Source organism: Streptomyces sp. NPDC041108 (genome assembly GCF_055592645.1).
In genome coordinates this window covers 114,851-172,521 of record NZ_JBVIYK010000004.1, presented here as the reverse complement: position 1 = coordinate 172,521, position 57,671 = coordinate 114,851, and the positions used below count along the sequence as shown (strand labels likewise).

51 protein-coding genes and 1 tRNA gene (1 of these 52 cut by a window edge) are annotated in these 57,671 nt (G+C 70.6%); 44 read left to right on the top strand and 8 right to left on the bottom strand.

Translation table 11 applies throughout. The annotated features are described in order from the left end of the window. From ACZ6BB_RS13890 to ACZ6BB_RS13875, 4 genes are all read left to right on the top strand, one after another. Window positions 1-648 carry the 3' portion of a carbohydrate ABC transporter permease gene (locus ACZ6BB_RS13890; RefSeq protein WP_471615452.1) on the top strand. 354 nt of this gene lie to the left of the window's left edge, so only the last 648 of its 1,002 coding nucleotides appear in the window; the start codon falls outside the window, past its left edge; it ends in the stop codon at window positions 646-648. Beyond that, entirely contained in the window at window positions 645-1,544 is a 900-nt protein-coding gene (locus ACZ6BB_RS13885; protein ID WP_471615451.1) for a carbohydrate ABC transporter permease, read from the top strand. The genes ACZ6BB_RS13890 and ACZ6BB_RS13885 overlap by 4 nt, the downstream gene beginning before the upstream one ends. 12 nt (window positions 1,545-1,556) lie before the next feature. Further along, window positions 1,557-2,162, top strand: coding sequence for a hypothetical protein (locus ACZ6BB_RS13880; protein ID WP_471615450.1), 606 nt, complete (start codon window positions 1,557-1,559; stop codon window positions 2,160-2,162). 111 nt (window positions 2,163-2,273) lie between these two features. Then, the gene (locus ACZ6BB_RS13875) at window positions 2,274-5,021 is read left to right on the top strand and encodes an exo-rhamnogalacturonan lyase family protein (protein WP_471615449.1); all 2,748 of its coding nucleotides are present in this window, start codon (window positions 2,274-2,276) and stop codon (window positions 5,019-5,021) included. A gap of 109 nt (window positions 5,022-5,130) precedes the next feature. Here the strand turns inward: ACZ6BB_RS13875 and ACZ6BB_RS13870 are convergent, their stop codons facing one another. After that, entirely contained in the window at window positions 5,131-7,569 is a 2,439-nt protein-coding gene (locus ACZ6BB_RS13870; RefSeq protein WP_471615448.1) for an SCO7613 C-terminal domain-containing membrane protein, read from the bottom strand. 103 nt (window positions 7,570-7,672) lie between these two features. Here ACZ6BB_RS13870 and ACZ6BB_RS13865 point away from each other — a divergent pair, with 103 nt between their 5' ends. Then, on the top strand, window positions 7,673-8,131 hold the full coding sequence (locus tag ACZ6BB_RS13865; protein ID WP_471615447.1) for an SRPBCC family protein: 459 nt from the start codon (window positions 7,673-7,675) through the stop codon (window positions 8,129-8,131). 39 nt (window positions 8,132-8,170) lie between these two features. Continuing rightward, window positions 8,171-8,242: transfer RNA gene (locus ACZ6BB_RS13860), tRNA-Val, on the top strand. A gap of 38 nt (window positions 8,243-8,280) precedes the next feature. Here the strand turns inward: ACZ6BB_RS13860 and ACZ6BB_RS13855 are convergent. After that, window positions 8,281-9,006: an exonuclease domain-containing protein gene (locus tag ACZ6BB_RS13855; protein WP_471615446.1), complete on the bottom strand. Its 726-nt coding sequence runs from the start codon at window positions 9,004-9,006 to the stop codon at window positions 8,281-8,283. 168 nt (window positions 9,007-9,174) lie between these two features. On the opposite strand from ACZ6BB_RS13855, the gene ACZ6BB_RS13850 reads away from it, so the two are divergent. The 3 genes from ACZ6BB_RS13850 to thrS all read left to right on the top strand — a co-directional run bounded on the left by ACZ6BB_RS13850 (window position 9,175) and on the right by thrS (window position 13,247). Then, on the top strand, window positions 9,175-9,741 hold the full coding sequence (locus ACZ6BB_RS13850) for a DUF4365 domain-containing protein (protein WP_037725663.1): 567 nt from the start codon (window positions 9,175-9,177) through the stop codon (window positions 9,739-9,741). Beyond that, complete coding sequence (locus ACZ6BB_RS13845) at window positions 9,738-11,168, top strand: hypothetical protein (RefSeq protein ID WP_471615445.1); 1,431 nt, start codon at window positions 9,738-9,740, stop codon at window positions 11,166-11,168. The genes ACZ6BB_RS13850 and ACZ6BB_RS13845 overlap by 4 nt, the downstream gene beginning before the upstream one ends. A gap of 102 nt (window positions 11,169-11,270) precedes the next feature. Next, window positions 11,271-13,247: a threonine--tRNA ligase gene (gene thrS / locus ACZ6BB_RS13840; RefSeq protein WP_471615444.1), complete on the top strand. Its 1,977-nt coding sequence runs from the start codon at window positions 11,271-11,273 to the stop codon at window positions 13,245-13,247. A gap of 42 nt (window positions 13,248-13,289) precedes the next feature. On the opposite strand, the gene ACZ6BB_RS13835 is transcribed toward thrS, so the two are convergent. Further along, a complete protein-coding gene (locus ACZ6BB_RS13835; RefSeq protein ID WP_471615443.1) occupies window positions 13,290-13,946 on the bottom strand; it encodes a potassium channel family protein in 657 nt (218 codons plus the stop codon). 67 nt (window positions 13,947-14,013) lie between these two features. On the opposite strand from ACZ6BB_RS13835, the gene ACZ6BB_RS13830 reads away from it, so the two are divergent. Continuing rightward, the gene (locus ACZ6BB_RS13830; RefSeq protein ID WP_471615442.1) at window positions 14,014-14,574 is read left to right on the top strand and encodes an HIT family protein; all 561 of its coding nucleotides are present in this window, start codon (window positions 14,014-14,016) and stop codon (window positions 14,572-14,574) included. Window positions 14,575-14,765: 191 nt separating this feature from the next. Here the strand turns inward: ACZ6BB_RS13830 and ACZ6BB_RS13825 are convergent, their stop codons facing one another. Then, window positions 14,766-16,436 (bottom strand): hypothetical protein, encoded by a 1,671-nt coding sequence (locus ACZ6BB_RS13825; RefSeq protein ID WP_471615441.1) that lies wholly within the window; start codon window positions 16,434-16,436, stop codon window positions 14,766-14,768. 309 nt (window positions 16,437-16,745) lie between these two features. Next, window positions 16,746-18,953, bottom strand: coding sequence for an elongation factor G-like protein EF-G2 (locus ACZ6BB_RS13820; RefSeq protein ID WP_471615440.1), 2,208 nt, complete (start codon window positions 18,951-18,953; stop codon window positions 16,746-16,748). 218 nt (window positions 18,954-19,171) lie between these two features. Between ACZ6BB_RS13820 and pgsA the strand changes: the two genes are divergently transcribed. The 16 genes from pgsA to ACZ6BB_RS13740 all read left to right on the top strand — a co-directional run bounded on the left by pgsA (window position 19,172) and on the right by ACZ6BB_RS13740 (window position 35,437). After that, the gene (gene pgsA, locus ACZ6BB_RS13815; protein WP_471615439.1) at window positions 19,172-19,912 is read left to right on the top strand and encodes a phosphatidylinositol phosphate synthase; all 741 of its coding nucleotides are present in this window, start codon (window positions 19,172-19,174) and stop codon (window positions 19,910-19,912) included. Beyond that, window positions 19,909-20,844 carry a phosphatidylinositol mannoside acyltransferase gene (locus ACZ6BB_RS13810; RefSeq protein ID WP_471615438.1) on the top strand — a complete coding sequence of 312 codons (936 nt, stop codon included), beginning with the start codon at window positions 19,909-19,911 and terminating at the stop codon, window positions 20,842-20,844. Before pgsA ends, ACZ6BB_RS13810 begins: the two co-directional genes overlap by 4 nt. Continuing rightward, window positions 20,841-22,001 carry a glycosyltransferase family 4 protein gene (locus ACZ6BB_RS13805; protein WP_471615437.1) on the top strand — a complete coding sequence of 387 codons (1,161 nt, stop codon included), beginning with the start codon at window positions 20,841-20,843 and terminating at the stop codon, window positions 21,999-22,001. The genes ACZ6BB_RS13810 and ACZ6BB_RS13805 overlap by 4 nt, the downstream gene beginning before the upstream one ends. Before the next feature lie 82 nt (window positions 22,002-22,083). After that, window positions 22,084-22,629, top strand: a complete 546-nt coding sequence (locus ACZ6BB_RS13800) for a LemA family protein (RefSeq protein ID WP_471615436.1) — start codon at window positions 22,084-22,086, stop codon at window positions 22,627-22,629. 273 nt (window positions 22,630-22,902) lie between these two features. Then, the gene (pdxS, locus tag ACZ6BB_RS13795; RefSeq protein ID WP_471615435.1) at window positions 22,903-23,817 is read left to right on the top strand and encodes a pyridoxal 5'-phosphate synthase lyase subunit PdxS; all 915 of its coding nucleotides are present in this window, start codon (window positions 22,903-22,905) and stop codon (window positions 23,815-23,817) included. A 6-nt stretch (window positions 23,818-23,823) separates the two neighbouring features. After that, on the top strand, window positions 23,824-24,432 hold the full coding sequence (gene pdxT / locus ACZ6BB_RS13790) for a pyridoxal 5'-phosphate synthase glutaminase subunit PdxT (protein WP_471615434.1): 609 nt from the start codon (window positions 23,824-23,826) through the stop codon (window positions 24,430-24,432). Between the two features lie 49 nt (window positions 24,433-24,481). Continuing rightward, the gene (locus ACZ6BB_RS13785) at window positions 24,482-25,234 is read left to right on the top strand and encodes a YebC/PmpR family DNA-binding transcriptional regulator (RefSeq protein WP_059081914.1); all 753 of its coding nucleotides are present in this window, start codon (window positions 24,482-24,484) and stop codon (window positions 25,232-25,234) included. 143 nt (window positions 25,235-25,377) lie between these two features. After that, on the top strand, window positions 25,378-25,908 hold the full coding sequence (ruvC, locus tag ACZ6BB_RS13780) for a crossover junction endodeoxyribonuclease RuvC (RefSeq protein WP_471615433.1): 531 nt from the start codon (window positions 25,378-25,380) through the stop codon (window positions 25,906-25,908). After that, a complete protein-coding gene (gene ruvA, locus ACZ6BB_RS13775) occupies window positions 25,905-26,510 on the top strand; it encodes a Holliday junction branch migration protein RuvA (protein WP_471615432.1) in 606 nt (201 codons plus the stop codon). Before ruvC ends, ruvA begins: the two co-directional genes overlap by 4 nt. A gap of 73 nt (window positions 26,511-26,583) precedes the next feature. Continuing rightward, entirely contained in the window at window positions 26,584-27,654 is a 1,071-nt protein-coding gene (gene ruvB, locus ACZ6BB_RS13770; protein WP_059081911.1) for a Holliday junction branch migration DNA helicase RuvB, read from the top strand. Between the two features lie 174 nt (window positions 27,655-27,828). Continuing rightward, on the top strand, window positions 27,829-28,338 hold the full coding sequence (gene yajC, locus ACZ6BB_RS13765) for a preprotein translocase subunit YajC (RefSeq protein WP_471615431.1): 510 nt from the start codon (window positions 27,829-27,831) through the stop codon (window positions 28,336-28,338). A 131-nt stretch (window positions 28,339-28,469) separates the two neighbouring features. Next, the gene (gene secD, locus ACZ6BB_RS13760; RefSeq protein WP_471615430.1) at window positions 28,470-30,242 is read left to right on the top strand and encodes a protein translocase subunit SecD; all 1,773 of its coding nucleotides are present in this window, start codon (window positions 28,470-28,472) and stop codon (window positions 30,240-30,242) included. 1 nt (window position 30,243) lies between these two features. After that, complete coding sequence (gene secF / locus ACZ6BB_RS13755; RefSeq protein ID WP_471615429.1) at window positions 30,244-31,341, top strand: protein translocase subunit SecF; 1,098 nt, start codon at window positions 30,244-30,246, stop codon at window positions 31,339-31,341. Next, window positions 31,338-31,877 (top strand): adenine phosphoribosyltransferase, encoded by a 540-nt coding sequence (locus tag ACZ6BB_RS13750; protein ID WP_471615428.1) that lies wholly within the window; start codon window positions 31,338-31,340, stop codon window positions 31,875-31,877. Before secF ends, ACZ6BB_RS13750 begins: the two co-directional genes overlap by 4 nt. Window positions 31,878-32,226: 349 nt before the next feature. Then, window positions 32,227-32,649: a hypothetical protein gene (locus ACZ6BB_RS13745; RefSeq protein ID WP_471615427.1), complete on the top strand. Its 423-nt coding sequence runs from the start codon at window positions 32,227-32,229 to the stop codon at window positions 32,647-32,649. A 238-nt stretch (window positions 32,650-32,887) separates the two neighbouring features. Further along, complete coding sequence (locus ACZ6BB_RS13740) at window positions 32,888-35,437, top strand: RelA/SpoT family protein (RefSeq protein ID WP_471615426.1); 2,550 nt, start codon at window positions 32,888-32,890, stop codon at window positions 35,435-35,437. 78 nt (window positions 35,438-35,515) lie between these two features. Here the strand turns inward: ACZ6BB_RS13740 and ACZ6BB_RS13735 are convergent, their stop codons facing one another. Together ACZ6BB_RS13735 and ACZ6BB_RS13730 are read right to left on the bottom strand one after the other, a co-directional pair. After that, complete coding sequence (locus tag ACZ6BB_RS13735) at window positions 35,516-36,745, bottom strand: DUF349 domain-containing protein (protein WP_471615425.1); 1,230 nt, start codon at window positions 36,743-36,745, stop codon at window positions 35,516-35,518. A 135-nt stretch (window positions 36,746-36,880) separates the two neighbouring features. Continuing rightward, window positions 36,881-37,723: a peptidylprolyl isomerase gene (locus ACZ6BB_RS13730; RefSeq protein WP_471615424.1), complete on the bottom strand. Its 843-nt coding sequence runs from the start codon at window positions 37,721-37,723 to the stop codon at window positions 36,881-36,883. 170 nt (window positions 37,724-37,893) lie between these two features. Between ACZ6BB_RS13730 and ACZ6BB_RS13725 the strand changes: the two genes are divergently transcribed. From ACZ6BB_RS13725 to nusB, 18 genes are all read left to right on the top strand, one after another. Beyond that, window positions 37,894-38,619, top strand: coding sequence for an MBL fold metallo-hydrolase (locus ACZ6BB_RS13725; protein ID WP_471615423.1), 726 nt, complete (start codon window positions 37,894-37,896; stop codon window positions 38,617-38,619). Between the two features lie 11 nt (window positions 38,620-38,630). Next, on the top strand, window positions 38,631-39,893 hold the full coding sequence (gene hisS, locus ACZ6BB_RS13720; RefSeq protein WP_471615422.1) for a histidine--tRNA ligase: 1,263 nt from the start codon (window positions 38,631-38,633) through the stop codon (window positions 39,891-39,893). 146 nt (window positions 39,894-40,039) lie between these two features. Beyond that, entirely contained in the window at window positions 40,040-40,678 is a 639-nt protein-coding gene (locus ACZ6BB_RS13715) for a vitamin K epoxide reductase family protein (RefSeq protein ID WP_471615421.1), read from the top strand. 62 nt (window positions 40,679-40,740) lie between these two features. Beyond that, complete coding sequence (locus ACZ6BB_RS13710) at window positions 40,741-42,096, top strand: replication-associated recombination protein A (protein WP_471615420.1); 1,356 nt, start codon at window positions 40,741-40,743, stop codon at window positions 42,094-42,096. 303 nt (window positions 42,097-42,399) lie between these two features. Continuing rightward, on the top strand, window positions 42,400-43,014 hold the full coding sequence (rpsD, locus tag ACZ6BB_RS13705) for a 30S ribosomal protein S4 (RefSeq protein WP_005485453.1): 615 nt from the start codon (window positions 42,400-42,402) through the stop codon (window positions 43,012-43,014). Window positions 43,015-43,244: 230 nt separating this feature from the next. Beyond that, on the top strand, window positions 43,245-43,694 hold the full coding sequence (locus ACZ6BB_RS13700) for a DUF948 domain-containing protein (protein WP_467348619.1): 450 nt from the start codon (window positions 43,245-43,247) through the stop codon (window positions 43,692-43,694). Window positions 43,695-43,701: 7 nt separating this feature from the next. Further along, entirely contained in the window at window positions 43,702-44,076 is a 375-nt protein-coding gene (locus tag ACZ6BB_RS13695) for a hypothetical protein (protein WP_471615419.1), read from the top strand. Continuing rightward, window positions 44,076-46,748 (top strand): alanine--tRNA ligase, encoded by a 2,673-nt coding sequence (gene alaS / locus ACZ6BB_RS13690; protein ID WP_471615418.1) that lies wholly within the window; start codon window positions 44,076-44,078, stop codon window positions 46,746-46,748. The genes ACZ6BB_RS13695 and alaS overlap by 1 nt, the downstream gene beginning before the upstream one ends. A gap of 38 nt (window positions 46,749-46,786) precedes the next feature. Then, window positions 46,787-47,251 (top strand): Holliday junction resolvase RuvX, encoded by a 465-nt coding sequence (gene ruvX, locus ACZ6BB_RS13685; protein ID WP_013005023.1) that lies wholly within the window; start codon window positions 46,787-46,789, stop codon window positions 47,249-47,251. A gap of 124 nt (window positions 47,252-47,375) precedes the next feature. Continuing rightward, on the top strand, window positions 47,376-49,187 hold the full coding sequence (gene mltG / locus ACZ6BB_RS13680; protein WP_471615417.1) for an endolytic transglycosylase MltG: 1,812 nt from the start codon (window positions 47,376-47,378) through the stop codon (window positions 49,185-49,187). Next, window positions 49,184-50,023 carry a shikimate dehydrogenase gene (locus ACZ6BB_RS13675; RefSeq protein WP_471615416.1) on the top strand — a complete coding sequence of 280 codons (840 nt, stop codon included), beginning with the start codon at window positions 49,184-49,186 and terminating at the stop codon, window positions 50,021-50,023. Before mltG ends, ACZ6BB_RS13675 begins: the two co-directional genes overlap by 4 nt. 225 nt (window positions 50,024-50,248) lie before the next feature. Continuing rightward, complete coding sequence (gene aroC, locus ACZ6BB_RS13670) at window positions 50,249-51,433, top strand: chorismate synthase (protein WP_318809572.1); 1,185 nt, start codon at window positions 50,249-50,251, stop codon at window positions 51,431-51,433. 32 nt (window positions 51,434-51,465) lie between these two features. Next, window positions 51,466-51,948, top strand: a complete 483-nt coding sequence (locus ACZ6BB_RS13665) for a shikimate kinase (RefSeq protein WP_471615729.1) — start codon at window positions 51,466-51,468, stop codon at window positions 51,946-51,948. Continuing rightward, window positions 51,945-53,036 (top strand): 3-dehydroquinate synthase, encoded by a 1,092-nt coding sequence (gene aroB, locus ACZ6BB_RS13660; protein WP_318809575.1) that lies wholly within the window; start codon window positions 51,945-51,947, stop codon window positions 53,034-53,036. The genes ACZ6BB_RS13665 and aroB overlap by 4 nt, the downstream gene beginning before the upstream one ends. 177 nt (window positions 53,037-53,213) lie before the next feature. Beyond that, the gene (locus ACZ6BB_RS13655; protein ID WP_471615415.1) at window positions 53,214-54,131 is read left to right on the top strand and encodes an AAA family ATPase; all 918 of its coding nucleotides are present in this window, start codon (window positions 53,214-53,216) and stop codon (window positions 54,129-54,131) included. 604 nt (window positions 54,132-54,735) lie between these two features. Next, complete coding sequence (locus ACZ6BB_RS13650) at window positions 54,736-55,842, top strand: M24 family metallopeptidase (protein ID WP_471615414.1); 1,107 nt, start codon at window positions 54,736-54,738, stop codon at window positions 55,840-55,842. A 59-nt stretch (window positions 55,843-55,901) separates the two neighbouring features. Further along, window positions 55,902-56,468: an elongation factor P gene (gene efp, locus ACZ6BB_RS13645; RefSeq protein ID WP_033532566.1), complete on the top strand. Its 567-nt coding sequence runs from the start codon at window positions 55,902-55,904 to the stop codon at window positions 56,466-56,468. Between the two features lie 2 nt (window positions 56,469-56,470). Further along, a complete protein-coding gene (gene nusB, locus ACZ6BB_RS13640; RefSeq protein WP_451275595.1) occupies window positions 56,471-56,905 on the top strand; it encodes a transcription antitermination factor NusB in 435 nt (144 codons plus the stop codon). Window positions 56,906-57,016: 111 nt separating this feature from the next. On the opposite strand, the gene bldD is transcribed toward nusB, so the two are convergent. Continuing rightward, window positions 57,017-57,517 (bottom strand): transcriptional regulator BldD, encoded by a 501-nt coding sequence (bldD, locus tag ACZ6BB_RS13635; RefSeq protein WP_005485476.1) that lies wholly within the window; start codon window positions 57,515-57,517, stop codon window positions 57,017-57,019. Between the last annotated feature and the right edge of the window lie 154 nt (window positions 57,518-57,671).

Genomic DNA, 57,671 nt, shown 5'->3' with positions numbered 1-57,671 from the left:
GCCCTCGGCGTGGCGCTGCTCCTGGCCCAGAAGCGGCGCGGGCAGGCCTTCTACCGCGCCGCCTTCTACGCGCCGTCGCTGATCGGCGCCAGCGTCTCCATCGCGATCGTCTGGAAGGCCATCTTCTCCGACGACGCGATCGTCGACCGTACGCAGAAGATCTTCGGCATCGACGTCGGCGGCTGGACCGGCGACCCGGAGATGATCATCTACAGCCTGGTGGCGCTCACCGTCTGGCAGTTCGGCGCCCCCATGGTCATCTTCCTCGCCGGTCTCAAGCAGGTCCCGCGGGAGCTGTACGAGGCCGCCGAGGTCGACGGGGCGGGCACCTGGCGGCGCTTCTGGAACATCACCCTGCCGATGATCTCCCCGGTCCTCTTCTTCAACGTCCTGCTGGAGACGATCCACTCGTTCCAGATCTTCAGCTCGGCGTACATCGTCGGCGGCGGTGCCGGTGGCAATGCCTGTGGTCCGGCCGACGGCTCGATGGTCTACACCTGTTATCTGTACGTCCAGGGCTTCGAGAACAGCCGGATGGGTCTGGCCTCCGCCATGGCCTGGCTGCTGCTGGTCGCGGTCGCCCTGGTGACGGCCGTGCTGTTCTGGTCCCAGAAGCGCTGGGTGCACTACGAGGAGGGTGCCCGATGAGCGCACAGGCCACCGAGATCACCCCGGCCCCGGCGTCCTCCTCGCGGACGGGCGCCCTGCGCCGCAGGCTGCCCGGCTCCCTCGCCTGGCACCTCGGGTCGCTCGCGATCCTCGCGGTGATCCTCTACCCGGTGATCTGGGTCGTCGGCGGCTCGCTCAAGAAGAGCGAGGACATCGTCGGCAGTCTGGACCTGCTGCCGAGCGACCCGGTCGTCGCCAACTACACACGACTCGCCGACGGTATCGCCGACATCCCGATCTCCACGTTCTTCCTCAACTCGCTCACGCTCGCCGTGGGTTCGGTGATCGGGATCCTGGTCTCCTGCTCGCTGACGGCGTACGCCTTCGCGAAGATCAAGTTCGCCGGACGCAACCTGCTCTTCACGCTGATGATCGGCACGCTCCTGCTGCCGTACCACGTGCTGCTGATCCCGCAGTACGTGCTGTTCCGCAACATGGACCTGATCAACACCTCCACCCCCCTGCTGCTGCCGAAGTACCTGGCCACGGAGGCGTTCTTCGTCTTCCTGATGGTGCAGTTCATGCGGAACCTGCCCAAGGAGCTCGACGAGGCGGCGCGGCTCGACGGCTGCGGGCACTTCCGGATCTACTGGTCGATCGTGCTGCCGCTGTGCCGGCCCGCGCTCATCACCAGCGCGATCTTCACGTTCATCAACTCCTGGAACGACTTCATGGGCCCGCTGATCTATCTGAACGAGCCCGACAAGTACACGGTCTCGCTCGGGCTGAAGATGTTCGTGGACCAGGACGGGGTGGCCAACTACGGCGGCATGATCGCGATGTCGCTGGTGGCCCTGCTGCCGGTGCTCGCCTTCTTCCTCGCCTTCCAGCGCTACCTCATCGACGGCATGGCCACCTCGGGCCTGAAGGGCTGAGGTGAGCTGACCATGGCCCAGGCCCGTGCCCGAGCGAAGACCGCCGCTCCCCGCGAGGAGTCCGTGCTCGCCGAACGGTTCGCGCTGTTCGCCGAGTGTCTGCTCACCGGGGTGTGGATCGCGCTGGCCTCGTTGCCGCTGCTGACCTACCCGGCCGCGTTCGCCGCCGGCTCCCGGCACCTCGGGCGCCGCACGGCCCACGAGGGCGGCGGGTGGCGGGAGTTCTGGGCCGACTTCCGGACGGCGGTGCGCGGCGGCTGGCTGGTCGGGCTCGCCGGTTGGGCGGCGCTCGCGGCGGTGTGGGTGGACGTCCGGGCCGTTCGCGCCGGGATTCCGGGCGGACCGCTGGTCGGCGCGGTCGGTGTCCTCGCGCTGATCGGCGCCGTGGTCGCCGGACTGCGCGCGGCGGCGGTCTGGCGGCCCGGCGCCACCTGGCGCGCGCTGCTCGGCGCGGCCGGGCGGCGGACCGTGCTCGACCCCGCCGGGTCGTTTCTGCTCGTCGGCGGAGTGGTCGTGGTGGCCTGTTCCGCCTGGCTCGTCGCGCCGCTGGCGATCCCGGTCCTCGGGGCCGTCGCGGCGGCGGCCGTAGCCGTGGAGGAGCGGTACCGCCGCCGCTGACCGCGGCGGGCGGTGCCGCCCGTTCAGGTCGGCGCCCGGAGGCGCCGTACCTCTCTCTGTCATGCCCCTGACTGCCAGCACGCAAGACGTCCCGTACGGAAAGGAAAGGCCATGTCCCCGATCGACCGCAGGTCCCTTCTCAAGGCGGCCGCCGTCGCAGGAGCCGCCGCGCAGTTCAGCTGGGCGCTGGGGAGCGCGGACGCGCAGGCCGCCCCCCTGGCCGAGGCGGCGAAGGCGGATCCGGTGACCCTGGACTGGCTGGAGGACGGTGGGCTCGGCGCCGCTCCCGGTTCGACCGTGGGTGTGCCGTGGCCCAAGGGGGCGTACGAAAAAGAACAGTCGTTTTCTTTGACCGACGCGGACGGCAAGGACGTCGCCGTACAGTCCTGGCCGATCGGCTACTGGCCCGACGGCTCCGTGAAGTGGACCGCGCACGCGGTGGGCGCGGGCGCCGGCTCCGGCAAGCTCACCCTCGCCGCGGGCACGCCCGCGGCGCCGGCGAAGAAGGTCACCGTCGACGAGCGCGCGACCACCATCGACGTGTCGACCGGTGTCATCACCGCCAAGATCGGCAAGTCCGGCTCCACACTCGTGAAGTCCGTGCTGCGCGGTTCCACCGAGATCGCCCACAGCGGCCGTCTGGTGCTGCTGCGCCAGCCCGAGATCGAGGACGGCGACCAGGGCACGGAGAAGTACCAGCGCTACGAGAGCCTCATCGACGAGGTCGAGGTCGAGCAGGAGGGCCCGGTGCGTGCCGTGGTCCGCATCGACGGAAAGCACCGCAGAGGAAGCCACAGCTGGCTGCCCTTCTCGATCCGCCTCTACTTCTACGCGGGTGCCGAGTCGTTCCGCCTGGTGCACACCATCACCTTCGACGGCGACCAGCAGGCCGGAAAGGCCGGCGGCGACTTCGTCCGGGGCATCGGCGTCCGCTTCGAGGTGCCGATGCGCGACGCCGCGTACGACCGGCACATCCGTATCGGCGGCGAGGGCACGGGCCTGCTGCGCGAGGCGGTCAAGGGTGTCACGGGGCTGCGGCGCGACCCGGGGGCGGCGGTGCGCACGGCCCAGTTCGAGGGGAAGAAGCTGCCCGACCCCTCCACCTGGGACCAGCGTGTCACGACCCGTCTGCAGTACATCCCCGAATGGGGCGACTACACGCTCTCGCAGCTGTCCGCCGACGGCTTCGGCGTCCGCAAGCGCACCAGGAAGGGCCACGGCTGGATCCCGGCCGGCGGCGGTCGGCGGGCCAGCGGCTTCGGGTACGTCGGTGGCGCGTCCGGCGGGTTCGCCTTCGGACTGCGGGACTTCTGGGAGAAGTTCCCCGCCCAGCTCGACATCCGCGACGCGCAGACCGACACCGCCGAGGTCACCCTCTGGCTCTGGTCGCCCGAGGCACGGCCGATGGACCTGCGCTTCTACCACGACGGCATGGGCCAGGACACCTACGCCGAGCAGCTCGAAGGACTCAACATCACCTACGAGGACTACGAGCCCGGTTTCGGCACCCCGTACGGCATCGCCCGTACCAGCGAACTCCTCTTCTGGGCCCATGAGTCCACGCCGGGCGCCGAGGCCATGGCCCAGCAGGTCGAGGCCGTCCGCACACCCCCGCAGCTCGCCGCCCCGCCCCGGCAGCTCGTCGAGGCGGGCGTCTTCGGCAGGCTGTTCGCCGAGCCCGACCGGTCCACCGCCGCCAAGGCGAAGATCGAGGACCACCTCGACTTCCTCTTCACCTACTACAAGGACCAGGTGGAGATGCGCCGGTGGTACGGCTTCTGGGACTACGGCGACATCATGCACAGCTACGACCCCAGCCGTCACCAGTGGTGCTACGACATCGGCGGCTACGCCTGGGACAACTCCGAACTCTCACCGGACCTGTGGCTCTGGTTCGCGTACATGCGCTCCGGCCGCGCGGACATCTTCCGCTTCGCCGAGGCCATGACCCGGCACACCGGCGAGGTCGACGTCTACCACCTGGGCAAGTGGGCCGGACTCGGCACCCGCCACGGCGTCCAGCACTACGCCGACAGCGCCAAGCAGCAGCGGATCGCCAACACCACCTACCGCCGCTACTACTACTTCCTCACCGCCGACGAACGCGTCGGCGACCTCATGCACGCCAACGTCGACTCCGACGAGACGTTCCTCGTCCTCGACCCCATCCGCAAGATCCGCACCGAGCCCTACACCCCCGACCGCAACGCCCTGTCGATCGGCTTCGGCACCGACTGGTCCGGGCTCGTGTCCGCGTGGCTGACCGAGTGGGAGCGGCGCGGCCCCAAGTGGGAGAAGGCCAGGGCGCGCGTGCTGTCGACCATGGAGACGATCGCGGCCCAGCCCAACGGCTTCGTCCAGGGCACCGGCCTGTACGACCTGGACACGGGCAAGTTCGCCGTCGCGGACAAGCCGGTGGTCGGGGTGTCGCATCTGTCGGCCATGTTCGGGCTGGTCGAGATGTGCGCGGAACTCCTCGACCAGATCGACATGCCCAAGTTCAAGGAGGCGTGGCTCGACTACTGCCGCTACTTCAACGCGACGAAGGCGGAGCAGGCCGCGCGGTACGGCTCCAACTTCGGCACCCTGCTGCTCTTCCAGGGCCACTCGCGGCAGGACGCGTACGCCGCCGTGCAGTTGAAGGACGACAAGCTCGCGGCCCGTGCGTGGCGGCAGTTCTACAACAGCGCCGACACCTGGGACTACAAGGAGTCGACCGACTGGACCACCAAGAAGATCGAGGGGCCGACGGCGCTCGTGCCGGGCAGCGAGGCGGCGTGGGTGTCGACCAACGCGACCGCGCTGTACGGGCTGGCGGCGATCCAGAACCTGGCGTTGGTGGGCGACAAGATGCCGTAGCGCTCCGCTGGGTCGAGCGGGGGGCCTGGGGCGGCTGGGGTGGGTGGGGAACTGCGGGATCGTCGTGGCTGGTCGCGCAGTTTCCCGCGCCCCTGACGGGGCGCGCGCCTCAGGTCAGTCTGCCCAGTGCGTCCCGTACGCGGCGGGCGTCGCGCAGGCGTTGTTCGTAGGTGGCGCCCGCTGCCAGCAGGACCAGGCCCGCCAGTGCGGGAGGCGCCCAGCGGGGGAGGGCGTCCACGACCTGGGCGATGTACGGCGCGAGTTCGTGGAGGGTGACCAGGGTGAGCGTGCCGCCGCCGAGGAGCAGGGGCGCCTGGAGACGGTGGCGGGCACCCAGCAGGGTGACGGCCAGGGCCGCGGCGCCCAGCAGCAGGGGGCGGAGCCAGTGCGCGTCGCCCCAGGCCGCCACGAGGCTCGGAACGAGCGTGACGGCGAGTCCCGGGCCGTACGCAGTCCAGGACGAGGCGGTCGGGTCCCGGCGCCGGCGCAGATGGCCGACGAGCAGGGCCGGGACGGTCACCGGCAGGGTGTACGCCTCCGGGGAGCCGACATCCCAGGCTGCCAGCCGTACCCAGGAGGCCAGGACGAAGAGGGCGGTCGCCGCGTAACCGAGCCCGCGGCGGTCCGGTCGTACGGCTGTGCCCATGGTGATGACTCCGCAGAGCGCGAGGGTCAGGGCCAGCAGCGGCGGGTGCGTGGCGGAGAGGCCGATGGTCAGGAGGCCGGCGACGGCTCCGGTCGCCTCGACGGGGATGGTCAGGGGCGAGTCGCCGAGGCGGGCCGCGAGTAGGGCCGCGACGGCCGGGACGGTGAGGACGAGCAGCGCCGTGTGGTGCGGCTCCCAGTCGGCGGAGGCGCCGATCGCGCAGGTCAGGGCGGTGGCGTGGACGAGTGCGGCGGGCGCCGTGAGGAGCCCGGGGCCGGTGCGCCCGTACCGTGCGGCCGCCGCGAACAGGATGGCCGAGGCGCCGAGGACGGTGAGGGTCGCCGCCTCGGTGGCCAGGGAGTGCAGGGCCAGGTTCACGGAGGTGACGAGGGCCAGTACGGCACCCGTGAGGGGCAGCGGGACCCGGAGGCGCCCGGGCTCCGCCGACCGGACGGACACGGCGAGGCCCAGTGCGGCCACGACCAGCAGGCCCTGCGCCACCAGCCCCGCCGTGAAGGGCAGTCGGAGGACCGGAGGGAGCACCAGGGCCGTCGCCCAGGTGAGGATCAGCGCGCCGACCAGGGCCGGGGTGCGCCAGGAGACGGTGCGCGCGGCCACGGCCAGCACCCCGGCGACGACGACGAGCACGAGGGGCACGGTGGCCGTGTTCGGCGGCCAGGGCACGTCGAGCGTCACCGCGGCGCGGGCGTCGGCGGGGGCGCCCGACCAGACCCGCTCGATCCGGCCGACCGGGCCGAGCAGCGCGACGGACACGGTGGGCAGCGCGGTGGCCACGGCGAGGCCCTGCACGACGGAGGAAGCATGCACGAGGCCCCGGCGGACGGGCTCGGGGGCCCGCGTCCGAACGACGGCCAACAGGGCGATTCCGCACAGGAGATGGGCCGGGACCGTCCACACCTCGGGCAGGACCGAGCGGGCGATTCCGCCGGCGCCGAGGACCACGAGGAGCCCACCCGTCAGTGCGGTCCCGAGGGCCGGGGCGCGGTTCGGGGTGAACCGGGCGGTCGTCAGGGCGATCGCCGCGGCGAGGGCGAGCAGCGCCGCCGCACGGACGGCGGCGCCCGGGCCGGCGGCGGCCCACGAGAGCCACCCGGCCGTCACCACACCCCCGGCGCCCCAGCCGAACGCGCCGACCACGGCGACGATCCGTACCGGCTTCGGGGACACCCGGAGCGCGATCGCGGTGTCGGCCGCCGCTGTCACCAGCAGTACGGCCGCGACCGTCTCGACATCCGCGCCGCTTGCGAACGCCCCGAGGAGAAGCGGGAGTTGCGCGGCGACCAGGGCGAGGGGGAGGGGCAGGGCGAGAGCGGGGCGGGGCAGTGCCGGCCTGGTGTCCGCCGCCTCGGGCGCCGGGGCGCGCAGGATGAGCCCGTACGCCGCCCACGTCACCGCCAGCACCGCGGCCGCGACGGCCGCGTATCCCGTACCGTCCGCGCCGGCGAACGCGACCTCGTGCAACGCGTACGCGTCCAGGACGGTGAGGGCGAGGCCGAGGCCCGAGACCGCCTCGGCGGTCGAGCGCAGGCCACGGCGCAGGAGCGCCCACGGCGCGCCCAGCGCGGCCACCGTCACCCCGCCGAGCACCAGGGCCCGGCCGCCGATCCCCAGGTGTCCCCAGCTGACCAGCGTGAACGCGATCGCCGCGACGGTCAGCAGGACGCCGCCGAGGACCAGCAGCACGTTCTGCACGTTCGGCGCCGTCGCCTCTGGGCGCCGCGCGGGCGGGGCGGTGGGCGCGCCGGGTGCCGACGCCGACGCGTAGAGGGCGTTGACCAGCCAGGCGCGGCGCGTCAGCAGGAACACGCGGCGGGCGTCGAGCTGCCGCAGTTCGGCGTCGAGGACCCGCAGCTCCTCGGCCGGGGACGGAAAAGGCGTCATGCCACGGAGTGTGGTCGGCGTCACGCCGCACGACATGAGTCCACGTACTCAAGGCGGTACTCAGATCCCGCACGCAGGGCCTCCGCGCAGGCACAATCCGACCATGGACTGGTGCCACTACCGCTTCCGCAGCCGCTGGAGCCTGCCCGCCCCGCCCGCCGCCGTCTACGACGCGCTCCGGCGCCCGGAGGACTATCCGCGCTGGTGGCCCCAGGTCCGCGAGGTGACCCGGATCGACGACACCACCGGCACCCTCCGGATCCGCTCGGTCGTGCCGTACGAACTCGTCCTCACCGCGCGGGCGGTACGGCGCGACGCGGCGACCGGCGTCCTGGAGATCGCGATGACCGGCGACCTGAACGGCTGGGCCCGCTGGACGGTCACCGCCGAGGGACCCGGCACCCTCGCCCTCTACGACCAGGAGGTCGACGTCACCAAGCCCCTGCTGCGACGCCTCGCCGTACCGGGACGGCCCGTGTTCCGCGCCAACCACACCCTGATGATGCGGGCGGGACGACACGGACTCCTCGCCCACCTCAGATCGCACGGCCAAGCGGTTTGAACCAGACCCGCCGGGACCTGTATTGTTCAGTCCGTTCCCGGGCGATTAGCTCAGTGGGAGAGCGCTTCGTTCACACCGAAGAGGTCACTGGTTCGAACCCAGTATCGCCCACCGGGTAGAGCCGGTCCGCGGACGCGGACCGGCTTTTTTCATGCCGCCGCCGGCATGTCCGGACGCAGCGGCCACGCCGGGTCCACCGCCTCCTCCGTGCCGCTGCGCGCGAACCAGGCCTGCAGGCCGCGGGCCTGCGCCGCGTGCCACACGGCCTGCAGCGTGTGCAGTTCGGCGGGGGAGAGACGGGCCAGCCGGGTCGCGAAACGGCGCCCCACCGCGCGGACGACGTCCATCGCCGCCTGGGCGTCGGCTCCCGCGTCGTGCGCGCCGTCCAGCACGACCTCGTAGTGCGCGCACAGGTCGGTGAGCGTGCGCCGGCCCTTGCGGTAGCGGTCCAGATGCTTGTCCAGGACCCGAGGATCGAGGACCCGCAACGGCGTCGCCTCGAACCAGTGGTCCAGCGACGAGGCGCGGTGCCGCCGCAACTCACGGTCCAGCAGCGTCAGATCGAACGGCGCGTTCATGACGACCAGCGGGCGGCCGCGCACCGCCTGCTCCGCCAGCGCCCTGGCTATCTCCTCCATCACCGGCGCCGGCCAGCGGCCGTCGCGCTGCAACCGTTCGTCCGTCAGCCCGTGCACCGCCGTCGCCGCGGCGGGCACCGGCACACCCGGGTTCACCAGCCACCGGGTCACCCGGGGGCGGGTGCCGGGCGCGTCCTGGACGACCACGGCGGCCGACACGATCCGGTCGGTCTCGACGTCCACACCCGTGGTCTCCGTGTCGAACGCCGCCAAGGGCCCCTCGTACCAACACGTCATGTGTCCACAACTCCTCGTTCACCCACGGCAGCTGACGTCCCGTCTTCTGCCAGTTTGGTGATACCCGGGCTGTTTGCGCCGTACGCCGGAAGGAGACAACAGAAGTACGGGTCGGCGCAGTTCAGCGGCCCGGTACGGGGAAACACCAGCACTGGAAGGCTGTTGGTCATGGCCATTGCGCAGCCCGAGCGGGGCGGGCTGCTGCCCGAGCACGCGGCACCGCTCCGCGGCTCCCTCGCCACCACCGCCTGCATGGAGACCCTGCAGGTGGGCTATCTGCACGCGGTGGCCGCGGCGGCGGGCTGCTCGCTCTCCCAGCCCTTTCCGGACAACGGCATCGACTGGCACGTCAGCCACGGCTCGCCCGGTCACACGGTCGACGACGAGGTCACCATCAAGGTGCAACTCAAGGCCACCTACCAGCTCGCGCCGAACCCGGCGGGCCGGTTCTTCTCCTTCACCCTCGACAACCAGCACCTGGCGAAGCTGGCCCGCACCCCCGTCTCGGTGCACAAGATCCTGGTCGTGATGATCGTCCCCCGCTCGCAGGAGCAGTGGCTGCGGGCCGGCCACGACCGGCTCGACCTGCGGCACTGCTGCTACTGGATCAACCTCGCCGGACACCCGATCACCGGCCGGCGGCGCACCACCGTGCGCATACCGACCTCGCGCATCTTCGACGACCGAGCGCTCTGCGAGATCATGACGCGGGTCGGAACGGGAGGCAGACCGTGACCCACGGCCCCATCGACGACGACGGCCCCGGCGCGCGCCGCTACGACGAGGGACCCGGCCGACGGCCCTACGACGACGCGTCCGCCCGGCACCCACACCGTGCGGACACCTCCGGCCGACGTCCCTACGCCGACGACGGGACACCGGGCCGTCCGCAGGGCGAGGACGGCCGGACGCCCCGTCCCCACGAGGAGGGCGCGTCCGTACGCCGTCCCATCGGGGAGCCCGTTCGCGCGGTGCGCCCGCATCCCGACGAGCCCACCTGGACCCGGCCGCCCGACCCCGACCAGGTCGACCCCGCCGTCCTCGGCGCCCTGCTGCGCCGGCACGGCTGGCAGCGGCGCGGCGGAGCCGCGGGCCGGTACGGCCGCTGGACCCCGCCGGGGCCGGCCGGGCGGGGCATGAGCCTGCTCGTGCCCGAGAACCGGGCCTTTCCCGACAGCGACGACCTGCTCGGCGAGGCCCTCACGGCCCTGTCCCGCAGCGGCTCGCCCGCCGCGCGGGACGTTCTGGTCGCCCTCACCGTGCCCAGCGACGAGATCCACTGGTGGCGGGACGTGCCGACCGGCGCCCTGGGCACCGCCTCCTGGGGGGTCGAGGACCAACTGCGGTCGGCCGCCCGCCAGATGCTCCTCGCTGCTGCGCTGGCCACCCGCGCGCGTGCCGGGTACTACGGAGCCCGGCACCGGCTGCCCGCCGCCGCCTGTCTGGACAGCGTCCTCGTCGGTGCCGCACCCGGCGGCCGCCGCCTCACCGCCTTCGTCCCCGTGGCCACCGGCCGCCCCCTCGCCCTGCGCCTGCACCAGGCCCTCTACGCCGCCCGCGAGGCCATCGACTACCGGCGCGCCACCGGTGGCATGGAGGCCTTCGACGGCGCCGTCGAGGCCGGGGTCAGCCATGAGCTGACCGAGGCGCTCGTCGCCCTCGTCCGGGGCACCGAGGGCGCCCGGGTCGCCGTCGACTGGGCGCCGGCCGCCGGGGTCCCCGAGGGCGGCGCGTCACCGGCCGAGCCCGTCGAGTTCTCACCGGGCGACCTGCCCGTGCTGCGTGAGGCCGGGGCCCGCTATCTGCGGGAGGAGCCCTCGATGCCGGTGCGGATCACCGGGGCCGTGGTGCGGATGCGCCGGTCCGCCGGGCGCGGCGAGGGCACCGTACGACTGCGGGTCCTCGCGGGCGCCGAGGTGCCGCACGTCCGCATGACCCTGGACGAGGAGTCGTACCGGATCGCGGGGCAGGCCCATCTCGTGGGACTGCCGGTCCGGGTGCGGGGGAGGCTGGAGAGCCGCGGAGGGTTCCGGCGGCTCACGGACGCCGACGGGATCGCCCCCGTGCAGGTCGACGAGGCGGAGCGGGACCGGCTGATGAAGTCGCTGCAGGAGACCGCGGAGATCACGGCCTTCTTCGAGGAGGCCTGCGGAGGGGACTGAGGTATCTGTTTCGCGAGGAGCACCCCGGGCTCGGTACGATCCTTCCCAATGGCCCAGGCCGCAGCAGACCGCCCGGGCCGCCCCTTCAGGTAGGAGAAACCGGTGTCCGACGTCCGTGTGATCATCCAACGCGATTCCGAGCGGGACGAGCGCGTGGTGACGACGGGCACTACGGCCGCCGACCTCTTCGCCGGCGAGCGCACCGTCGTCGCCGCCCGCGTGGCCGGAGAGCTGAAGGACCTCGCCTACGAGGTGCGCGACGGCGAGACCGTCGAGCCCGTGGAGATCTCCTCCGAGGACGGCCTCAACATCCTGCGCCACTCCACCGCGCACGTCATGGCCCAGGCGGTGCAGGAGCTGTTCCCGGAGGCGAAGCTGGGCATCGGCCCGCCGGTGCGGGACGGCTTCTACTACGACTTCGACGTCGAGAAGCCGTTCACCCCCGAGGATCTCAAGGCCGTCGAGAAGAAGATGCAGGAGATCCAGAAGCGCGGCCAGCGCTTCTCGCGCCGCGTCGTCACCGACGAGGCCGCCCGCGAGGAGCTGGCGGACGAGCCGTACAAGCTGGAGCTGATCGGCCTCAAGGGCTCCGCCTCCTCCGACGACGGCGCGGACGTCGAGGTCGGCGCCGGTGAGCTGACGATCTACGACAACCTGGACGCCAAGACCGGTGACCTGTGCTGGAAGGACCTCTGCCGAGGCCCCCACCTGCCCACCACCCGGAACATCCCGGCGTTCAAGCTGATGCGCAACGCCGCCGCGTACTGGCGCGGCAGCGAGAAGAACCCGATGCTCCAGCGCATCTACGGCACCGCCTGGCCCTCCAAGGAGGAGCTGAAGGCACACCTCGACTTCCTCGCCGAGGCCGAGAAGCGCGACCACCGCAAGCTGGGCAACGAACTCGACCTGTTCTCCATCCCGGACGAGATCGGCTCCGGCCTCGCCGTCTTCCACCCCCGGGGCGGCATCATCCGCCGCGTCATGGAGGACTACTCGCGCCGCCGGCACGAGGAGGAGGGGTACGAGTTCGTCTACACCCCGCACGCCACGAAGGGGAAGCTCTTCGAGGTCTCGGGCCACCTGGACTGGTACGCCGACGGCATGTACCCGCCCATGCAGCTCGACGAGGGCGTGGACTACTACCTCAAGCCCATGAACTGCCCGATGCACAACCTGATCTTCGACGCGCGTGGCCGCTCGTACCGTGAACTGCCGCTGCGCCTCTTCGAGTTCGGGACCGTGTACCGGTACGAGAAGTCCGGCGTCGTGCACGGCCTGACCCGGGCCCGCGGCTTCACCCAGGACGACGCGCACATCTACTGCACCCGCGAGCAGATGGCGGACGAGCTGGACAAGACGCTCACCTTCGTCCTGAACCTGCTGCGCGACTACGGTCTCACCGACTTCTACCTGGAGCTGTCCACCAAGGACCCGGAGAAGTTCGTCGGCTCGGACGAGGCGTGGGAAGAGGCCACCGAGACGCTCCGCCAGGTGGCCGAGAAGCAGGGCCTTCCGCTCGTCCCGGACCCGGGCGGCGCCGCGTTCTACGGGCCGAAGATCTCCGTCCAGGCGAAGGACGCCATCGGCCGTACCTGGCAGATGTCCACGGTCCAGCTCGACTTCAACCTGCCCGAGCGCTTCGACCTGGAGTACACCGGCCCGGACGGCTCCAAGCAGCGCCCGGTCATGATCCACCGCGCGCTGTTCGGCTCGATCGAGCGCTTCTTCGCCGTCCTCCTGGAGCACTACGCGGGCGCGTTCCCGGCCTGGCTGGCGCCCGTCCAGGCGGTCGGTATCCCGATCGGCGACGCACACGTGGAGTACCTGCAGAAGTTCGCTGCCGAAGCGAAGAGGAAGGGCCTGCGCGTCGACGTCGACGCCTCCTCCGACCGCATGCAGAAGAAGATCCGCAACGCCCAGAAGGCCAAGGTGCCGTTCATGGTCATCGCCGGTGATGAGGACATGGCGGCCGGTGCCGTCTCCTTCCGCTACCGCGACGGCTCGCAGGAGAACGGCATTCCCGTCGAGGAGGCCATCGCGAAGATCGCGCAGGTCGTGGCGGACCGCGTCCAGATCTGAGGCGTAACCCGCGCCGAGGCCGAGGCGAGGCCCCCGGAGAGTTCAGCTCTCCGGGGGCCTCGCCTCGTCCTCCCGCGCGAACACCTGGATCAGCCACGACCCGAACGACCCCGTCACCGTGCCGAGCAGGGCGAGGCCGCACGCCATCAGGAACACGGCGATCGTCCGGCCCATCGAGGTCACGGGGGTGACGTCCCCGTACCCGACCGTGGCGAGCGTCGAGCAGGTCCACCACACGGAGTCCCCGAAGGTCAGGATCGTCGCGCCCGGTGCGTCGTGCTCCTGCTGGTAGACGGCGAGGGCGCCGGTGAAGCCGAGCAGGGTCACCGACAGGCCCGCGTAGACGGCCACGCGCGCGTGCAGGGAGAGCCGGGGCCGCTGGTGGCGACGCTGTACGGCGTCGTGGATCTGCACGACGCGCAGCGGCCGCAGCAGCGGCAGCACGAGCACGACGGTGTCCAGCCAGTGGACGCGTACGAACCTCGGGCCCAGCCCGCTCAGCCGCCAGCGCACCCCGTAGTCGAGGGCGAAGATCGCCCAGCACGCCATGGTCACCGCGAGACAGAGGTCGAGCCAGACCTGGGGAAGGCCGTGGGCGAGCACCCGTACCGCGTACGAGGAGAGGAAGAGGGCCGACGCGCCGGCGAGGACGCGTCCGGTGCGCCGTTCCCAGCGGAGCGTGCGGCTGTCGAGGTCCATCGCCTCAGCTTGGCCCCGCGGGTCACGCCCGGGTACCCGCCGACACGCCGCGAACGGGCGAAGCAATATGCTGCACTGCATGACGAGTGAGCCGGAGCAGCAGATCGGAGTGGGAACGCAGGACGCGTTCCAGCGCCTGTGGACGCCCCACCGGATGGCGTACATCCAGGGTGAGAACAAGCCGACCGGTCCTGGGGCCGACGACGGCTGTCCGTTCTGCTCGATCCCGGCGAAATCGGACGAGGACGGCCTGATCATCAGGCGCGGCGAGCATGTGTACGCGGTGCTCAACCTCTATCCGTACAACGGCGGCCACCTCATGGTCGTGCCCTACCGTCACGTCGCCGACTACACGGACCTCACCGGGCCGGAGACCGCAGAGCTGGCCGAGCTGACCAAGCAGTCCGTGACCGCCCTGCGTGCCGCGTCCGGCGCGCACGGCTTCAACATCGGCATGAACCAGGGCACGGTCGCGGGTGCCGGTATCGCGGCCCACCTCCACCAGCACATCGTTCCCCGCTGGGGCGGCGACACCAACTTCATGCCGGTCGTCGGCCACACGCGGATCCTGCCCCAACTCCTGGCCGACACCCGGAAGATGCTGGCGGAAGCCTGGCCGTCCGCCTGAGCCGGACACCGGACGGTCGCGGGCGGGTGGACCGAGAGGGTGAGGGGCTCAAGACGCCTTCTCGGTCCGGAGAAGCAGCGGGCGCAGCCCCTGCTTCCCGGGGGCGCGGGGAACTGCGCGAGAAGTCCCACCGGACCCGCACCCGCAGTCAGCCCCCGCCCGCACCCCCCGGCCCAGGCCGAGCGCAGCGCTCACGCGTCGTAGAGGTCAGCCTTCCGCGGGGACGCGTCCTGTACCGCCCCGCTGAGGAATCCGGCCCTTGAGCCGAACTTCTCGGTGTCCACACCGTTGTCCTTCAGGACCTTGATCGCGGCGTTGTGCACCACGCGGAGCACCGGCGTGGCGGCGCGCAGCGCGTCGTCGGCCATGAAGCGGTGCCGCCAGGGCTGGTCGGCCCAGGCGTGCCGCAGGCCGAACGGCTCGGGCAGGCCGATGGAACCGCCGAGCCAGTTGAGCAGCGGCGGGTACCAGGTCAGCGGGGCGCGCGCGGCGAGCCGTACGACCTCGTCCGCGTCGACGAGGGGGAGCTTCACCTTGCGGGTCTCCCAGAACCTCAGCGACTTCTGGACCTCTTTCTCCTTGGCCGCCGGCCCGGTCGTGAACAGCCCGTGCACCGGGCCCAGGGCGTGTCCGGTCACCTCGATGCGGAGCGTGTGGTGCAGCACGGTGACCGTGACCATCATGGTGATGATCAACTGGCCGTCCCAGAGCGTCCACTGGACCCCCAGGTAGTGCCGGTTGCCGCTGCCGAAGTGCTGCTTGTTGCAGATCTCCTGTATGGCGTGGGACTTGTACTGGTAGGCGTCCACGTCCGTGCCCTCGGGCCGGGCCACGGCGGCGGCGCCCTCGCCGATGGGGCTGACGACCCAGTGCTTGATGGAGGGCGCCGTGAAACCACCGGTGTTGAGGGGGGTGCGCTCCAGCATGCGCAGCTGGTCGTGGATGGCGCGTATGACGTCCCAGCTGCGGAACGGGTGGATCTCCTTGCCGGACTCGGCCGGTACGAGATCCTCGGCGAGCTGCCAGGCGCCCCAGCGGGTGCCCATGCCGAGGATGCCCTTGGGGCCGGCGTAGAAGACGAGGTTGGACCGCTGTTCGGCGCTGAGCCGGGCCAGCTCCTTGCGCAGCTGCTCGGCCTTGGTCTCGTTGGGGCTGCCGGGCACGGCCTCGGGGATCTTGGCGCCGACCCCGCCGCCGGCCAGCAGGCCGGACCAGCGGTCCCGCAGGTCCGCGGCGGCGCGCTCGCAGATCTGCTTGGCCCAGAACCAGCCCACCACGGGCAGCACCACGCAGGCCCGTGCGTACCAGGCCCAGATGCCGTCGAACGGCATCCTGAACAGGAAGATCACGGCGAGGGCGCCCACGGCGACCAGCAGGGTGGTGCCGAGGGCACCGGCGCGCTTGTCACGCTTGGCGACCGTCGTACGGATCTGGAAGACGAGCAGCCAGAGCAGCAGGCCGGGCAGGAAGAGCAGGCCGCACAGGACCATCACCGCCGAGAGCCAGTTGTCGCGCTCCCGGCGGATGTTGTTCGCCGCGAGGCAGTGCTCGACGACGACCTGCGGTTCCATGCCGAAGGACTGGATGAGGGGTTTGCGGCCCGCGCCGACCATCCGGTCCCGCACCGCGAGGGAGAACGCCTCCCCGAGGTTCGGCCGGAAGATGGTCGCCCACTTGCGCCCCGGTTTGACCGCGGACTTGTGCCAGTCGTTGTTGGCCTTGAGGATCTCCGCGATCTCGTTGTCCCGGTAGGCCGCGGACGCCAGGGCGTACGTGGCCGCCGTCTGGCCCGCGGTGCCCATCAGCGGCACCTGTGCCCCGGGAGTGAAATCGAAACTGTCCGCCACCGCCGCCGCCCCCATCGCCGCACACTCGCTCCTGCGGCTCTTCCCGACTTCCGTGCTCCGCACACCTGTTGATCAGGTCATAACCCGATCCGGGCCCGATCGAGCCATACTTGTCGATCAGGTGATCAGCGTATCCGCAGCGACGGACACCGCGTGGTGCGAAGAACGGACATTCACGGAACCCGCCGTCCGTGGACCGGCGTTGAGCCGTCCTCGGCCTGTGCTCGCCCCGCCACCCTTCGCCGGCGGTGTGCCCGCGAAACGGCCGGAACCGTTCGCCGGCACACCGCCGGGGGACCGGAACCTTCCGCCCGCCCCGGACCGTCAGTGCTCCTTGACCTGTTCGCGGACCTTCTCGGCCACGTGGGAGGGCATCGGCTCGTGCCGTGTGTACCGGCGGCCGAAGCGCGCGGTGCCGTGGGAGAGGGAACGCAGATCGACGGCGTACCGGTCGATCTCGATCTCCGGTACCTCCGCCCGGACCAGGGTGCGCCCGCCGCCCGCCTGCTCGGTCCCGACGACGCGGCCGCGCCGCCCCGACAGATCGCTCATCACGGGGCCCACGTACGAGTCGCCGACCAGGACCGACACCTCGGCCACCGGCTCCAGGAGATGGATCTTCGCGTCCGTCGCGGCCTCGCGCAGCGCCAGCGCGCCCGCCGTCTGGAACGCGGCGTCCGAGGAGTCCACCGAGTGGGCCTTGCCGTCCCGCAGCGTGATCCGGACGTCGATGAGCGGATAGCCGGCCACGACGCCCTTGGCGGCCTGCGCCCGCACCCCCTTCTCGACGGACGGGATGAACTGCCTCGGCACGGCTCCGCCGACGACCTTGTCGACGAACTCGATGCCGGAGCCACCGGGCAGCGGCTCCACCTCGATCTCGCAGATCGCGTACTGCCCGTGCCCGCCGGACTGCTTCACATGCCGGCCGCGCCCCGCCGACCTGTCGGCGAACGTCTCCCGCAGGGAGACCCGGTGCGGTACGACGTCGACCTGGACGCCGTACCGGCTGCGCAGCCGTTCCAGCGCGACGTCGGCGTGCGCCTCGCCCAGGCACCACAGCACGACCTGGTGGGTGTCCTGGTTCTGTTCGAGCCGCATGGTCGGGTCCTCGGCGACGAGCCGGGCCAGCCCCTGGGAGAGCTTGTCCTCGTCGGCCTTGCTGTGCGCCTGGATGGCGAGCGGGAGCAGCGGGTCGGGCATCTCCCACGGCTCCATGAGCAGCGGGTCGTCCTTGGCCGACAGCGTGTCCCCGGTCTCGGCGCGGCTCAGCTTCGCGACACAGGCCAGGTCGCCCGCGATGCAGTGCGTGAGCGTCCGCTGCTGCTTGCCGAAGGGCGTGGACAGGGCGCCGATCCGCTCGTCTGCTTCGTGGAGGGCACGGCCCTCGTGTCCCCGGTCGGCGAGGCCGTGCCCGGACACGTGCACCGTCGCGTCGGGTCGCAGGGTGCCGGAGAAGACCCGTACCAGCGAGATACGGCCCACGTAGGGGTCACTGGCGGTCTTGACGACCTCGGCGACCAGCGGTCCGTCGGGGTCGCAGGCCGCCTTGATCTCCCGGGGCGTGCCCTCGGGGGTGGTGAGGGCGGGCGTCTCGCGCTCCAGGGGGGTGGGGAAGCCGCCGGTGACCAGTTCGAGGAGCTCGACCGTGCCGAGACCCTGTCTCGCGCCGTCGGCGGCGGGGGCCGCGGCCAGCACGGGGTGGAAGACCCCACGGGCGACGGCCCGTTCCAGGTCGTCGACGAGGGTCGTGACGTCGATCTCCTCGCCGCCGAGATAGCGGTCCATGAGGGTCTCGTCCTCGCTCTCCGCGATGATCCCCTCGATGAGCCGGTTGCGGGCCTCCTCGATCGCCGGCAGCTGCTCGGGGCCCGGCTCGGACTCCTTGCGCTCACCGGAGGAGTAGTCGAACAGTTTCCGCGACAGCAGCCCGGTCAGCCCGGTCACGGGCGCGTGCCCGTCCGGCCCCTGCGGGCCGTGCAGCGGCAGATAGAGCGGCAGCACGGCGTCGGGGTCGTCCCCGCCGAACGTCTCCGCGCAGATACGGGTCATCTCCTCGAAGTCCGCCCGCGCGGCCTCCAGGTGGGTCACCACGATCGCCCGGGGCATGCCGACCGCCGCGCACTCCTCCCACACCATGCGGGTGGAGCCGTCCACGCCGTCGGAGGCCGAGACGACGAAAAGGGCCGCGTCCGCCGCTCGCAGACCGGCCCTGAGTTCCCCGACGAAGTCGGCGTATCCGGGGGTGTCCAGCAGATTGATCTTGTACTCGCCCCATTCGACGGGGACGAGGGAGAGCTGCACCGAGCGCTGCTGCCGGTGTTCGATCTCGTCGTAGTCGGAGACGGTGCCGCCGTTCTCCACGCGGCCCGCCCGGTTCACCGCTCCCGCCGTCAGCGCGAGAGCCTCCACCAGAGTCGTCTTGCCCGAACCGGAGTGGCCGACCAGCACCACATTCCGTACGGACGCGGGGTGGTCGGCCGCCGTAGCCCTGCCGGCGGCTCCGGGATGTGCGTTCGCCTTGTCGCCCATGGTCCTGCCTCCCGTGCACGGTGAGGTCACTGTGGGCGCGGACACGCGGATCCGCGTGCGGTGGCGGCTCCGGCGACGCCCGCGGTGCCTTCGAGCTTTCCACTCGCGTCACCGCGCGTCCATACGAGGGACGGGATCGCTCCCCACGGCCCCGGGACACGGCGGGCTGGTGCCCGACGGTCGTACACGCGCGCGCGTGGCTACGATGGGCCAGCCGGATGGCCAGCAGGGGCCACGCGGCGACACCGACCCTCGGGAAGGCCATGCTGAACAAGTACGCGCGTGCATTCTTCACGCGTGTCCTCACACCGTTCGCCGCGTTTCTGATCCGCAGGGGGGTCAGCCCCGACACGGTCACCCTCATCGGCACCGCCGGAGTGATCGCGGGCGCGTTGGTCTTCTATCCCCGGGGCGAGTTCTTCTGGGGCACGATCGTCATCACGCTCTTCGTCTTCTCGGACCTCGTCGACGGCAACATGGCCCGTCAGATGGGCCGCTCCAGCCGCTGGGGCGCCTTCCTCGACTCCACGCTCGACCGGGTCGCCGACGGCGCGATCTTCGGGGGGTTCGCCCTCTGGTACGCGGGCAAGGGCGACGACCTCGCCCTGTGCGCCGTCTCGATCTTCTGCCTGGCGAGCGGCCAGGTCGTGTCGTACACCAAGGCGCGCGGTGAGTCGATCGGTCTGCCGGTGGCGGTCAACGGACTCGTGGAGCGTGCCGAGCGTCTGGTGATCTCGCTGGTCGCGGCCGGTCTCTCCGGACTGCACGCGTTCGGTGTGCCGGGTATCGAGGTCCTGCTGCCGATCGCCCTGTGGATCGTCGCCGTCGGCAGTCTCGTCACCCTGATCCAGCGCGTCGTCACCGTCCGTCGCGAGTCCGCCGAAGCCGAGGCGGAGGCGGCCGCCGCGACCACGCCGGAGTCGCCGGACGCCGCCCGCAACAGCGAGGCGACCCCGTGAGCGCTCTGCGGGATCGGGCGACCGACGGGCTGTACGGCCTCGGCTGGGCCACCGTCAAGATGCTCCCGGAGCCCGTCGCCGTACGCCTCGGCCGGACGATCGCCGACGCCACCTGGAAGCGGCGCGGCCCTCTCGTGCGCCGCCTGGAGGCCAACTACGCGCGCGTGGTGCCGGGCGCGAGCCCCGAACGCCTCGCCGAGCTGTCCCGTGCGGGCATGCGCTCCTACCTGCGCTACTGGATGGAGTCCTTCCGCCTGCCGGCCTGGAGCGAGGAGCGCGTCCGGACCGGTTTCACGCCCAAGGACCTGCACCACCTCACCGACGGTCTCGCCTCCGGCCGGGGCGTCGTCCTCGCCCTGCCGCACCTCGCCAACTGGGACCTGGCCGGCGCCTGGGTCACCACCGAGCTGAAGACCCCGTTCACCACGGTCGCCGAACGCCTCAAGCCCGAGACGCTCTACGACCGCTTCGTCGCCTACCGCGAGGGCCTCGGCATGGAGGTCCTGCCGCACAGCGGCGGCTCCGCCTTCGGCACCCTCGCGCGGCGGCTGCGCGACGGCGGCCTGGTCTGCCTGGTCGCCGACCGCGACCTGTCCGCGTCCGGCGTCCAGGTCGACTTCTTCGGCGAGCCCACGCGGATGCCCGCCGGACCGGCCCTCCTCGCCCAGCAGACCGGCGCGCTGCTGCTGCCGGCGACACTCTGGTACGACGACTCGCCGGTGATGCGGGGACAGGTGCACGCACCGGTCGAGGTACCCGGGTCAGGTACCCGCGCCGAGAAGACGTCTGTCATGACACAGGCGCTGGCTGACGCCTTCGCCACCGGCATCGCCGAACACCCGGAGGACTGGCACATGCTGCAGCGCTTGTGGCTCGCGGACCTGGACCCCGCGAAGAGCCCCGAGGCCGGTTTCGAGAAGGGGCGCCCGTGAGGATCGGGATCGTCTGCCCGTACTCCTGGGACGTACCCGGGGGAGTCCAGTTCCACATCCGTGACCTGGCCGACCACCTCATCAGACTCGGCCACGAGGTGTCGGTCCTCGCCCCCGCCGACGACGACACACCGCTGCCGCCGTACGTCGTCTCGGCGGGCCGGGCGGTCCCGGTGCCCTACAACGGCTCGGTGGCCCGCCTGAACTTCGGCTTCCTGTCGGCGGCGCGCGTACGGCGCTGGCTGCACGACGGCACCTTCGACGTGATCCACATCCACGAGCCGGCCTCCCCGTCGCTCGGCCTGCTGGCCTGCTGGGCCGCGCAGGGCCCGATCGTCGCCACCTTCCACACCTCCAACCCGCGCTCCCGGGCGATGATCGCGGCGTACCCGATCCTGCAGCCCGCGCTGGAGAAGATCAGCGCGCGGATCGCGGTGAGCGAGTACGCCCGCCGCACCCTGGTCGAACACCTGGGCGGCGACGCGGTGGTCATCCCGAACGGCGTCGACGTCGACTTCTTCGCCCGCGCCAAGCCCCGCCCCGAGTGGCAGGGCGACACCCTGGGCTTCGTCGGCCGCATCGACGAACCCCGCAAGGGGCTGCCGGTACTGATGAAGGCCCTCCCGCGGATCGTCGCCGAGCGCCCGAAGACCCGGCTGCTGGTCGCCGGGCGGGGGGACGAGGAGGAGGCGGTGGAGACGCTGCCGAAGGAGCTGCGCTCCCGCGTCGAGTTCCTCGGCATGGTCAGCGACGAGGACAAGGCCCGCTTCCTGCGCAGCGTCGACCTCTACGTCGCCCCCAACACCGGGGGCGAGAGCTTCGGCATCATCCTCGTCGAGGCCATGTCCGCGGGCGCCCCGGTCCTCGCCTCCGACCTCGACGCCTTCGCCCAGGTCCTCGACCAGGGCGGCGCGGGCGAACTCTTCGCCAACGAGGACGCGGACGACCTCGCGGCGGCCGCCGTACGCCTGCTCGGCGACCCGGACCGCCGCGCCGAACTCCGCGCCCGCGGCAGCGCGCACGTCCGGCGCTTCGACTGGTCCACCGTCGGGGCCGACATCCTCGGCGTCTACGAGACGGTCACGGAGGGAGCGGCCTCGGTGGCGGCGGACGAACGAGGGGGGCTGCGGGCGCGGTTGGGGCTGGCCCGGGACTGAGCGCGTGGCGGTCGCGGCGCCCCCGCGGGGGCGCCGACGTCGTACGTGGCGGTGACGGGCGCCGGTAGTAGCCTTGCCGCCCGTGACTTCGACACTCATCTGGATCGCCGTCGTCCTCTTCGCGATCGGTCTCTATCTGAGCTGGACCGCGGGACGACTCGACCGACTGCACGCGCGCATCGACGCCGCCCGCGCCGCGCTCGACGCGCAGCTGCTGCGCCGTGCGTCGGTGGCCCAGGAGCTGGCCACCGCCGGGGTGCTTGACCCGGCCGCCTCGATCGTCCTCTACGAGGCGGCGCACGCGGCCCGGCAGGCCGAGGAGGAGCAGCGCGAGGTCGCCGAGAGCGAGCTGAGCCAGGCGCTGCGGGCCGTGTTCGCGGACGCGCAGCAGGTGGAGGTGGTGCGGGAGGCGCCGGGCGGGGAGGACGCCGCGAACGAACTGGCCCAGGCCGTGCGCCGGGTGCCGATGGCCCGGCGCTTCCACAACGACGCGGTGCGCGCGGCGCGTGCGCTGCGCCGGCATCGCACGGTGCGGTGGTTCCGGCTCGCCGGTCACGCCCCGTTCCCGCTCGCCTTCGAGATGGACGACGAGCCGCCGGGCGCGTTGGCCGACCGCGCCACGACCTGACGTCCGGGCGCCTGACAGCTCGGGGGTGCCGGGTTCGTCGGCGGGCGCGGGTCCGGTGGGCTTCTCGCGCACTTTCAGGCCCGCAGGACCTGATGCTTTCAGGGGCGCGGGGAACCGCGCGAGAAGCCCCGCGCACCCGCACCCGGCGACGCACCCCCACAAAACGATCCACCGCCTCCTCATTGGCCCTTGCAGTGGCCTGTTCCCCTCGCGTTTCCTCGGGGATTGCAGAAACCCTTCTTCCCCGAGCTTCCCCCGAGCGAGGTCAAACCCGTGTCCAGCACGCTCTCCAACTCCGCCCAGACCCCCGAGACCGGCACCGCCCGCGTGAAGCGCGGCATGGCCGAGCAGCTCAAGGGTGGTGTGATCATGGACGTCGTCACCCCGGAGCAGGCCAAGATCGCCGAGGACGCGGGCGCCGTCGCCGTCATGGCCCTGGAGCGGGTCCCCGCCGACATCCGCAAGGACGGCGGCGTGGCCCGGATGTCCGACCCCGACATGATCGAGGGCATCATCGAGGCCGTCTCCATCCCGGTCATGGCCAAGTCCCGCATCGGCCACTTCGTCGAGGCCCAGGTCCTGCAGTCCCTCGGCGTGGACTACATCGACGAGTCCGAGGTCCTCACCCCGGCCGACGAGGTCAACCACAGTGACAAGTTCGCGTTCACGACCCCGTTCGTGTGCGGCGCCACCAACCTGGGCGAGGCCCTGCGCCGTATCGCCGAGGGCGCCGCGATGATCCGTTCCAAGGGCGAGGCCGGCACCGGCAACGTCGTCGAGGCCGTTCGCCACCTGCGCCAGATCAAGAACGAGATCGCCCGCCTGCGCGGCTACGACAACAACGAGCTGTACGCCGCCGCCAAGGAGCTGCGCGCCCCGTACGAGCTGGTCAAGGAGGTCTCCGAGCTGGGCAAGCTGCCGGTGGTCCTCTTCTCCGCCGGTGGTGTGGCGACCCCCGCCGACGCCGCGCTGATGCGCCAGCTCGGCGCCGAGGGCGTCTTCGTCGGCTCCGGCATCTTCAAGTCCGGCGACCCGGCCAAGCGCGCCGCCGCCATCGTGAAGGCCACCACCTTCTACGACGACCCGAAGATCATCGCCGACGCCTCCCGCAACCTGGGCGAGGCCATGGTCGGCATCAACTGCGACACCCTCCCCGAGGCCGAGCGCTACGCGAACCGGGGCTGGTAAGCACCTATGAGCGACACCCCCGTCATAGGCGTCCTGGCCCTCCAGGGCGACGTACGGGAGCACCTCGTCGCCCTGGCCGCGGCAGACGCCGTGGCCAGGGCGGTGCGGCGCCCCGAGGAACTCGCCGAGGTGGACGGCCTCGTCGTCCCCGGCGGCGAGTCCACCACCATCTCCAAGCTGGCCGTGCTGTTCGGCGTGATGGAGCCGCTCCGCGCGCGCGTGCGCGACGGCATGCCCGTCTACGGGACCTGCGCCGGACTGATCATGCTCGCCGACAAGATCCTCGACCCGCGCTCGGGCCAGGAGACGATCGGTGGCATCGACATGATCGTGCGCCGCAACGCCTTCGGCCGTCAGAACGAGTCCTTCGAGGCGGCGGTCGACGTCAAGGGTGTGGAGGGCGCCCCCGTGGAGGGCGTCTTCATCCGGGCCCCCTGGGTCGAGTCCGTGGGCGCCCGGACGGAGGTGCTGGCCGAGCACGAGGGCCACATCGTCGCCGTGCGCCAGGGCAACGCCCTCGCCACGTCGTTCCACCCGGAGCTGACCGGCGACCACCGGCTGCACGCGCTGTTCGTGGACATGGTGCGCGCGAACAGGGCGGCGGACTCCTTGTAGGATCTCTGGGGTTCGTTGCAGAGATGGGTTACGCGAAGGAGACAGGCAGATGTCCGGCCACTCTAAATGGGCTACGACGAAGCACAAGAAGGCCGTGATCGACGCCAAGCGCGGCAAGCTCTTCGCGAAGCTGATCAAGAACATCGAGGTCGCGGCCCGGATGGGCGGCGTCGACATCGAGGGCAACCCGACTCTCTACGACGCCATCCAGAAGGCGAAGAAGCAGTCGGTCCCGAACAAGAACATCGACTCCGCGGTCAAGCGCGGTGGCGGCCTCGAAGCCGGCGGCGCCGACTACGAGACGATCATGTACGAGGGCTACGGTCCCAACGGTGTCGCGGTGCTCATCGAGTGCCTCACCGACAACCGCAACCGCGCCGCCTCCGACGTCCGCGTCGCCATGACCCGCAACGGCGGTTCGATGGCCGACCCGGGCTCCGTGTCGTACCTCTTCAACCGCAAGGGCGTCGTCATCGTCCCCAAGGGCGAGCTGTCCGAGGACGACGTCCTGGAGGTCGTGCTCGACGCGGGCGCCGAGGAGGTCAACGACCTGGGCGAGTCCTTCGAGGTGCTCAGCGAGGCCACCGACATGGTCGCGGTCCGCACCTCCCTCCAGGAGGCCGGCATCGACTACGACTCCGCCGAGGCCAACTTCGTCCCGACCATGCAGGTCGAGCTGGACGAGGAGGGCGCCCGGAAGATCTTCAAGCTGATCGACGCCCTGGAGGACAGCGACGACGTCCAGAACGTCTTCGCCAACTTCGACGTGAGCGACGACGTCATGGCCAAGGTCGACGCGTAGCACTGCCGCGAACCGAGCGAATCCGGCGGGCCGGTGGGGACACACCCACCGGCCCGCCGCCGTTGTCGGTGGCAGCAGATAGCCTGCACAAACTGGGGGCACCTCCCAGCGGCAGCTGGGGGAGATCGAGTGGAGGGGGCGCGGTGCGCGTACTCGGGGTGGACCCCGGACTCACGCGGTGTGGCGTGGGCGTCGTCGAGGGAGTCGCGGGCCGGCCTCTCACCATGCTCGGTGTCGGAGTCGTACGGACGCCCGCCGACGCCGAGTTGGGGCGGCGCCTCGTCGCGATCGAGCAGGGCATCGAGCAGTGGCTCGACGAGCACCGCCCCGAATTCGTCGCCGTGGAACGGGTGTTCAGCCAGCACAACGTCCGGACGGTCATGGGCACCGCCCAGGCCAGTGCCGTCGCCATGCTGTGCGCCGCCCGCCGCGGCATCCCCGTCGCCCTGCACACCCCCAGCGAGGTCAAGGCCGCCGTCACCGGCAGCGGCCGGGCCGACAAGGCCCAGGTCGGCGCCATGGTCACCCGCCTCCTCCGGCTCGACGCGCCACCGAAACCGGCGGACGCCGCCGACGCCCTCGCCCTCGCCATCTGTCACATCTGGCGGGCCCCCGCGCAGAACCGCCTCCAGCAGGCCGTCGCCCTGCACGCTTCGAAAGGCCGTACGGCATGATCGCTTTCGTCTCCGGCCCGGTCGCCGCCCTCGCCCCCGACTCCGCGGTGGTCGAGGTGGGCGGGATCGGCATCGCGGTCCAGTGCACGCCCAACACCCTCTCCGGGCTGCGCATGGGAAAGCCGGCCAAGCTGGCCACGTCCCTGGTGGTCCGTGAGGACTCGCTCACCCTCTACGGCTTCGTGGACGACGACGAGCGCCAGGTCTTCGAACTGCTGCAGACCGCCAGCGGCGTCGGACCGCGCCTGGCCCAGGCGATGCTGGCCGTGCACGCCCCCGACGCGCTGCGCCGGGCGGTCGCCACCGGTGACGAGAAGGCACTGATCGCCGTCCCCGGCATCGGCAAGAAGGGCGCCCAGAAACTGCTGCTGGAACTGAAGGACCGTCTCGGCGAGCCCGTCGGCGCCCCCGCGATCGGCGCCCCGGTCACCCAGGGCTGGCGCGACCAGCTGCACGCCGCCCTGATCGGCCTCGGCTACGCCACCCGCGAGGCCGACGAGGCCGTGGCGGCCGTGGCCCCCCAGGCGGAGGCCGCCCAGGCAACGCCCCAGGTCGGCCAGTTGCTGAAGGCCGCCCTCCAGACCCTCAACAGAACGCGCTGAACATCCCCTACCGGGCCCGCCGACCCGCGCACCGCAGCTCCGCCCATCCGACCGCGACCACGAGGCACACGCAATGAACTGGGACGACACGACCGACGACACCGCCGCCGAGAGGCTGGTGGGCTCTGTCGCCGACCGTGAGGACCAGGCCGTCGAGGCCGCCCTGCGCCCGAAGGACCTGGGCGAGTTCATCGGTCAGGAGAAGGTCCGTGAACAGCTCGACCTGGTCCTGCGGGCCGCACGCGCGCGGGGTGCCACCGCCGACCACGTGCTGCTCTCCGGAGCCCCCGGCCTCGGCAAGACCACCCTCTCGATGATCATCGCGGCCGAGATGGGCGCCCCCATCCGGATCACCTCCGGTCCCGCCATCCAGCACGCCGGCGACCTCGCCGCGATCCTCTCCTCCCTCCAGGAGGGCGAGGTCCTCTTCCTCGACGAGATCCACCGCATGTCCCGGCCCGCCGAGGAGATGCTCTACATGGCGATGGAGGACTTCCGCGTCGACGTGATCGTCGGCAAGGGCCCCGGCGCCACCGCCATCCCTCTCGAACTGCCGCCCTTCACCCTGGTCGGCGCCACCACACGCGCGGGACTGCTGCCGCCGCCGCTGCGCGACCGTTTCGGCTTCACCGCGCACATGGAGTTCTACGAGCCCGCCGAGCTGGAGCGGGTCGTCCACCGCTCGGCGAACCTCCTCGACGTCGAGATCGACACGGACGGTGCCGCCGAGATCGCGGGCCGCTCCCGCGGCACCCCCCGTATCGCCAACCGTCTGCTGCGACGCGTACGGGACTACGCGCAGGTCAAGGCCGACGGCTTCATCACCCGCGACATCGCCGGGGCCGCTCTCGCCGTCTACGAGGTGGACGCCCGGGGTCTCGACCGCCTCGACCGGGGCGTCCTCGAAGCCCTGCTCAAGCTCTTCGGTGGCGGACCGGTCGGCCTCTCCACGCTCGCGGTCGCGGTGGGGGAGGAGCGCGAGACCGTGGAGGAGGTGGCCGAGCCCTTCCTCGTCCGGGAGGGACTGCTCGCCCGGACCCCCCGCGGCCGGGTCGCGACCCCCGCCGCCTGGGCCCACCTAGGACTCACCCCGCCACGCGGTACGACCGGGGGTAACGGACAACAGGACCTGTTCGGGGCGTGACCCTCTCGTGACGGCGCGGTACTCGCCCGGCATGGAACCCCGGTGACATGCTGTGCGTTGTTCCATCGCGGTGGACTCGCTTAGACTCCGCCGATGCCGCCCTTGCCGGCAGCGCACATACCCCCAACCATCAGGCCGCTCGCCATCGCGGTCGTGTGAAGGAAGTTCCGACCCGTGAGTCTCGTGACCCTCCTCCCGTTCATCGTGCTCATCGGGGCCATGATCCTGATGACCCGATCGGCCAAGAAGAAGCAGCAGCAGGCCGCCGACATGCGGAACCAGATGCAGCCCGGTTCCGGCGTCCGCACGATCGGGGGCATGTACGCGACGGTCAAGGAGGTCAGCGAGGACACGGTCCTCCTCGACGCCGGGCCGGGCGTCGACCTGCTGTTCGCGAAGAACGCCATCGGTGCCGTCCTCAGCGACGAGGAGTACAACCGCATCGTCCACGGCATCGAGCACGACCTGAAGTCCGACGTCGTCCCGGACGACGCCTCCTCCCTCACCGAGACCGACGAGCCCTCCGACGACGCTTCCGCCGCTTCCGACGACAAGCCCATCGACCTCGGCAAGAAGGACGCGTCCGACGACGCGGCCGACGAGACCGCCGAGGCGAAGGACGACGACGCCAAGTCCGTCGAAGCAGAGCCGAAGAAGACCGACGGCGAGTCCGACGCGAAGTAGTCACGTCCCGGGAGTGCGAGCGAGAACCGCCCGCGCCCCGGGAACGTGCCGTTTTCGCCCGGATTCCCGACACCAGTCATGGCCGCCGCCGCGCTGACCCCGCACGGCGGCCCGAGAGGGAGTACGAGAAGGTGGCAGCACCGAAGAAGGGCCGGAGCGCGAGCGCCCAGGGCAAGCCTGGGCGCGCGCTGGCCCTCATCCTGATCGCCCTAGTGGCGCTCACCGGGGGAATGTTCGCCTCCGGACACACCACTCCGCGTCTCGGCATCGACCTCGCCGGTGGTACGAGCATCACGCTCGAGGCGAGGAGCGGCCAGGAATCGGCGATCAACAAGACCAACATGGACACCGCGGTCGAGATCATGAACCGCCGTGTCAATGGTCTGGGTGTCTCCGAGGCCGAGGTCCAGACCCAGGGCGATCGCAACATCATCGTCAACATCCCCAAGGGCACGAACTCCGAGGAGGCCCGGGACCAGGTCGGCACCACCGCGAAGCTGTACTTCCGGCCGGTCCTGCAGAGCCAGGTCGGCACCGGCGCGACCCAGGAGCCGAGCACCTCGGCGAGCCCCAGCGGCAAGAGCAGCGGATCGCCCAGCCCGTCGGGCTCCGACGGCAAGGACGAGGCCACCGAGCCCGGATCCGGTGACTCCGCCAGTCCGTCGTCCTCCGCCACGTCCCAGGGACGTGCGGTCACCGACGCGCTGAAGGCCGACCCCACACCCTCCGGCAGCGGCTCCGCGTCCGCCAAGGCCACCGGCAGCGCCTCGCCGTCGGCGAGTCCGAGCGTCGACCCCGCGATCCAGGCGGTCCAGGCCAAGTTCACCGCCCTGGACTGCAACGATCCCAAGCAGCGCGCCAAGGCCGGCAAGGGCAAGACCACCGACGTCGTCGTGGCCTGTGGTCAGGACAACGGCTCCTGGAGCAAGTTCGTGCTCGGCCCGGTCGGGGTCGACGGCACCGAGGTCGACAAGGCCCAGGCGCTGCTCGACACGCAGAACGGCACCGGCTGGCAGGTCGTCATGGACTTCAACTCCAAGGGAGAGAAGAAGTTCGCCGACATCACCGGCCAGCTGGCGACCCAGACCTCCCCGCAGAACGAGTTCGCGATCGTCCTGGACGACGAGGTCGTCTCCCACCCCTACGTGCGCTCTGCGGTCACCGGCGGCAAGGCCGAGATCTCCGGCAGCTTCACGCAGGAGGAGGCCCAGAACCTCGCGAACATGCTGTCGTACGGTGCCCTCCCGCTCACCTTCAAGACGGCGAGTGTCACCACCGTCAGCCCCGCGCTCGGCGGTGATCAGCTGCACGCGGGCCTGATCGCCGGCGCGATCGGTCTGGCCCTGGTCATGATCTACCTGATCGTCTACTACCGCGGCCTGTCGCTGATCGCCATCGCCTCCCTGCTCGTCTCGGCGGCCCTGACCTATGTGCTCATGGCGTTGCTCGGCCCGGCGATCGGCTTCGCGCTGAACCTGCCCGCGGTCTGTGGCGCGATCGTCGCCATCGGTATCACCGCGGACTCGTTCATCGTGTACTTCGAACGCGTGCGGGACGAGATCCGCGAGGGCCGCACGCTGCGTCCCGCAGTCGAGCGGGCCTGGCCGCGTGCCCGGCGCACCATCCTGGTCTCCGACTTCGTGTCGTTCCTCTCCGCCGCGGTGCTCTTCGTGGTCACGGTCGGCAAGGTGCAGGGCTTCGCGTTCACGCTCGGCCTGACCACGTTGCTCGACGTCGTCGTGGTCTTCTTCTTCACCAAGCCGCTGCTGACACTGCTGGCCCGTACGAAGTTCTTCGGCGGCGGCCACAAGTGGTCCGGCCTCGACCCGAAGCGACTGGGCGCCCAGCCCCCGCTGCGCCGTACCCGCCGCCCCGCCGTCCCCGCCGACCCGAAGGAGGCCTGAGATGTCGAAACTCGGCGACCTCGGAGCCCGTCTCCACCGCGGCGAGGTCGGTTACGACTTCGTCGGCAACCGCAAGATCTGGTACGGCGTATCCATTCTGATCACCATCGCGGCCATCGCCGGCCTGGCGATCCGCGGTCTGACGATGGGTATCGAGTTCCAGGGCGGTGCCGTCTTCACCACGCCGAGTACGAGCGTGTCGGTCGCCCAGGCCGAGGAGTACGCGGAGTCGGCGTCCGACCACGACGCGATCGTGCAGAAGCTCGGCAACGGCAGCCTCCGTATCCAGATCTCGGGCATCGAGACGGCCCAGGCCGACAAGGTCTCCGCGCAGCTGGCCGACGACCTGGACATGAAGCCGGAGGATGTCGCCGGTGAACTGGTCGGCCCCAGCTGGGGTGACCAGATCGCCGCCAAGGCATGGCAGGGTCTGGCCATCTTCCTGGTCCTCGTGGTGATCTATCTGGCGATCGCCTTCGAGTGGCGTATGGCCATCGCCGCGTTCGTCGCCCTGATCCACGACATCACCATCACGATCGGCATCTACGCCCTCGTCGGCTTCGAGGTGACCCCGGGCACGGTGATCGGTCTGCTCACGATCCTCGGTTACTCGCTCTACGACACGGTCGTCGTCTTCGACAGCCTCAAGGAGCAGACCAAGGACATCACCAAGCAGACCCGCTGGACGTACGCCGAGATCGCCAACCGTTCGATCAACAGCACCCTGGTGCGGTCGATCAACACCACGGTGGTCGCGCTGCTGCCGGTCGCCGGTCTGCTGTTCATCGGTGGCGGTGTCCTCGGCGCGGGCATGCTCAACGACATCTCGCTGTCCCTGTTCGTCGGCCTCGCGGCCGGCGCGTACTCGTCGATCTTCATCGCCACGCCGCTCGTCGCCGACCTCAAGGAGCGCGAGCCGCAGCTGAAGGCCCTCAAGAAGCGCGTCCTCGCCAAGCGGGCCCAGGCCGGCCAGAACGGCCCGGAGCCGACGGCCGACGGCCCGTACGGCGACGAGCCGGCGGAGGCCACCCCCGCGGTGGTCGGGCCGCGTGCCCAGTCCGGGGGCCGCAGCCGCGGCCGGGGCGGTAAGCGGCGATGACCGACATCAAGGAGCTGCTGCTCAGCCGTATCCGTGACGTCGCCGACCACCCCGAGCCGGGCGTGATGTTCAAGGACATCACTCCGCTGCTCGCCGACCCTGCGGCGTTCACCGCGCTGACGGACGCGCTGGCGGAGCTGACCGTCCGGCACGGCGCCACGAAGATCGTCGGCCTGGAGGCCCGGGGCTTCATCCTGGGCGCCCCGGCCGCCGTCCGCGCCGGTGTCGGCTTCATCCCCGTACGCAAGGCCGGCAAGCTCCCCGGGGCCACGCTCAGCCAGGCGTACGACCTGGAGTACGGTTCCGCCGAGATCGAGGTGCACGCCGAGGACCTGATCGAGGGCGACCGCGTGATGGTCATCGACGACGTCCTCGCGACCGGCGGTACGGCCGAGGCGTCTTTGCAGCTCATCCGACGGGCGGGCGCCGAGGTCGCGGGCGTGGCGGTGCTGATGGAGCTGTCCTTCCTGGCGGGCCGGCAGCGGCTGGAGGCCGTACTGGACGGTGCCCCGCTGGAGTCGCTGATCCAGATCTGAACCGGCCCGGACGAACGGGTTCGGTCCTCACGGGTCGGATCCCCTCGGGTTCGAAAGCGTGTCCACGGTGCCTCCCGCCGTGCGCCGATCGCGGCGCACGGCGGGAGGCACCGTTCGCCGTCTCCCCTCCCGGTCCCCCGCGGCCGGCGCCCCGCCGCCGACCGAGATCACTTCAGATCCAGGTTGACATGCGCTGGTCATTAGGGTCAGATGATCACGCGCCACATCGACCACTTGACCACTGGTCCGGGCGCAGGGGGAACGGCCGACCATGCGCAGTGCGCCTCGCCGAGGCGTGCCTTCGTGCTCCCCCGACGGACTGGTGGCCACGGAACACAGGGGGATTTTCATGCGTCTGCGCACTCTGCCGATCATCACCGCCATCGCCGCCGCCACCTTCGTCGGTGCCGCGGCGAGCCCCGCACAGGCGGGCACGGGGCTGCTCCTCGCCGTGCAGATCAACAACTTCCAGGACTGGGGCAACTTCAACCAGGACCCGGTGGACCACCCCGGCAGCAGCCAGGACGTCCCCGGCGACGCCATCCGCGCCTGTGACTTCACCGCGGACCGGTGGGGCGTGACGGTCTGGCTGGACGTCAACCGCAACGGCACCTGGGACCGTACCTCCACGACCGCCGGCAACCCGTCGGACTACTGCAGCGAGTGGGCGACCGGCAACCTCGCGGAGGGGACCCGGGTGACCCTCAAGGCCTGCAACACGAAGGCCGGGTTCGCGCCGAAGAACTGCAAGGAGGACGACACCGTCGCCTGACCGGCGGCGGTGCAGGGTGACACGGTCGTCGCCACCGGGCCCGTCGGGCCCGATCGGCACCCGTGACGACCCTGACGTCGTACCGAGGCGGGCCCCCGAGGAATCGGGGGCCCGCCTCTGGTGTTTCACCAGTACACAGCCCTCCCGGTGGCCTGAAGGCGATCCCGGGACGCGGGATCGCTACCATGGGTGCTCCGGAGCCTGACCGGGGGACCCGGATCGCGCACGAGGAGCCCTCTTGGCAGACGAGGCCCAGCACCTGACCGCCGCCAAGCCCGAGTCCGCCTCGGGCTCCGCGGCCAAGCCCGCGCAGGACGAGACGAAGCCCGCGAACCCCGCGACGGCGAAGTCCGCGCAGAGCCCGGTCGAGCACGCCCAGTCCGCGCCCGCAGACAAGGCCGCCGGCCCCTCGCGCCCCAAGCCGGACCCGGCCGACAGCCCCGCTCCGGCGCCCGCACCCCGCCCCGCGGCCACGGGCCAGCCCGCGCGCTCCGGCTCCTCCAACCGCGTGCGCGCCCGCCTCGCCCGTCTCGGCGTGCAGCGCTCCAACCCGTACAACCCGGTCCTGGAGCCGCTGCTGCGGATCGTGCGCGGCAACGACCCGAAGATCGAGACGGCGACGCTGCGCCAGATCGAGAAGGCCTACCAGGTCGCCGAGCGCTGGCACCGCGGCCAGAAGCGCAAGAGCGGCGACCCGTACATCACGCACCCCCTCGCGGTGACCACGATCCTCGCCGAGCTGGGTATGGATCCGGCCACCCTGATGGCCGGTCTGCTGCACGACACGGTCGAGGACACCGAGTACGGCCTCGACCAGCTCCGCCGTGACTTCGGCGACTCCGTCGCTCTCCTCGTCGACGGCGTCACCAAGCTGGACAAGGTCAAGTTCGGCGAGGCCGCCCAGGCCGAGACCGTGCGCAAGATGGTCGTCGCCATGGCCAAGGACCCCCGCGTCCTGGTCATCAAGCTCGCCGACCGCCTGCACAACATGCGCACCATGCGCTATCTCAAGCGCGAGAAGCAGGAGAAGAAGGCGCGCGAGACCCTGGAGATCTACGCGCCCCTCGCCCACCGCCTGGGCATGAACACCATCAAGTGGGAACTGGAGGACCTCGCCTTCGCGATCCTCTACCCCAAGATGTACGACGAGATCGTCCGGCTGGTGGCCGAGCGGGCACCGAAGCGCGACGAGTACCTCGCCATAGTGACCGACGAGGTCCAGCAGGACCTGCGGGCCGCCCGTATCAAGGCCACCGTCACCGGCCGTCCGAAGCACTACTACAGCGTCTACCAGAAGATGATCGTCCGCGGCCGTGACTTCGCGGAGATCTACGACCTGGTCGGCATCCGCGTCCTGGTGGACACCGTCCGCGACTGCTACGCGGCCCTGGGGACGGTCCACGCCCGCTGGAACCCGGTTCCGGGGCGGTTCAAGGACTACATCGCGATGCCCAAGTTCAACATGTACCAGTCGCTGCACACGACGGTCATCGGGCCCAACGGCAAGCCGGTCGAACTCCAGATCCGGACGTTCGACATGCACCGCCGCGCCGAGTACGGCATCGCCGCGCACTGGAAGTACAAGCAGGAGGCCGTCGCCGGCGCCTCCAAGGTGCGCTCGGACCAGCCGCGGACCACCGGCAAGGACGACCACCTCAACGACATGGCCTGGCTGCGTCAGCTGCTGGACTGGCAGAAGGAGACCGAGGACCCCGGCGAGTTCCTGGAGTCCCTGCGCTTCGACCTGTCCCGCAACGAGGTCTTCGTCTTCACGCCGAAGGGTGACGTGATAGCGCTGCCGGCCGGTGCCACGCCCGTGGACTTCTCGTACGCGGTGCACACCGAGGTCGGCCACCGCACCATAGGGGCCCGGGTCAACGGACGGCTCGTCCCGCTGGAATCCACCCTGGACAACGGCGACCTCGTGGAGGTCTTCACGTCCAAGGCGGCCGGAGCCGGACCGTCCCGGGACTGGCTGAACTTCGTCAAGTCCCCGAGGGCCCGCAACAAGATCCGCGGCTGGTTCTCCAAGGAGCGGCGCGACGAGGCCATCGAGCAGGGCAAGGACGCCATCGTCCGCGCGATGCGCAAGCAGAACCTGCCGATCCAGCGCATCCTGACCGGCGACTCGCTCGTCACCCTCGCCCATGAGATGCGCTACCCGGACATCTCCGCCCTCTACGCGGCCATCGGCGAGGGCCATGTCTCCGCGCAGAGCGTGGTGCAGAAGCTCGTCCAGGCGCTCGGCGGCGAGGAGGCGGCCACCGAGGAGATCGACGAGTCCGTACCGCCCACCCACGGCCGCAGCCGCAAGCGCCGCGGCAGCAACGACCCCGGTGTCGTGGTCAAGGGCGTCGACGACGTCTGGGTCAAGCTCGCCCGCTGCTGCACTCCCGTCCCCGGCGACCCCATCATCGGCTTCGTCACCCGCGGCAGCGGCGTCTCGGTCCACCGCAACGACTGCGTCAACGTCGAGTCGCTCTCCCGGGAGCCGGAGCGGATCCTGGAGGTCGAGTGGGCGCCCACCCAGTCCTCGGTCTTCCTGGTGGCCATACAGGTCGAGGCCCTGGACCGCAGCCGGCTGCTGTCGGACGTCACCCGCGTCCTGTCCGACCAGCACGTCAACATCCTGTCCGCCGCCGTCCAGACCTCCCGCGACCGCGTCGCCACCTCCCGCTTCACCTTCGAGATGGGCGACCCGAAGCACCTGGGCCACGTCCTGAAGGCCGTACGCGGCGTCGAGGGCGTCTACGACGTGTACCGGGTGACATCGGCGCGGCGGCCGTAGGCACGACACCGGACACATGAGAGGGGCTCCCGTACGGACCGTACGGGAGCCCCTCTCATGTGTCTGCCGCGGGAAGCGTCAGCCGCCGAACTCCTGCAGACCCTTCAGCGCCTGGTCCAGCAGGGCCTGACGGCCGTCCAGCTCACGCTGGAGCTTGTCGGCCTTGGCGTTGTTGCCCTGGGCGCGGGCCGCCTCGATCTGGCCGCGCAGCTTGTCCACGGCGGCCTGGAGCTGGCCCGTGAGACCGGCGGCACGGGCGCGGGCCTCCGGGTTGGTCCGGCGCCACTCCGCCTCCTCGGCCTCCTGGATGGCCCGCTCCACGGCGTGCATCCGGCCCTCGACCTTCGGGCGGGCATCGCGCGGGACATGGCCGATGGCCTCCCAGCGCTCGTTGAGCGAGCGGAACGCGGCACGAGCCGACTTCAGATCCGTCACCGGAAGGATCTTCTCCGCCTCCCCGGCCAGCTCCTCCTTGAGCTTCAGGTTCTCGGACTGCTCCGCGTCCCGCTCGGCGAACACCGAGCTGCGGGCGGCGAAGAAGACGTCCTGGGCGCCGCGGAAGCGGTTCCACAGGTCGTCCTCGTGCTCACGCTGGGCGCGGCCCGCGGCCTTCCAGTCGGCCATCAGCTCGCGGTAGCGCGCCGCCGTGGGACCCCAGTCGGTCGAGTTCGACAGACCCTCGGCCTCCGCGACCAGCTTCTCCTTGGTCTTGCGGGCGTCCTCGCGCTGCGCGTCGAGCTGCGCGAAGTGGGCCTTGCGACGCTTGGAGAACGCCGAGCGGGCGTGCGAGAAGCGGTGCCAGAGCTCGTCGTCGGACTTGCGGTCCAGCCGGGGCAGACCCTTCCAGGTGTCCACCAGCGCCCGCAGCCGCTCACCGGCGGAGCGCCACTGGTCGGACTGGGCCAGCTCCTCCGCCTCGGTGACCAGGGCCTCCTTGGCGTGCCGGGCCTCGTCGGACTGCTTCGCCCGCTGCTGCTTGCGCTCCTCGCGGCGCGCGTCGACCGTCTCGACCAGCTTGTCCAGCCGGACCTTGAGCGCGTCCAGGTCGCCGACCGCGTGATGCGCGTCCACCTGCTCGCGAATGTGGTCGATCGCGACCGATGCGTCCTTCGCCGACAGATCGGTGGTCTTCACCCGCTTCTCGAGGAGGCCGATTTCGACGACCAAGCCCTCGTACTTGCGCTCGAAGTAGGCCAGGGCTTCCTCGGGGGATCCGGCCTGCCAGGAACCGACGACCTGCTCGCCGTCGGCCGTACGCACGTACACGGTCCCCGTCTCGTCGACGCGGCCCCACGGGTCGCTGCTCACAGCGCCTCCTCCACATGATGCCTGCAAGGGGCCTCGGTGCCCCCGGGCATCGTCCACAGTTTCGTCACGGCCAACATAGGCGACCGGCGGGTTGCCTGTCCGCATCCCGCGCGACCGAAATTTCACTGTTGAGGGTCAGGACTTCCTGACAGTCGCCTTGTTGATCACGACGGTCGCATTGGGCGTCCCATCACCCATGCCGGTGTTCTCCCCGGCCTTGGCGATCTTCGTCAGGACCTTCATCCCCGCCTTGGAGATCGTGCCGAACGGTGTGTAGTTGGCCGGAAGCGGACTGTCCTGGAACACGAGGAAGAACTGGCTGCCGCCGCTGTTCTTGCCCTCGCCCGTCTGCGCGTTGAACTGGTTGGCCATCGCGACCGTGCCCGCCGGGTACACATCGCCCTTCAGACGCGAGTCCTTGAGGTTCTCGTCCGGGATCGTGTAGCCGGGGCCGCCCATACCGGTGCCCTGCGGGTCACCGCACTGCAGGACGTAGATGCCCTGCGTCGTCAGGCGGTGGCACTTGGTGTGGTCCAGGTAACCCTTGTTCACCAGGAAGTCGAACGAGTTGACCGTGTGCGGGGCCTTCGCCGCGTCCATCGTTATGGGGATGGAACCGCAGGTCGTCCGCAGATCCATCGTGTACGTCGCGGTCTTGTCGATGGTGATCGCGGGTTCCTTCTTGAAGGTGAGCTTCTCCACCTTGCCCGCGGCCGGCTTCTCGCACGGATCCGGCGCCTTGCTGGCGCTGGGCGAGGCGCTCGGCGACACCTCCGCGCCCGCGTTGTCCTTCTTGTCGTCGCCCTTCAGCACGTCGGTCGTGTACAGCGCCACGCTGCCCACCAGGATCACACCGAGCACCGAGGCGATCACGGCGTTGCGGACATGGGCCTTGCGCCGCGCGGACGTACGCCGCTGCTGCTGCCGCAAGAACTTCTCCCGGGCGAGCTGACGCCGCCGCTGATCCTGGCTGACCACGGGGTTCTCTCCTCATACGTCTCGTCCGCCGACGGGTGTGTCGCGCGTCCGTCGAGTCGACTGATTGCGTGTGACCCGTACCGTATATGGGTTCGCTGAGGAAACGGCAGCGCCGGTAGGCTCTGATCCACAGCAACCCACCACCCTCGTAGGCCACAAGAAGGACGATCGTGCTCATTGCCGGGTTCCCCGCCGGGGCCTGGGGGACCAACTGTTATCTGGTCGCCCCCGCCGCCGGTGAGGAGTGCGTGATCATCGACCCGGGCCACCAGGCCACCCAGGGAGTCGAGGAGACGCTGAAGAAGCATCGGCTCAAGCCCGTCGCCGTCGTCCTCACGCACGGCCACATCGACCATGTGGCCTCGGTCGTCCCGGTGTGCGGCGCGCACGACGTGCCGGCCTGGATCCACCCCGAGGACCGCTACATGATGAGCGACCCCGAGAAGGCGCTCGGCCGTTCCATCGGCATGCCGCTCATGGGCGAGCTGACCGTGGGGGAGCCCGGTGACGTCAGGGAGCTGACCGACGGCGCGAAGCTGGAGCTGGCCGGTCTGGAACTGGCCGTCTCGCACGCGCCGGGCCATACCAAGGGGTCGGTGACCTTCCGGATGCCCGAGAACACGGAGATCCCCTCGGTGTTCTTCTCCGGGGATCTGCTGTTCGCCGGCTCCATCGGACGCACCGACCTGCCCGGCGGTGACATGGCCGAGATGCTCGATTCGCTGGCCCGCGTGTGCCTGCCGCTCGACGACTCGACCGTGGTGCTGTCCGGCCACGGCCCCCAGACGACCATCGGCCAGGAGCGCGCCACCAACCCGTATCTGCGGCAGATGGTGGCCGCAGGCCGCCAAGAACGAGGTGCGGGTCCGACGACCCCTCCCCGACGAGGAATGTGACGAGACCTTCCGTGAGCACCTTTCAGGCCCCCAAGGGCACGTACGACCTGCTGCCCCCGGACAGCGCCAAGTACCTGGCCGTCCGCGAGGCCATCGCCGCGCCGCTGCGCGACTCCGGCTACGGCTACATCGAGACGCCCGGCTTCGAGAGCGTCGAACTGTTCGCGCGCGGTGTCGGTGAGTCCACCGACATCGTGACCAAGGAGATGTACGCCTTCGAGACCAAGGGCGGCGACCGGCTGGCCCTGCGTCCCGAGGGCACCGCCTCCGTCCTGCGCGCCGCTCTGGAGGCCAACCTCCACAAGGCCGGCAACCTGCCGGTCAAGCTCTGGTACTCCGGCTCGTACTACCGCTACGAACGCCCCCAGAAGGGCCGTTACCGCCACTTCTCCCAGGTGGGCGCCGAGGCGATCGGCGCCGAGGACCCGGCCCTGGACGCCGAGTTGATCATCCTGGCGGACCAGGCGTACCGCTCGCTGGGGCTGCGCGACTTCCGCATCCTGCTCAACAGCCTGGGGGACAAGGAGTGCCGTCCCGTCTACCGGGCCGCCCTGCAGGAGTTCCTGCGCGGCCTCGACCTGGACGAGGACACGCTCCGCCGCGCGGAGATCAACCCGCTGCGGGTCCTGGACGACAAGCGTGAGTCGGTCCAGAAGCAGCTCGGTGACGCCCCGCTGCTGCGTGACTACCTCTGCGACGCCTGCAAGGCGTACCACGAGGAGGTGCGCGAGCTGATCACGGCGGCCGGCGTCGCCTTCGAGGACGACCTCAAGCTGGTGCGCGGGCTGGACTACTACACCCGGACGACCTTCGAGTTCGTCCACGACGGTCTCGGCTCCCAGTCCGCGGTGGGCGGCGGCGGTCGCTACGACGGCCTCTCCGAGATGATCGGCGGTCCCGCCCTGCCGTCGGTCGGCTGGGCCCTCGGCGTCGACCGCACCGTCCTCGCCCTGGAGGCGGAGGGCGTCGAACTCGAACTCCCCGCCGCCACCAGCGTGTTCGCCGTCCCGCTCGGCGAGGAGGCGCGCCGCCTGCTGTTCGCCAAGGTCACCGAACTGCGCAAGGTGGGCATCGCGGCCGACTTCGCCTACGGCGGCAAGGGCCTCAAGGGCGCGATGAAGAACGCCAACCGCAGCGGCGCGCGCTACACGGTCGTGGCCGGGGAGCGCGACCTCGCCGAGGGCGTCGTCCAGCTCAAGGACATGGAGTCCGGTGATCAGGTCGCCGTCGGCGTGAACGAGATCGTGGCCGAACTGGAGGCCCGGCTCGGCTGAGTCGAACCCTTGTCGCCCCTGCCGCCCTGTACGGGTGGCAGGGGCGACTTTTATGTCCGGCGAACGGCCCGGGCGCGAGGGTGTACGGCACAATGACCGTGCCCCAGCGGCCCCTTCGACGCTACGGAATCGACGGAATCGACGTGATGAGCAAGACGACAGTCAGGGACGTCTCGACCACCGATCGCGAACACACCGAGGCCCCGCGCACGGTGGGCGGCAGCCGGGCCCTCGCGATCCTGCTGCTGATCACCGGCGCGGCCGGACTGCTCGCGTCCTGGGTCATCACGATCGACAAGTTCAAGCTGCTGGAGGACCCGAACTTCACGCCGGGCTGCAGCCTCAACCCGGTGGTCTCCTGCGGCAACATCATGAAGAGCGACCAGGCGTCCGTCTTCGGGTTCCCCAACCCGATGCTCGGGCTCGTCGCGTACGGCATCGTCGTCTGCGTCGGTGTGAGCCTGCTCGCCCGTGCCACCTACCCGCGCTGGTACTGGCTGACCTTCAACGCGGGCACCGCCTTCGGCGTCGGCTTCGTGACCTGGCTGCAGTACCAGTCGCTGTACAACATCAACTCGCTCTGCCTGTGGTGCTGCCTCGCCTGGGTCGCCACGATCCTGATGTTCTGGTACGTCACGTCCTCCAACATCCGCAGCGGCTTCCTGCCCGCTCCCGGCTGGCTGAAGGGCTTCTTCGGCGAGTTCACCTGGGTCCTGCCCGTGATGCACATCGGCATCATCGGCATGCTGATCCTGACCCGCTGGTGGGACTTCTGGACCAGCTGACGCAGGCGGCGGCCCGGAGCCGGGCCGACCGGACTGTCAGTGCGGTGGCATAGGGTTTCGGCGTGGAGCCCGATCTGTTCACCGCCGCCGCAGAAGAACGCCAGGAGAAGGACCCGGCCGCCAGCCCCCTGGCCGTACGGATGCGTCCGCGCACCCTCGACGAGGTCGTGGGCCAGCAGCATCTGCTGAAGCCCGGCTCGCCCCTGCGCCGACTGGTGGGCGAGTCCGGCGGCGGACCGGCCGGCCCCTCCTCGGTGATCCTCTGGGGCCCGCCCGGCACGGGCAAGACCACCCTGGCGTACGTCGTCTCCAAGGCCACCAACAAGCGTTTCGTGGAGCTCTCCGCGATCACCGCCGGAGTCAAGGAGGTCCGCGCGGTGATCGAGGGCGCCCGCCGCGCCACCGGCGGGTTCGGCAAGGAGACCGTCCTCTTCCTCGACGAGATCCACCGCTTCAGCAAGGCCCAGCAGGACTCCCTCCTCCCGGCCGTCGAGAACCGCTGGGTCACCCTGATCGCGGCGACCACGGAGAACCCGTACTTCTCGGTGATCTCCCCCCTGCTGTCCCGCTCCCTCCTCCTCACCCTCGAACCCCTCACCGACGACGACCTGCGCGGCCTGCTGCGGCGCGCGCTGACCGACGAGCGCGGCCTCAAGGGCGCCGTCACCCTCCCCGAGGACACCGAGGCCCACCTGCTGAGGATCGCGGGCGGCGACGCCCGCCGGGCCCTCACCGCGCTGGAGGCGGCCGCCGGAGCCGCCCTGGACAAGGGGGAGGGCGAGATCGGTCTCCAGACCCTGGAGGAGACCGTCGACCGCGCCGCCGTGAAGTACGACCGCGACGGCGACCAGCACTACGACGTGGCCAGCGCCCTCATCAAGTCCATCCGGGGCTCCGACGTCGACGCCGCGCTGCACTACCTGGCCCGCATGATCGAGGCCGGTGAGGACCCCCGTTTTATCGCCCGCCGCCTGATGATCTCCGCCAGCGAGGACATCGGCCTGGCCGATCCGAACGCCCTGCCCATCGCCGTCGCCGCCGCCCAGGCCGTCGCCATGATCGGCTTCCCCGAGGCCGCGCTCACCCTCAGCCACGCCACGATCGCCCTCGCCCTGGCCCCGAAGTCGAACGCCGCGACGACCGCCATCGGCGCCGCGATGGAGGACGTGCGCAAGGGCCTGGCCGGTCCCGTGCCCCTGCACCTGCGGGACGGGCACTACAAGGGCGCGGCCAAGCTCGGGCACGCCCAGGGGTACGTGTACCCGCACGACCTCCCCGAGGGGATCGCCGCCCAGCAGTACGCGCCGGACGAGATCCAGGGGCGGGAGTACTACGCCCCGACCAGGCACGGAGCCGAGGCCCGCTACGCCGACGCGGTGGAGTGGACCAGGAAGAACCTCGGTCGGAAGCAGTCCTGAACCCCCTGTAGACTCCTTCCAGTGCTGCGTCCCGTGTCCGGCTCCGGTCGGCGCCTCAGGCGGGACAACCAGCCGGATCTTCATGATCCAGGAGCGTCGCGCACCGTCGTAGGTGTCGCGGGCAGCCCACCACCACTCGGAGTCCCGGGACCGGTCGGTGGGCCGTTCGTGTGCTGCACGTATGTGCCCAGACCAGGGGAGCGGCTACCCGACAGGTCCCGAGCGGACCCGACGGGATTCCCCGGCTGCGGATGCGACCTCCCGTAACCCTGAGGCAGCCGAATTGAAGGAAAAGGAAAAGAAGTGGCGAACCAGTCCCGCCCCAAGGTCAAGAAGTCGCGTGCCCTCGGCATCGCGCTGACCCCGAAGGCCGTCAAGTACTTCGAGGCCCGCCCCTACCCGCCGGGTGAGCACGGCCGCGGCCGCAAGCAGAACTCGGACTACAAGGTCCGTCTGCTGGAGAAGCAGCGTCTGCGCGCGCAGTACGACGTGTCCGAGCGTCAGCTCGTCCGCGCCTACGAGCGTGCCTCCAAGGTCCAGGGCAAGACCGGTGAGGCCCTGATCATCGAGCTGGAGCGTCGTCTCGACGCGCTGGTCCTGCGTTCGGGCATCGCCCGCACGATCTACCAGGCCCGCCAGATGGTCGTCCACGGCCACATCGAGGTCAACGGCCACAAGGTCGACAAGCCGTCCTTCCGCGTCAAGCCGGACGACGTCGTCATGGTCCGTGAGCGCAGCCGCCAGAAGCCGCTGTTCGAGGTCGCCCGCGAGGGTGGCTTCGCCGCGGACGGTGAGACCCCCCGCTACCTGCAGGTGAACCTCAAGGCCCTGGCGTTCCGCCTGGACCGCGAGCCCAACCGCAAGGAAGTTCCGGTCATCTGCGACGAGCAGCTCGTCGTCGAGTACTACGCTCGCTGATCCCTTCCCAGGGTCTTCGACGGTCGTAGGACACACGCACCGAGCGTCAGCCCGTCGTTCCCCCGCCCTCGTGGCGGGCGGGGCGGCGGGCTCTCGCCTTCCCGCGGCCGGCCGGCACCGCGGGCCGGCCGGACAGGCATTAATGCGGTACTGGGCGATCGCTCCGGCGCGATAGGCTCGGGACACGAGTTTTCGACGTTCAGGCATGTTCCAGGGAGCGGGTGCAGACAGTGTCCGGTGGAGAGGTGGCCGGGATCCTGGTGGCCGTCTTCTGGGCGATCCTGGTCTCCTTCCTCGCCGTCGCGCTGGCGAGGCTGGCCCAGACGCTCAAGGCGACCACCAAGCTCGTCGCGGACGTGACCGACCAGGCCGTCCCGCTCCTCGCCGACGCGTCCACCGCGGTGCGCTCCGCGCAGACCCAGATCGAGCGGGTCGACGCCATCGCGTCGGACGTCCAGGAGGTCACGTCGAACGCCTCGGCGCTCTCCACGACCGTCGCGTCCACCTTCGGCGGCCCCCTCGTCAAGGTCGCCGCCTTCGGCTACGGCGTACGCCGGGCCCTGGGCGGCCGCCGGGAGGGCGAGCAGCCCGCCGAGGAGCGGCGTCGTACCGTGATCGTGGGACGCACCGTCGCGGGCCCCCGCCGGAGCAGGCGTGACACCCGTGGAAAGAAGGACTGACCGAGCGATGTTCCGCCGTACGTTCTGGTTCACCACAGGGGTCGCCGCCGGAGTGTGGGCCACCACCAAGGTCAACCGCAAACTGAAGCAGCTCACCCCGGAGCACCTCGCCGGCCAGGCCGCGCACAAGGCGGTCGAGGCGGGCCACAAGCTGAAGGAACGGGCGGTCGGCTTCGCGCTCGACGTCCGCGACAACATGGCCCAGCGGGAGGCCGAACTGGGCGAGGCACTCGGCATCGAGGCCGACCCCGGCCGTCACCCGGAGTTGCCCGCCCCGAGGCGTGTCGTCGCCATCGAGAACAGCAACACCCCGAAGTACAGCAGGAATCCGAGGTACGTCGAAAGCTCGTCGTACCCGCACAACCGGAATGAGGACCACTGATGGAGTCGGCCGAGATTCGTCGCCGCTGGTTGAGCTTCTTCGAGGAGCGCGGTCACACCGTTGTCCCTTCGGCGTCGCTCATCGCGGACGACCCGACTCTGCTCCTGGTCAACGCCGGCATGGTCCCTTTCAAGCCGTACTTCCTCGGTGAGGTCAAGCCCCCCTTCGACCGCGCCACCAGCGTGCAGAAGTGCGTCCGGACGCCGGACATCGAAGAGGTCGGCAAGACCACCCGGCACGGCACGTTCTTCCAGATGTGCGGCAACTTCTCCTTCGGCGACTACTTCAAGGAAGGCGCCATCAAGCACGCCTGGGAGCTGCTCACCAGCCCCCAGGACAAGGGTGGTTACGGCCTGGAGCCGGAGAAGCTCTGGATCACCGTCTACAAGGACGACGACGAGGCCGAGCGCATCTGGCACGAGCAGATCGGCGTGCCCAAGGAGCGCATCCAGCGCCTCGGCAAGAAGGACAACTACTGGTCCATGGGCGTCCCCGGCCCGTGCGGCCCGTGTTCCGAGATCAACTACGACCGCGGCCCCGAGTTCGGCGTCGAGGGCGGCCCGGCCGTCAACGACGAGCGGTACGTGGAGATCTGGAACCTGGTCTTCATGCAGTACGAGCGCGGCGAGGGCACTTCCAAGGAGGACTTCGAGATCCTCGGTGAGCTGCCCAGCAAGAACATCGACACGGGCCTCGGCCTGGAGCGCCTCGCCATGATTCTGCAGGGCGTGCAGAACATGTACGAGATCGACACCTCCATGGCCGTCATCGACAAGGCCACCGAACTGACCGGTGTCCGCTACGGCGACGCCCACGCGTCCGACGTCTCCCTGCGCGTGGTCACCGACCACATCCGCACCGCCGTGATGCTCATCGGCGACGGCGTCACCCCGGGCAACGAGGGCCGTGGCTACGTCCTGCGCCGCATCATGCGCCGAGCCATCCGCAACATGCGCCTGCTCGGCGCCACCGGCCAGGTCGTCCAGGACCTCATCGACGTCGTCATCGGCATGATGGGCCAGCAGTACCCCGAGCTGATCACCGACCGCGAGCGCATCGAGAAGGTCGCCCTCGCCGAGGAGAACGCCTTCCTCAAGACGCTGAAGGCCGGCACCAACATCCTCGACACCGCCGTGACGGAGACCAAGGCCACCGGTGGCCAGGTCCTCGCCGGTGACAAGGCGTTCCTGCTCCACGACACCTGGGGCTTCCCGATCGACCTCACCCTGGAGATGGCCGCCGAACAGGGCCTCTCCGTGGACGAGGACGGCTTCCGCCGCCTGATGAAGGAGCAGCGGGACCGCGCCAAGGCCGACGCCCGCGCCAAGAAGACCGGCCACGCCGACCTCGGCGCCTACCGCGAGATCGCCGACGCCGCCGGGGAGACCGAGTTCATCGGCTACTCGGACACCGAGGGCGAGTCCACGGTCGTCGGCATCCTCGTCGACGGGCTCTCCTCGCCCGCCGCCACCGAGGGCGACGAGGTCGAGATCGTCCTCGACCGCACCCCGTTCTACGCCGAGGGCGGTGGCCAGATCGGCGACACCGGCCGGATCAAGGTCGACTCCGGTGCCGTCATCGAGATCCGCGACTGCCAGAAGCCGGTTCCGGGCGTGTACGTGCACAAGGGCGTCGTCCAGGTCGGTGAGGTGACGGTCGGCGCGAAGGCCCAGGCCTCGATCGACCGCCGCCGCCGTACGGCCATCGCCCGCGCCCACTCGGCCACCCACCTCACCCACCAGGCCCTGCGCGACGCCCTCGGCCCGACCGCTGCCCAGGCCGGTTCCGAGAACCAGCCCGGCCGCTTCCGCTTCGACTTCGGTTCCCCGTCCGCCGTTCCGACGGCCGTGATGACCGATGTCGAGCAGAAGATCAACGAGGTGCTCTCCCGCGACCTGGACGTCCACGCGGAGATCCTGAGCCTCGACGAGGCCAAGAAGCAGGGCGCCATCGCCGAGTTCGGCGAGAAGTACGGCGAGCGGGTCCGTGTCGTCACCATCGGCGACTTCTCCAAGGAGCTGTGCGGCGGCACGCACGTCCACAACACTTCGCAGCTGGGCCTGGTCAAGCTGCTCGGCGAGTCCTCGATCGGCTCCGGTGTGCGCCGTATCGAGGCTCTGGTCGGCGTGGACGCCTACAACTTCCTCGCCCGTGAGCACACGGTCGTCGCCCAGCTCCAGGAGCTGATCAAGGGCCGTCCGGAGGAGCTCCCGGAGAAGGTCTCCGCCATGCTCGGCAAGCTGAAGGACGCCGAGAAGGAGATCGAGAAGTTCCGCGCCGAGAAGGTGCTGCAGGCCGCCGCCGGTCTCGCCGACTCCGCCAAGGACGTGTCCGGCGTCGCCGTGGTGACCGGTCGGGTCCCGGACGGCACCACCGCCGACGACCTCCGCAAGCTGGTGCTGGACGTGCGCGGACGCATCCAGGGAGGCCGGGCCGCCGTGGTCGCTCTCTTCACCGCCGTGAACGGCAAGCCGCTGACGGTCATCGCCACCAACGAGGCCGCCCGCGAGCGCGGACTGAAGGCCGGCGACCTGGTCCGTACGGCCGCCAAGACCCTCGGCGGCGGCGGTGGCGGCAAGCCGGACGTCGCCCAGGGCGGTGGCCAGAACCCGGCCGCCATCGGCGAGGCCGTGGACGCGGTCGAACGCCTGGTCGCCGAGACGGCCAAGTGAGCACGACGGATCACACGAGCGAAGGCGACGGCCCGGCCATGCGCCGTGGCCGTCGGCTCGCGCTCGACGTCGGGGACGCCCGCATCGGGGTCGCCTCCTGCGACCCCGACGGGATCCTCGCCACCCCGGTCGAGACCGTTCCCGGACGCGACGTCCCCGCAGCCCAGCGGCGATTGAGACAACTGGTCGACGAGTACGTACCCATGGAGGTGATCGTCGGACTTCCGCGCTCCCTCAAGGGGGGTGAGGGACCGGCGGCAGTCAAGGTGCGGGGATTCGCCCAGGAACTGGCGCGCATGATCGCGCCGGTTCCGGTCAGACTCCTCGACGAGAGGATGACCACGGTGACGGCCGGTCAAGGACTGCGTGCCTCGGGTGTGAAATCCAAAAAAGGCAGGTCGGTCATCGACCAGGCAGCGGCTGTGATCATCCTGCAACAGGCGTTGGAATCCGAACGGATGTCAGGTAAAGCTCCGGGCGAGGGCGTCGAAGTGGTCATCTGATCGCGATACGGTAACGTTCCGCGCGATGCGGTGGCCTTCGAACAGCCACCGCACAAAAAGAGGCGGGGACGAACGCCGAGTCACAGGCCCCGCGTGACCGCCGCCTCGCGGCTCTAGGGGATCGATGACTGAGTATGGCCGGGGCCCGGGCTCCGAACCGTGGCATCCGGACGACCCGTTGTACGGGGACGCCGGATGGGACGGACAGCAGGCCCAGGGCCAGCAGTCCCCTTACGGCGGCCAGCCGCAGCAGCACTACCCGGAGCAGCAGCAGTACGACAACGGCAACGGCGCCTGGCACAACGGCCATCAGGGCCACCCGGACGCCTACGCCCAGCAGCAGTACCAGCAGGAGTACGGCGATCCCGCGCAGCACTACGCCGGCCAGAACCAGCATCAGCAGCAGTACGCCGGCCAGGGCCAGCAGCAGTACGACCACACGGGTGCCAACGGCTGGAACGACGGAACACACCAGCATGCGCAGGGCCCTTACGTAGCCGACCCGGCCGACCCCTACGGGGCACAGCAGCAGGCGATGGCCTACGGCGACGGCCGGCAGGACTTCTACGGCACGCCCGACGCGTATCCGCCGCCGGAGCCGCCCTCACGCCGCGGCACGGAATCCGCGGCCGCGCCCGCGCCCGTTCCGGAGCCCGCCCCCGAACCCGAGAAGCAGCCGGCCGCCGAGCGGACGGACTGGGATCCCGGGCCGGACCAGGGTGAGCACGCGTTCTTCGCCGGTGGCGGTGACGACGACGATGACGACGAGGCCGAGGGACGGTCGAGCCGGGCGGACCGGAAAGGCCGCGGCGGGAAGTCCGGCAAAGGCGGGAAGTCGGGCAAGGGCGGGAAGAAGCGTCGCAGCGGCTGCGCCTGCCTGGTGGTCGTCATGGTCTTCGGCGGCGGTTTCGCCGGCGTCAGCTACTTCGGTTACCAGTTCTACCAGAGCCGTTTCGGCGAGACTCCCGACTACGAGGGCGACGGTACGAACGAGACCGTCACCATCACGGTCGCCAAGGGTGAATTCGGCTCGGTGATCGGGCAGAAGCTGAAGGCGGCCGGGGTCGTCAAGAGCGTGGACGCTTTCACGGCCGCTCTGGCGAAGCTTCCCGAGAAGGACCAGATCCAGGCGGGCGTCTATCTCCTCAAGAAGGAGATGTCGGCCCAGAAGGCCATCGCTCTGATGCTCGATCCGAAGAGCCAGAGCAATTTCACTGTCGCCGAAGGCGAGCGGAACAACGATATCTACGTCAAGATCGACAAGGAATTGGGTCTTGACAGGGGTACGACTCGGGATGTCGCCGAGAAGAAGTGGGAGAGCCTCGGCCTTCCCGAGTGGGCGAACGACAACAAGGACATCAAGGATCCGCTGGAAGGATTCCTCTACCCGTCCACCTATCCGGTCGCCAAGGGCATGAAGCCTGAAGCCGTCCTGAAGGAAATGGTCGACCTCGCCAAGGCGAAGTACGAGGCGTACGACCTGGAGGGCAAGGCCGATGGTCTGAAGCTGGAGAACCCCCTCCAGGTGCTCACGGTGGCGAGCCTCGTGCAGGCGGAAGGGTTCAGCAAGAAGGACTTCGAGAAGGTCGCGAGGGTCGTCTACAACCGGCTCGGCAAGAACAACACCGAGACCTACGGACTGCTCGACTTCGACTCCACGGTGAATTACCTGCGCGGCGAGTCCAAGCTGGCCACGGGATCGGTGAACTCGCTCCGGCAGATCAACGATCCGTACAACACCTACAAGATCAAGGGCCTGCCGCCCGGCCCGATCGACAACCCCGGTGACGTGGCCATCAAGGCGGCGCTCAAGCCCGCCAAGGGCAACTGGTACTACTTCGTGTCGATCAGCAAGGACGAGACGCTGTTCGCCGTGACCAACGAAGAGCACAACAGGAACCGCGCGAAGTACGAGAAAGCCCAGAACGGACAATGAGCCGCACCGCCACCAAGTCCCGGGCCGCCGTGCTCGGTTCGCCGATCGCCCACTCGCTGTCCCCGGTGCTGCACCGGGCCGCGTACGCCGAACTCGGGCTCACCGACTGGACGTACGACCGTTTCGAGGTCGACGAGGAGGCGCTGCCCGGCTTCGTCGAGCAACTCGGGCCGCAGTGGGCCGGGCTGTCGCTGACGATGCCGTTGAAGCGGGCGGTCATTCCGCTGCTGGACGAGATCAGCGAGACGGCGGCCTCCGTCGAGACCGTCAACACGCTGGTGTTCGAGGAGGACGGGCGGCGGGTCGGCGACAACACCGACATCCCCGGGATGGTCGCCGCCCTGCGCGAGCGGGGCATCGAGCAGGTGGAGTCGGCGGCCGTTCTCGGCGCGGGAGCGACCGCCTCCTCCGCCCTCGCCGCGCTCGCCCGGATCTGCACCGGTGAGGTCGTGGCGTACGTCCGCAGCGAGGCCCGGGCCGCCGAGATGCGGCAGTGGGGCGAGCGGCTGGAGGTCGAGGTGCGTACGGCGGACTGGGCGGACGCCGAACGCGCGCTCAGCGCCCCCCTCGTCATCGCCACGACCCCGGCCGGGGCGACGGACGCGCTGTCCGGTGCGGTGCCGGAGATGCCGACGACCTTGTTCGACGTCCTGTACCACCCCTGGCCCACGGAGCTGGCCGCGCGGTGGTCCGCGTACGGCGGGGCGGTGGTCGGCGGACTCGATCTGCTGGTGCACCAGGCCGTGCTGCAGGTCGAGCAGATGACCGGGTGCAAGACGGCTCCCGTGAGCGCGATGAGGCGGGCGGGGGAGCGGGCGCTGGCCGAGCGCGGCTGAGCGTTCCGGGCGGGCGCAGGCGGGCCGGTCCGAGGGGGCCGGCCGGTGGCGAGGAACCGCCGTTCGCGCCGTCCGCCTGATGGACCTGCGACCAGGGCCCCGCCCCGGACGTGGGAGGATCGGAGGTGGCGGGCCGGGGCCGCGCACCCGGCAGCCGTCGCCGTACGCGAGGACGCGCGTACACGCAGGCAGGATCCAGTACCGGACGCGAGCATAGGAGCACCGTTGAGCAGGTTGCGCTGGCTGACCGCGGGGGAGTCCCACGGTCCCGCACTCGTCGCGACGCTGGAGGGTCTTCCCGCCGGCGTGCCGATCACCACTGAGCTGGTGGCGGACCACCTGGCCCGGCGACGCCTGGGCTATGGGCGCGGTGCGCGGATGAAGTTCGAGCGCGACGAGGTCACCTTCCTCGGCGGTGTGCGGCACGGTCTGTCCATGGGCTCGCCGGTGGCGATCATGGTGGGCAACACCGAGTGGCCGAAGTGGGAGCAGGTCATGTCGGCCGACCCGGTCGACCCGGAGATCCTCGCCGGCCTCGCCCGTAACGCCCCGCTGACCCGGCCCCGCCCGGGACACGCCGACCTGGCGGGCATGCAGAAGTACGGCTTCGACGAGGCCCGGCCGATCCTGGAGCGGGCCTCCGCCCGGGAGACCGCCGCCCGGGTCGCCCTCGGAGCGGTCGCCCGGTCGTACCTGAAGGAGACGACCGGCATCGAGATCGTCAGCCACGTGGTGGAGCTGGCGGCCGCGAAGGCCCCGCAGGGCGTCTACCCGACACCCGCCGACGTGGAGAAGCTGGACGCGGACCCCGTGCGCTGCCTGGACGCGGACGCGTCGAAGGCGATGGTCGCGGAGATCGACCAGGCCCACAAGGACGGCGACACCCTCGGCGGCGTCGTCGAGATCCTGGCGTACGGCGTGCCCGTGGGCCTCGGCTCGCACGTCCACTGGGACCGCAAGCTGGACGCCCGCCTCGCAGGCGCGCTGATGGGCATCCAGGCGATCAAGGGCGTGGAGATCGGTGACGGCTTCGAGCTGGCGCGGGTGCCGGGCTCCAAGGCGCACGACGAGATCGTGAACACCCCCGAGGGCATCCGGCGCGTCTCCGGCCGTTCCGGTGGCACCGAGGGCGGCCTCACCACCGGTGAGCTGCTGCGGGTCCGGGCGGCGATGAAGCCGATCGCGACCGTGCCGCGCGCCCTGCAGACCGTGGACGTCACCACCGGTGAGGCCACGCAGGCCCACCACCAGCGCTCCGACGTCTCCGCCGTGCCGGCGGCCGGCATCGTCGCCGAGGCGATGGTGGCCCTGGTGCTGGCGGACGCGGTGGCCGAGAAGTTCGGCGGCGACAACGTCACCGAGACCGCCCGCAACGTCCGTTCCTACCTCGACCACCTCGCGATCCGGTGAGCCCGGTGCCTCTGGTCGTCCTCGTCGGCCCCATGGGTGTCGGCAAGTCCACCGTCGGACAGTTGCTCGCCGAGCGGCTCGGTGTCGCCTACCGCGACACCGACGACGACATCGTGGCCGAGCAGGGCCGCGAGATCGCGGAGATCTTCGTCGACGAGGGCGAGGCCGCCTTCCGCGCCATCGAGAAGGAGGCCGTGCGCGCCGCGCTGGCCGGACACGACGGCGTCCTCGCCCTCGGTGGCGGCGCGATCCTCGACGCCGACACACGCGCCCTGCTCGCCGGGCAGCGGGTCGTCTACCTCTCCATGGACGTCGAGGAGGCGGTCAAGCGCACCGGTCTCAACGCCGCCCGCCCGCTGCTGGCCGTCAACCCCCGCAAGCAGTGGCGGGAGTTGATGGACGCCCGGCGGTATCTGTACGAGGAAGTCGCCACGGCCGTCGTCGCCACCGACGGCCGGACGCCCGAGGAAGTCACCCGAGCGGCGCTGGACGCACTGGAGTTGAAGGAAGCATGAGCGAGACAGTGACCCGTATCCAGGTCGGCGGTACGGCGGGCACCGAGCCGTACGAGGTCCTGGTGGGGCGTCAACTCCTCGGTGAGCTGGGCGGGTTGATCGGCAACCGGGCCAAGCGGGTGGCCGTGATCCACCCAGAGGCGCTGGAGGGCACGGGGGAGGCCCTGCGGGCCGATCTGGCCGGGCAGGGCTTCGAGGCCGTGGCCATCCAGGTGCCGAACGCGGAGGAGGCCAAGACCGCCGAGGTCGCCGCGTACTGCTGGAAGGCGCTGGGGCAGTCCGGGTTCACCCGCACCGATGTGATCGTCGGCGTCGGCGGCGGAGCCACCACCGACCTCGCCGGGTTCGTCGCGGCGACCTGGCTGCGCGGGGTCCGCTGGATCGCCATCCCCACCACCGTCCTGGCCATGGTGGACGCGGCCGTAGGCGGCAAGACCGGCATCAACACCGCCGAGGGCAAGAACCTGGTCGGCTCCTTCCACCCGCCGGCCGGTGTCCTGTGCGACCTGGCCGCGCTGGACTCGCTGCCGGTCAACGACTACGTCTCCGGGCTCGCCGAGATCATCAAGGCCGGGTTCATCGCGGACCCGGTGATCCTGGACCTGGTCGAGTCCGACCCGCAGGCGGCCCGCACGCCGGCCGGGCCGCACACCTCGGAGCTGATCGAGCGATCGATCCGGGTCAAGGCCGAGGTCGTCTCGGGCGACCTGAAGGAATCCGGTCGCCGCGAGATCCTCAACTACGGTCACACGCTGGCGCATGCGATCGAGAAGAACGAGCGCTACCAGTGGCGGCACGGCGCGGCCGTGTCCGTGGGCATGCACTTCGCGGCCGAACTGGGCCGACTCGCGGGCCGGTTGGACGACGCGACCGCCGACCGCCACCGCACGGTCCTCGAAGCGGTCGGTCTGCCGCTGCACTACCGCTACGACCAGTGGCCGAAGCTCCTGGAGACCATGAAGGTCGACAAGAAGTCGCGGGGGGACCTGCTGCGCTTCATCGTCCTGGACGGCCTGGCCAAGCCCACCGTCCTGGAAGGACCCGACCCGGCGATCCTCCTCGCCGCCTACGGCGAAGTGGGCCAGTAACGCCCACTCGGGCAGCTCTTGCCCGATTCGCCTTGTGTCCCTTGCCACTTGGGCACTTCGGGCTGTCCCCGGCCGTTCACCAAACGACGGCCGGGGACGGTACCGTTCGGTAGGGGTGGGGTCGACAGGCCCCGCCCGCCAGTGTCGATGTGACTGTACGAGACGGAGTGGCACCGGATGCAGGACGCAGTGGGAGCTCCGCTGCCGCCGCCCCACCGGCCGGGGCAGGACCCGGCGGCCCCGTGGCCGCCGACCGCGAACCAGCAGGGACACCCGGCCCCCCATCACCCGGGAGCGCCCGGCACGCACCCGCCCGGGCACCCGATGCCCCCGGGCGGTCACCCGGGCCCCGTGCCACCACCCCCACCCGCGCCCATGGCCCCGCCACCGGCCGCACCCCCCGGACCCGCCGCCCCGCCCGCACCGGGCTTCACCGGCAGCCCCGGCGTCCCGCGTGACACCACCGGACACGTGCCACTGCCGCCCGGCGGCCCGGTCACCATGCCGCCGGCCGCCACCGGCGCGCCCGATGTCACCAGCACCACGCTCGCGGTCCTGCTCATCGGCCCCGCCGGAGCCGGCAAGACCAGCGTCGCCAAGTACTGGGCGGACCACCGCCGGGTGCCCACCGCGCACATCAGCCTGGACGACGTACGCGAGTGGGTGCGCTCGGGCTTCGCGGACCCCCAGTCCGGCTGGAACGACAACTCCGAGGCGCAGTACCGCCTCGCCCGCCGCACCTGCGGCTTCTCCGCCCGGAACTTCCTGGCCAACGGGATCTCCTGCATCCTCGACGACGCGGTCTTCCCCGACCGCCCGGTCGTCGGCCTCGGCGGCTGGAAGCGGCACGTCGGCCCCGGGCTGCTGCCCGTCGTCCTCCTGCCGGGCCTGGAGATTGTCCTGGAACGCAACGCCGAGCGCTCGGGAAACCGCCGCCTCACCGACGAGGAGGTCGCCCGCATCCACGGCCGAATGGCGGGCTGGTACGGCTCGGGCCTCCCGATCATCGACAACTCCCAGCTCGACGTCCCGGCCACGGCCCGTGTCCTGGACGAGGTCCTGGCCAGATCGATAGCGAGCCCACCGAAGTGGTAGCCGACTGAGCGACGGCGCACGGCACCCCCGAAACCCACCGGGGCGGACCCGCCCCACCAGGGGCGCGGGGAACTGCGCGACAGGCTCCACCGGCTCGAGCCGGCCCTTCAGGGGCGCGGGGAACTGCGCGAACGCCCCCACCGGCCTGCAGCCGCCTGTCGACCCCTTCGGCCCGAGCCGACCCTTCAGGGGCGCGGGGAACTGCGCGAACGACCCCCACCGGCCCGCGGCCGACACACTGCCGCACCTGGCCCCCTCATCTGGCGCCCCCGTCCCCCGCTCATCCGCACGGCCACTAGCCGAGGTGGTGGCCGACCGAGCGACGGCGCACGGCACCCTCGAAACCCGCCAGGGCGGACCCGCCCCACCAGGGGCGCGGGGAACTGCGCGAACGCCCCCCACCGGCCCCCAGCCGCCTGTCGACCCCTTCGGCCCGAGCCGACCCTTCAGGGGCGCGGGGAACTGCGCGAACAACCCCCACCGACTCGCGGACGGCACACAACCTCCCCCCGCACCCACGAACCCCGGCCCCGCCCCGCCCCCCGTGCCCCCACTCGGCCCCGCCCGACCGGCGCCCGCCCAGCGGAGCTCATACGCTCGGCACATGTCTGAGGTCTACGCGGCCCGCAGAGCCCGGCTGAGAGAACGCTGCCAGGCCGGCGGCAGCCCCACCGCACTCGTGACCCGCCCGGCCAACGTGCGCTACCTCGCGGGAGCGGCACCGCGGGGCGCGGTGCTGCTGCTCGGGAGGAGCGAGGACGTCCTCCTCTGCGAGGCACCGCCGAGCGGGCAGATCGGCGAGGGCCGGCCCGACGACGCCGTACGCGTGCAGGTGCTGCCGCGGCCCGGCGGCGATCCGGCGGTCGCGGCCGCCGACCTGGCCACCGCCCTGGGCGCCGACTGCCTGGCCGTGGAGGAACACCACCTCACCATGGCCCGGCACAGAGCCATCCGCTCCGTCGCGCCCCGGCTGCGGCTCGCCGACCTCGGCGGCGCGGTGGAGCAGCTGAGAGTGATCAAGGACGAGGAGGAGATCTCCTGTCTGCGCATCGGCGCGGAGATCGCCGACCAGGCACTGGGCGAACTGCTCGAATCGATCCTCGTCGGCCGCACCGAGCGTCATCTCGCCCTGGAACTGGAGCGCCGTCTGGTCGACCACGGCGCCGACGGTCCGGCCTTCGCCACCTCCGTCGCCGCCGGCCCGAACTCCGGCCGACCCGGTCACCGCCCCACCGACCGCCGGGTCGAGGAGGGCGACTTCCTCTCCGTCTGTCTCGGGGCGACCTACCGCGGCTACCGCTGCGAGATCGGCCGTACGTTCGTGATCGGCACCTCTCCGGCCGACTGGCAGATCGAGCTGTACGACCTGGTCTTCGCAGCCCAGCGCGCCGGACGAGAAGCCCTGATGCCCGGTGCGGCCTACCGCGCCGTGGACCGCGCGGCCCGCCAGGTCCTGGACTCCGCGGGGTACGGAGAAGGGCTGCCGGTGATGACGGGGCACGGGGTCGGACTCGAAATCGACGAGGACCCGCAGTTGGCCCCCGCGGCCATGGGTAAACTGGACGCTTGCGTGCCGGTCACCGTCGAACCGGGGGTCCACCTCCCGGGACGGGGCGGAGTCCGGATCGATGACACGCTCGTCGTACGCCCCGAGGCGGACGGCGGACCCGAGCTACTCACCATCACGACCAAGGAGCTGCTCGCGCTCTAGCTCATCGGCTGCGCGCGTGGCCCGGGGTCGTCCACGTCAGTCCAGGAGATTCCGCAACCGTGGCTTCCACGAACGACCTCAAGAACGGCCTGGTGCTCAAGCTCGAAGGCGGCCAGCTCTGGTCCGTCGTCGAGTTCCAGCACGTCAAGCCCGGCAAGGGCCCGGCCTTCGTGCGCACCAAGCTCAAGAACGTGCTCTCCGGCAAGGTCGTCGACAAGACGTTCAACGCCGGCGTCAAGGTCGAGACGGCCACTGTCGACAAGCGCGACATGCAGTTCTCCTACATGGACGGCGAGTACTTCGTCTTCATGGACATGGAGACCTACGACCAGCTCATGGTCGACCGCAAGGCCGTCGGCGACGCCGCCAACTTCCTGATCGAGGGCTTCACCGCCACCGTCGCGCAGCACGAGGGCGAGGTGCTCTTCGTCGAGCTGCCGGCCGCCGTCGAGCTCGTGATCCAGGAGACCGAGCCGGGCGTCCAGGGCGACCGCTCCACCGGTGGCACCAAGCCCGCCACCCTGGAGACCGGTCACCAGATCCAGGTGCCGCTCTTCATCACCACCGGCGAGAAGATCAAGGTCGACACCCGCACCAGCGACTACCTCGGCCGGGTGAACAGCTAACCGTGGCTGCCCGTAACACGGCCCGCAAGCGTGCCTTCCAGATCCTCTTCGAGGGCGACCAGCGCGGGGTCGACGTCCTGACCGTCCTCGCGGACTGGATCCGGCACGCCCACAGCGACACCCGGCAGCCTCCGGTCAGCGAGTACACCATGCAGCTGGTCGAGGGGTACTCGGAGCACGCCAAGCGGATCGACGAATTGATCGCGCAGTACTCGGTGGGGTGGACGCTCGACCGGATGCCGGTCGTGGACCGCAACATCCTGCGGCTCGGGGCGTACGAGCTGATCTGGGTCGACGCGACCCCGGACGCGGTGGTGCTCGACGAGATGGTGCAGCTGGCGAAGGAGTTCTCCACGGACGACTCGCCGTCCTTCGTGAACGGTCTGCTCGGCCGGCTGAAGGACCTCAAGCCCTCGCTCCGCCGGGAAGCCGAGTAGGCAGGCGAACAGGCAGGAAGAGCGGGGAGAGCGAAAAGCCGCCGGGGTGGCCCGAACCAACTGGTTCGAGCCACCCCGGCGGCACGTTTCTGCTGGGATCCGCCCGAAGTGTCAGGCGTCCTCGTGGGTGACCGCGCGGCGCGCGTCCGCGTCCAGGACGCCCCAGCTGATCAGCTGCTCGGTGAGGACCGAGGGGGACTGGTCGTAGATCACGGCGAGTGTGCGCAGGTCGTCCTGGCGGATCGAGAGCACCTTGCCGTTGTAGTCGCCGCGCTGGGACTGGATCGTGGCCGCGTAACGCTGCAGCGGGCCCGCCTTCTCGGCCGGCACGTGGGCCAGGCGCTCAAGGTCCAGCACGAGCTTCGGCGGCGGCTCGGCGGCGCCGCCCGGGGTCGTACCGGGAAGCAGTTCCTGCACGGGAACCCCGTAGAAGTCCGCCAGCTCCGCGAGGCGCTGCACGGTGACGGCGCGGTCGCCGCGCTCGTACGAACCGACCACGACCGCCTTCCAGCGTCCCTGGGACTTCTCCTCGACACCGTGGAGGGAAAGGCCCTGCTGGGTGCGGATGGCCCGGAGCTTGGCCCCGAGCTGTTTGGCGTATTCGCTGGACATATAGCTCCCCGGACGAAGGCTGGTGACTCACTGTGAGGTTACGCAGCGTGACTCTGCCCCGTCAAGCCGAATGGTCCGTACCGACTCTTCCGTGGTAACCGAGATCCATTGGGCCAGGGGGGTGATCTGGGGCGTTGCCGGGGCCTGCTACCGT

Excerpts from the sequence above, each read along its gene's own strand:
- ACZ6BB_RS13885 (WP_471615451.1), top strand. The coding sequence starts at position 645 with ATGAGCGCACAGGCCACCGAGATCACCCCGGCCCCGGCGTCCTCCTCG.
- ACZ6BB_RS13880 (WP_471615450.1), top strand. The coding sequence starts at position 1,557 with ATGGCCCAGGCCCGTGCCCGAGCGAAGACCGCCGCTCCCCGCGAGGAG.
- ACZ6BB_RS13875 (WP_471615449.1), top strand. The coding sequence starts at position 2,274 with ATGTCCCCGATCGACCGCAGGTCCCTTCTCAAGGCGGCCGCCGTCGCA.
- ACZ6BB_RS13870 (WP_471615448.1), bottom strand. The coding sequence starts at position 7,569 with ATGACGCCTTTTCCGTCCCCGGCCGAGGAGCTGCGGGTCCTCGACGCC.
- ACZ6BB_RS13865 (WP_471615447.1), top strand. The coding sequence starts at position 7,673 with ATGGACTGGTGCCACTACCGCTTCCGCAGCCGCTGGAGCCTGCCCGCC.
- ACZ6BB_RS13855 (WP_471615446.1), bottom strand. The coding sequence starts at position 9,006 with ATGACGTGTTGGTACGAGGGGCCCTTGGCGGCGTTCGACACGGAGACC.
- ACZ6BB_RS13850 (WP_037725663.1), top strand. The coding sequence starts at position 9,175 with ATGGCCATTGCGCAGCCCGAGCGGGGCGGGCTGCTGCCCGAGCACGCG.
- ACZ6BB_RS13835 (WP_471615443.1), bottom strand. The coding sequence starts at position 13,946 with ATGGACCTCGACAGCCGCACGCTCCGCTGGGAACGGCGCACCGGACGC.
- ACZ6BB_RS13830 (WP_471615442.1), top strand. The coding sequence starts at position 14,014 with ATGCTGCACTGCATGACGAGTGAGCCGGAGCAGCAGATCGGAGTGGGA.
- ACZ6BB_RS13825 (WP_471615441.1), bottom strand. The coding sequence starts at position 16,436 with ATGGGGGCGGCGGCGGTGGCGGACAGTTTCGATTTCACTCCCGGGGCA.
- ACZ6BB_RS13820 (WP_471615440.1), bottom strand. The coding sequence starts at position 18,953 with ATGGGCGACAAGGCGAACGCACATCCCGGAGCCGCCGGCAGGGCTACG.
- pgsA (WP_471615439.1), top strand. The coding sequence starts at position 19,172 with ATGGCCAGCAGGGGCCACGCGGCGACACCGACCCTCGGGAAGGCCATG.
- pdxT (WP_471615434.1), top strand. The coding sequence starts at position 23,824 with ATGAGCGACACCCCCGTCATAGGCGTCCTGGCCCTCCAGGGCGACGTA.
- ACZ6BB_RS13785 (WP_059081914.1), top strand. The coding sequence starts at position 24,482 with ATGTCCGGCCACTCTAAATGGGCTACGACGAAGCACAAGAAGGCCGTG.
- ruvA (WP_471615432.1), top strand. The coding sequence starts at position 25,905 with ATGATCGCTTTCGTCTCCGGCCCGGTCGCCGCCCTCGCCCCCGACTCC.
- ruvB (WP_059081911.1), top strand. The coding sequence starts at position 26,584 with ATGAACTGGGACGACACGACCGACGACACCGCCGCCGAGAGGCTGGTG.
- secF (WP_471615429.1), top strand. The coding sequence starts at position 30,244 with ATGTCGAAACTCGGCGACCTCGGAGCCCGTCTCCACCGCGGCGAGGTC.
- ACZ6BB_RS13750 (WP_471615428.1), top strand. The coding sequence starts at position 31,338 with ATGACCGACATCAAGGAGCTGCTGCTCAGCCGTATCCGTGACGTCGCC.
- ACZ6BB_RS13745 (WP_471615427.1), top strand. The coding sequence starts at position 32,227 with ATGCGTCTGCGCACTCTGCCGATCATCACCGCCATCGCCGCCGCCACC.
- ACZ6BB_RS13715 (WP_471615421.1), top strand. The coding sequence starts at position 40,040 with ATGAGCAAGACGACAGTCAGGGACGTCTCGACCACCGATCGCGAACAC.
- ACZ6BB_RS13695 (WP_471615419.1), top strand. The coding sequence starts at position 43,702 with ATGTTCCGCCGTACGTTCTGGTTCACCACAGGGGTCGCCGCCGGAGTG.
- alaS (WP_471615418.1), top strand. The coding sequence starts at position 44,076 with ATGGAGTCGGCCGAGATTCGTCGCCGCTGGTTGAGCTTCTTCGAGGAG.
- ruvX (WP_013005023.1), top strand. The coding sequence starts at position 46,787 with ATGCGCCGTGGCCGTCGGCTCGCGCTCGACGTCGGGGACGCCCGCATC.
- mltG (WP_471615417.1), top strand. The coding sequence starts at position 47,376 with ATGACTGAGTATGGCCGGGGCCCGGGCTCCGAACCGTGGCATCCGGAC.
- ACZ6BB_RS13675 (WP_471615416.1), top strand. The coding sequence starts at position 49,184 with ATGAGCCGCACCGCCACCAAGTCCCGGGCCGCCGTGCTCGGTTCGCCG.
- ACZ6BB_RS13665 (WP_471615729.1), top strand. The coding sequence starts at position 51,466 with ATGGGTGTCGGCAAGTCCACCGTCGGACAGTTGCTCGCCGAGCGGCTC.
- aroB (WP_318809575.1), top strand. The coding sequence starts at position 51,945 with ATGAGCGAGACAGTGACCCGTATCCAGGTCGGCGGTACGGCGGGCACC.
- ACZ6BB_RS13655 (WP_471615415.1), top strand. The coding sequence starts at position 53,214 with ATGCAGGACGCAGTGGGAGCTCCGCTGCCGCCGCCCCACCGGCCGGGG.
- ACZ6BB_RS13650 (WP_471615414.1), top strand. The coding sequence starts at position 54,736 with ATGTCTGAGGTCTACGCGGCCCGCAGAGCCCGGCTGAGAGAACGCTGC.
- bldD (WP_005485476.1), bottom strand. The coding sequence starts at position 57,517 with ATGTCCAGCGAATACGCCAAACAGCTCGGGGCCAAGCTCCGGGCCATC.